At 35.8% G+C, this 57,671-nt stretch carries 50 protein-coding genes (1 of these 50 running past the window's edge); 13 read left to right on the top strand and 37 right to left on the bottom strand.

Annotated elements, in window-relative coordinates; all coding sequences use genetic code 11:
- Positions 1-2,185 carry the 5' portion of a VCBS repeat-containing protein gene (locus tag ACQUQZ_RS25035; protein WP_435357964.1) on the bottom strand. It extends 1,124 nt beyond the left edge of the window, so the window shows 2,185 of its 3,309 coding nt (coding positions 1-2,185); its start codon is at positions 2,183-2,185; the stop codon falls past the left edge of the window.
- Between the two features lie 224 nt (positions 2,186-2,409).
- On the opposite strand from ACQUQZ_RS25035, the gene ACQUQZ_RS25030 reads away from it, so the two are divergent.
- The 12 genes from ACQUQZ_RS25030 to ACQUQZ_RS24975 all read left to right on the top strand — a co-directional run bounded on the left by ACQUQZ_RS25030 (position 2,410) and on the right by ACQUQZ_RS24975 (position 19,664).
- Positions 2,410-5,517, top strand: coding sequence for a SusC/RagA family TonB-linked outer membrane protein (locus ACQUQZ_RS25030; RefSeq protein ID WP_435357963.1), 3,108 nt, complete (start codon positions 2,410-2,412; stop codon positions 5,515-5,517).
- A 21-nt stretch (positions 5,518-5,538) separates the two neighbouring features.
- Positions 5,539-7,086: a RagB/SusD family nutrient uptake outer membrane protein gene (locus tag ACQUQZ_RS25025; protein WP_435357962.1), complete on the top strand. Its 1,548-nt coding sequence runs from the start codon at positions 5,539-5,541 to the stop codon at positions 7,084-7,086.
- A gap of 423 nt (positions 7,087-7,509) precedes the next feature.
- On the top strand, positions 7,510-8,343 hold the full coding sequence (locus ACQUQZ_RS25020; protein ID WP_435357961.1) for a sialate O-acetylesterase: 834 nt from the start codon (positions 7,510-7,512) through the stop codon (positions 8,341-8,343).
- Positions 8,344-8,372: 29 nt separating this feature from the next.
- Positions 8,373-9,269, top strand: coding sequence for an alpha/beta hydrolase (locus ACQUQZ_RS25015; RefSeq protein ID WP_435357960.1), 897 nt, complete (start codon positions 8,373-8,375; stop codon positions 9,267-9,269).
- 39 nt (positions 9,270-9,308) lie between these two features.
- Positions 9,309-11,390, top strand: a complete 2,082-nt coding sequence (locus ACQUQZ_RS25010; protein ID WP_435357959.1) for an alpha-L-fucosidase — start codon at positions 9,309-9,311, stop codon at positions 11,388-11,390.
- A gap of 23 nt (positions 11,391-11,413) precedes the next feature.
- Positions 11,414-12,532, top strand: a complete 1,119-nt coding sequence (locus ACQUQZ_RS25005; protein WP_435357958.1) for an esterase — start codon at positions 11,414-11,416, stop codon at positions 12,530-12,532.
- 27 nt (positions 12,533-12,559) lie between these two features.
- Complete coding sequence (locus ACQUQZ_RS25000) at positions 12,560-13,723, top strand: alpha/beta hydrolase-fold protein (protein ID WP_435357957.1); 1,164 nt, start codon at positions 12,560-12,562, stop codon at positions 13,721-13,723.
- 13 nt (positions 13,724-13,736) lie between these two features.
- Positions 13,737-14,813, top strand: coding sequence for an esterase (locus tag ACQUQZ_RS24995; protein WP_435357956.1), 1,077 nt, complete (start codon positions 13,737-13,739; stop codon positions 14,811-14,813).
- Between the two features lie 20 nt (positions 14,814-14,833).
- Positions 14,834-15,949: an alpha/beta hydrolase-fold protein gene (locus tag ACQUQZ_RS24990; RefSeq protein WP_435357955.1), complete on the top strand. Its 1,116-nt coding sequence runs from the start codon at positions 14,834-14,836 to the stop codon at positions 15,947-15,949.
- 141 nt (positions 15,950-16,090) lie between these two features.
- Entirely contained in the window at positions 16,091-17,254 is a 1,164-nt protein-coding gene (locus tag ACQUQZ_RS24985; RefSeq protein WP_435357954.1) for an aldose epimerase family protein, read from the top strand.
- A 175-nt stretch (positions 17,255-17,429) separates the two neighbouring features.
- Complete coding sequence (locus ACQUQZ_RS24980; protein WP_435357953.1) at positions 17,430-18,164, top strand: acetylxylan esterase; 735 nt, start codon at positions 17,430-17,432, stop codon at positions 18,162-18,164.
- A 12-nt stretch (positions 18,165-18,176) separates the two neighbouring features.
- The gene (locus ACQUQZ_RS24975) at positions 18,177-19,664 is read left to right on the top strand and encodes a family 43 glycosylhydrolase (protein WP_435357952.1); all 1,488 of its coding nucleotides are present in this window, start codon (positions 18,177-18,179) and stop codon (positions 19,662-19,664) included.
- 150 nt (positions 19,665-19,814) lie between these two features.
- Here the strand turns inward: ACQUQZ_RS24975 and ACQUQZ_RS24970 are convergent, their stop codons facing one another.
- The 24 genes from ACQUQZ_RS24970 to ACQUQZ_RS24855 form a co-directional block, all read right to left on the bottom strand.
- Positions 19,815-20,153, bottom strand: a complete 339-nt coding sequence (locus ACQUQZ_RS24970; RefSeq protein WP_435357951.1) for a hypothetical protein — start codon at positions 20,151-20,153, stop codon at positions 19,815-19,817.
- 40 nt (positions 20,154-20,193) lie between these two features.
- Entirely contained in the window at positions 20,194-21,291 is a 1,098-nt protein-coding gene (locus ACQUQZ_RS24965) for an endo-1,4-beta-xylanase (RefSeq protein WP_435357950.1), read from the bottom strand.
- Positions 21,292-22,437: 1,146 nt separating this feature from the next.
- On the bottom strand, positions 22,438-22,989 hold the full coding sequence (locus ACQUQZ_RS24960; RefSeq protein WP_435357949.1) for a bifunctional nuclease family protein: 552 nt from the start codon (positions 22,987-22,989) through the stop codon (positions 22,438-22,440).
- Complete coding sequence (locus tag ACQUQZ_RS24955) at positions 22,982-23,227, bottom strand: hypothetical protein (protein WP_435357948.1); 246 nt, start codon at positions 23,225-23,227, stop codon at positions 22,982-22,984. Before ACQUQZ_RS24955 ends, ACQUQZ_RS24960 begins: the two co-directional genes overlap by 8 nt.
- Before the next feature lie 2 nt (positions 23,228-23,229).
- A complete protein-coding gene (locus tag ACQUQZ_RS24950) occupies positions 23,230-23,847 on the bottom strand; it encodes an urease accessory protein (RefSeq protein ID WP_435357947.1) in 618 nt (205 codons plus the stop codon).
- A 9-nt stretch (positions 23,848-23,856) separates the two neighbouring features.
- Positions 23,857-25,017, bottom strand: coding sequence for a hypothetical protein (locus ACQUQZ_RS24945; RefSeq protein ID WP_435357946.1), 1,161 nt, complete (start codon positions 25,015-25,017; stop codon positions 23,857-23,859).
- Between the two features lie 118 nt (positions 25,018-25,135).
- Positions 25,136-26,188 carry a hydrogenase expression/formation protein HypE gene (gene hypE, locus ACQUQZ_RS24940; protein ID WP_435357945.1) on the bottom strand — a complete coding sequence of 351 codons (1,053 nt, stop codon included), beginning with the start codon at positions 26,186-26,188 and terminating at the stop codon, positions 25,136-25,138.
- Between the two features lie 100 nt (positions 26,189-26,288).
- Complete coding sequence (gene hypD / locus ACQUQZ_RS24935) at positions 26,289-27,392, bottom strand: hydrogenase formation protein HypD (RefSeq protein WP_435357944.1); 1,104 nt, start codon at positions 27,390-27,392, stop codon at positions 26,289-26,291.
- Between the two features lie 17 nt (positions 27,393-27,409).
- A complete protein-coding gene (locus ACQUQZ_RS24930; protein ID WP_435357943.1) occupies positions 27,410-27,697 on the bottom strand; it encodes a HypC/HybG/HupF family hydrogenase formation chaperone in 288 nt (95 codons plus the stop codon).
- 4 nt (positions 27,698-27,701) lie between these two features.
- The gene (gene hypF / locus ACQUQZ_RS24925) at positions 27,702-29,975 is read right to left on the bottom strand and encodes a carbamoyltransferase HypF (protein ID WP_435357942.1); all 2,274 of its coding nucleotides are present in this window, start codon (positions 29,973-29,975) and stop codon (positions 27,702-27,704) included.
- A gap of 1 nt (position 29,976) precedes the next feature.
- Positions 29,977-30,675 (bottom strand): hydrogenase nickel incorporation protein HypB, encoded by a 699-nt coding sequence (gene hypB / locus ACQUQZ_RS24920; protein ID WP_435357941.1) that lies wholly within the window; start codon positions 30,673-30,675, stop codon positions 29,977-29,979.
- 111 nt (positions 30,676-30,786) lie between these two features.
- Positions 30,787-31,134, bottom strand: a complete 348-nt coding sequence (locus tag ACQUQZ_RS24915) for a hydrogenase maturation nickel metallochaperone HypA (RefSeq protein ID WP_435357940.1) — start codon at positions 31,132-31,134, stop codon at positions 30,787-30,789.
- A gap of 126 nt (positions 31,135-31,260) precedes the next feature.
- Complete coding sequence (locus ACQUQZ_RS24910) at positions 31,261-32,778, bottom strand: hypothetical protein (protein ID WP_435357939.1); 1,518 nt, start codon at positions 32,776-32,778, stop codon at positions 31,261-31,263.
- Positions 32,753-33,076 carry a hypothetical protein gene (locus tag ACQUQZ_RS24905; protein WP_435357938.1) on the bottom strand — a complete coding sequence of 108 codons (324 nt, stop codon included), beginning with the start codon at positions 33,074-33,076 and terminating at the stop codon, positions 32,753-32,755. Before ACQUQZ_RS24905 ends, ACQUQZ_RS24910 begins: the two co-directional genes overlap by 26 nt.
- Positions 33,077-33,385, bottom strand: coding sequence for a hypothetical protein (locus ACQUQZ_RS24900; protein WP_435357937.1), 309 nt, complete (start codon positions 33,383-33,385; stop codon positions 33,077-33,079).
- 57 nt (positions 33,386-33,442) lie between these two features.
- Positions 33,443-33,973 (bottom strand): hydrogenase maturation protease, encoded by a 531-nt coding sequence (locus ACQUQZ_RS24895; protein ID WP_435357936.1) that lies wholly within the window; start codon positions 33,971-33,973, stop codon positions 33,443-33,445.
- Between the two features lie 123 nt (positions 33,974-34,096).
- A complete protein-coding gene (locus ACQUQZ_RS24890) occupies positions 34,097-35,689 on the bottom strand; it encodes a nickel-dependent hydrogenase large subunit (protein WP_435357935.1) in 1,593 nt (530 codons plus the stop codon).
- Positions 35,690-35,785: 96 nt separating this feature from the next.
- The gene (locus tag ACQUQZ_RS24885; RefSeq protein ID WP_435357934.1) at positions 35,786-36,769 is read right to left on the bottom strand and encodes a hydrogenase; all 984 of its coding nucleotides are present in this window, start codon (positions 36,767-36,769) and stop codon (positions 35,786-35,788) included.
- Between the two features lie 195 nt (positions 36,770-36,964).
- Positions 36,965-37,579, bottom strand: a complete 615-nt coding sequence (locus tag ACQUQZ_RS24880; protein WP_435357933.1) for a TetR/AcrR family transcriptional regulator — start codon at positions 37,577-37,579, stop codon at positions 36,965-36,967.
- A 76-nt stretch (positions 37,580-37,655) separates the two neighbouring features.
- Positions 37,656-38,015, bottom strand: coding sequence for a hypothetical protein (locus ACQUQZ_RS24875; protein ID WP_435357932.1), 360 nt, complete (start codon positions 38,013-38,015; stop codon positions 37,656-37,658).
- Between the two features lie 163 nt (positions 38,016-38,178).
- The gene (locus ACQUQZ_RS24870) at positions 38,179-38,820 is read right to left on the bottom strand and encodes a TetR/AcrR family transcriptional regulator (protein WP_435357931.1); all 642 of its coding nucleotides are present in this window, start codon (positions 38,818-38,820) and stop codon (positions 38,179-38,181) included.
- Positions 38,821-38,987: 167 nt separating this feature from the next.
- Positions 38,988-39,674 carry an NUDIX hydrolase gene (locus ACQUQZ_RS24865; protein ID WP_435357930.1) on the bottom strand — a complete coding sequence of 229 codons (687 nt, stop codon included), beginning with the start codon at positions 39,672-39,674 and terminating at the stop codon, positions 38,988-38,990.
- A gap of 322 nt (positions 39,675-39,996) precedes the next feature.
- The gene (locus tag ACQUQZ_RS24860) at positions 39,997-41,397 is read right to left on the bottom strand and encodes a Gfo/Idh/MocA family protein (protein WP_435357928.1); all 1,401 of its coding nucleotides are present in this window, start codon (positions 41,395-41,397) and stop codon (positions 39,997-39,999) included.
- 53 nt (positions 41,398-41,450) lie between these two features.
- The gene (locus tag ACQUQZ_RS24855; RefSeq protein WP_435357926.1) at positions 41,451-42,755 is read right to left on the bottom strand and encodes a TolB family protein; all 1,305 of its coding nucleotides are present in this window, start codon (positions 42,753-42,755) and stop codon (positions 41,451-41,453) included.
- A gap of 256 nt (positions 42,756-43,011) precedes the next feature.
- On the opposite strand from ACQUQZ_RS24855, the gene ACQUQZ_RS24850 reads away from it, so the two are divergent.
- Positions 43,012-43,731 carry an NUDIX hydrolase gene (locus ACQUQZ_RS24850; protein WP_435357924.1) on the top strand — a complete coding sequence of 240 codons (720 nt, stop codon included), beginning with the start codon at positions 43,012-43,014 and terminating at the stop codon, positions 43,729-43,731.
- A gap of 256 nt (positions 43,732-43,987) precedes the next feature.
- Here ACQUQZ_RS24850 and ACQUQZ_RS24845 read toward each other — a convergent pair whose 3' ends face one another.
- The 12 genes from ACQUQZ_RS24845 to ACQUQZ_RS24790 form a co-directional block, all read right to left on the bottom strand.
- Positions 43,988-44,176 (bottom strand): hypothetical protein, encoded by a 189-nt coding sequence (locus ACQUQZ_RS24845; RefSeq protein WP_435357975.1) that lies wholly within the window; start codon positions 44,174-44,176, stop codon positions 43,988-43,990.
- A 57-nt stretch (positions 44,177-44,233) separates the two neighbouring features.
- Complete coding sequence (gene fsa / locus ACQUQZ_RS24840; protein WP_435357922.1) at positions 44,234-44,890, bottom strand: fructose-6-phosphate aldolase; 657 nt, start codon at positions 44,888-44,890, stop codon at positions 44,234-44,236.
- A 41-nt stretch (positions 44,891-44,931) separates the two neighbouring features.
- Positions 44,932-45,630 carry an L-ribulose-5-phosphate 4-epimerase gene (locus ACQUQZ_RS24835; RefSeq protein WP_435357921.1) on the bottom strand — a complete coding sequence of 233 codons (699 nt, stop codon included), beginning with the start codon at positions 45,628-45,630 and terminating at the stop codon, positions 44,932-44,934.
- A gap of 49 nt (positions 45,631-45,679) precedes the next feature.
- Entirely contained in the window at positions 45,680-46,144 is a 465-nt protein-coding gene (locus ACQUQZ_RS24830) for a methylglyoxal synthase (RefSeq protein WP_435357920.1), read from the bottom strand.
- Positions 46,145-46,217: 73 nt separating this feature from the next.
- Positions 46,218-47,708, bottom strand: a complete 1,491-nt coding sequence (araA, locus tag ACQUQZ_RS24825) for an L-arabinose isomerase (protein WP_435357918.1) — start codon at positions 47,706-47,708, stop codon at positions 46,218-46,220.
- Positions 47,701-49,353: a ribulokinase gene (locus ACQUQZ_RS24820; RefSeq protein WP_435357916.1), complete on the bottom strand. Its 1,653-nt coding sequence runs from the start codon at positions 49,351-49,353 to the stop codon at positions 47,701-47,703. The genes araA and ACQUQZ_RS24820 overlap by 8 nt, the downstream gene beginning before the upstream one ends.
- 67 nt (positions 49,354-49,420) lie before the next feature.
- The gene (locus tag ACQUQZ_RS24815; protein WP_435357914.1) at positions 49,421-50,119 is read right to left on the bottom strand and encodes an NUDIX hydrolase; all 699 of its coding nucleotides are present in this window, start codon (positions 50,117-50,119) and stop codon (positions 49,421-49,423) included.
- A 256-nt stretch (positions 50,120-50,375) separates the two neighbouring features.
- Positions 50,376-51,917, bottom strand: a complete 1,542-nt coding sequence (locus ACQUQZ_RS24810) for an alpha-N-arabinofuranosidase (RefSeq protein WP_435357913.1) — start codon at positions 51,915-51,917, stop codon at positions 50,376-50,378.
- A 42-nt stretch (positions 51,918-51,959) separates the two neighbouring features.
- On the bottom strand, positions 51,960-54,179 hold the full coding sequence (locus ACQUQZ_RS24805) for a beta-L-arabinofuranosidase domain-containing protein (protein ID WP_435357911.1): 2,220 nt from the start codon (positions 54,177-54,179) through the stop codon (positions 51,960-51,962).
- A 247-nt stretch (positions 54,180-54,426) separates the two neighbouring features.
- A complete protein-coding gene (locus ACQUQZ_RS24800) occupies positions 54,427-55,857 on the bottom strand; it encodes a family 43 glycosylhydrolase (RefSeq protein ID WP_435357909.1) in 1,431 nt (476 codons plus the stop codon).
- A 23-nt stretch (positions 55,858-55,880) separates the two neighbouring features.
- The gene (locus tag ACQUQZ_RS24795; RefSeq protein ID WP_435357907.1) at positions 55,881-56,636 is read right to left on the bottom strand and encodes an acetylxylan esterase; all 756 of its coding nucleotides are present in this window, start codon (positions 56,634-56,636) and stop codon (positions 55,881-55,883) included.
- A 333-nt stretch (positions 56,637-56,969) separates the two neighbouring features.
- Positions 56,970-57,671, bottom strand: a 702-nt coding sequence (locus ACQUQZ_RS24790; RefSeq protein WP_435357906.1) for an alpha/beta hydrolase, incomplete at its 5' end; no start/stop codon positions are given.

The raw sequence follows: 57,671 nt of genomic DNA, 5'->3' as shown, positions 1-57,671 counted from the left end.
TATCCAGTGGGCGTTCGCACCCACCACCTGCTAAAATTAAATCTTGATCACCATCATTATCGGAGTCAAAAAAATGGACCGCACCAACCTCCATATTCTTACTTGTTAGAATTTCGAATTTTTTGAAAAATCCACCTTTTGGAGTCTGACTGTAGATTTGCGTCTCGGTGCCCATATATGATCCACCAATAGCTATATCTTCCAAGCCATCGCCATTGATATCTGCCTTGGTTACTGCAGGCCCGAATCTCGAAAGCATTTTGTGTAAAGTAGCAGTTTCGTTGAAATCATTAAAACTAGATTCTTTGTTTTGGTAGTCTAACGAGTTATTTACAAGTTGAAAAAGTGGTTCTGTTGTAAAACTCTTCTTCGGGCTTAGTAATGCTTCTGAATATTTTAAAGTAAGGTTTTTAAGTGAATTATTGATATTATATTTTTTCTGAACCTTACCATCTGGCCACCAAACAACCAAAGAGTCTATTTTTTGAGCATTACCGATGCCAATCAAAATACTCTTTGGCATGGAAGAAAGGTATCCTCTTACAGGGAAGTTTTCAAAAAAAAGTTGTTCGCCACCAAGCCACGCCGAAACTTTTGCTCCTATGCCAGCAATATTATTTTTGTTGCCTTCAAATTTTATTTTTAGGCTTTTATTTTGTAGTTGTTTTTCAGTGTTATTTTTGAAAATCGACGCTTCACTATCAATATTATTAACAATCAAATCAAGATCTCCATCATTATCGAGGTCAGCAAATGCCGAGCCGTTGGCATAAGAAAGTTCGTCTAATCCCCAAGTCTCTGAAACATTTTCAAAATCAAGACTATTATTATTGCGATAAGCATAATTTTTTAGTTGAATTTCTGGCACTTGTTCGAGTAGTTTCATTCGATTTTCGGCCCTTGCTTTATCGGAGCCAAACATATTTTGATTTTGATAGTAACTAATAAAATCAAGGTCTGTCACATTTTTCCTATAACCATTCGAAATAAAAATATCTTTTAATCTGTCATTGTCGAGATCGCAAAGGAGCGTACTCCAACTCCAGTCTGTTTTGGCAACCCCAGCCAACAAACCATTTTCGCTAAACTGCGGAATGCTTCCTTTATTTCCCAAATTAACTTGCAGCATATTCCGCATATATTGTAGCTGATAATTATGTGGGGGTCTAATGCTCATTTCTTTTTTGTCATAATCGTGCTTACCAAGCATTTGCTTTTGTCGGGCGTTTGTTTCAGGCAACATATCGAGCTGAAAAAGGTCCACTTTTCCATCTTGATTAATGTCAGCTGCATCAACACCCATTCCCGACATGGCAGTATGTGGCATTGCTTCTTTCAAAACATTAGTGAAGGTACCATCTCCATTATTTTGATAAAGAATATCTGAACTCAAAAAATCATTAGAACAATAGATGTCAGGTAAATTGTCATTATTATAATCAGCCACAACAACACCTAAACCCAACCCTTCATAAAGGATTCCTGCTTCTTTCGAAACATCTTTAAAAATGGGGTGGCCATCAACAAATCCAAAATTTTGAAAAAGTTTACTTGTCGAAGGTTGTGTGCCATCATCCACACGTGGTCTTAAATAACTTGGATTTTGGGTATCGGGTGAGGTATTCAACAAAAAAACATCAAGATCTCCATCTGAGTCGTAATCAAAAAAAACAGACTGAGTAGTATAACCTGCATAATCAAGTCCATACGAAGAAGCCTGCTCTTTAAATGTTGGGTTTTTAGTTTTTTGGTTGATAAAAAGTAGATTTCTGGTTTCTTTCATTGATTGATGAAAAGCTACTGAAATATAAATGTCATCCCAACCATCATTGTTGATATCAACAATAGATACACCATTACACCATCTACTAGTTGTAAGCCCAGCTACTTTTGTAATTTTATCGAATTTTAAATTACCCTTATTCAAATATAAGTCACAACTTGCTTGATTTGCTGTAAAAATTATATCATCCAACCCGTCATTATTAAAGTCACCAATACCAACACCTCCTCCATTATAGAAATTAGTAAAGGTAAAGGCATTTAATTTTTCATCTGCTTTGAGCGAGTTTACAAAATCAACATTTGAGTTTTTGCTCGATACTTTTTCAAACAATTTGTCCGTCTTTTGTTTGCAACCAAACAATACAACTAAAAAAAAGTAAGTAGTTAAAATAAATTTCATAATAATAAAATAGAAATGGATTGTGATTTAAATGAATTATTTCAAGAAAAAGTTCAGTTCATGTCAAAATAGTATTATTTAATAAAAAAAAAGTAACATTTTCTTTTTTTGAAAATTATTATGTGTACATTTGACACGTAATTATTTGTGTTTAAATGACACAATATAGATTAAAAGCCCATAATATCACAAAATCTATAATTTAAATTTCAACTCTTCACAAAATGAAAAACAACAATTACAATTCAATCCATTATCAAGAGCGTTCTCAAAGGTTGAGAATGCTATTACTGGTTTTAGCATTGTCTCTGTTTTCATTAGGAACACTAATGGCTCAAGTTAAAGGTGTAATTAAGAATGAAAATGGAGATGCCTTTCATGGCGTGAATGTTACAATCAAAGGTGCAAATAAAGGCACTATTACAGATGCTTCCGGTCGTTATGAATTAACAGTATCGCCAGAAAACACATTGGTATTTAGCTTTTTAGGATACAAACCTGTTGAAAAAAAAGTTGGAAATCAAAAAGAAATCAATTTGTCTTTAGAAATTGATGAAAGTTTGATGGAAGAGATAGTGGTTGTGGGTTATGGTACGCAAAAGAAAACATCATTGACAGGTGCCGTATCATCAATTACTAACAAAGATTTGGTAACGCAACCAGTTATCAGTGCTACACAAGCCATGCAGGGTCGAGTTGCAGGTGTACAGGTTGTCAATAGTAGTAGCCCAGGAACAGAGCCAACTGTTCGTATCAGAGGTATTGGTTCAATTAGTATCAGCTCGAATCCATTATATGTAATAGATGGAGTACCTGGTGGTGGTTTGAATACGATTGCTCCAAACGATATTGAATCTATTGAAGTATTGAAAGATGCTAGTGCATCGGCCATTTATGGTTCAAGAGCAGCAAACGGTGTTGTATTGATCACAACTAAAAAAGGTAAAGCAGGTAAATTGAATGTAACAATTGATTCGTATATCGGTACACAACAGGTATGGAAAACGCTTGATTTACTAAACAGTGCCGAATACATTAAATACGGTACTGCCTTATTGACGGCTTCTGGACAAGCTGTTCCGGGACGCTTTTCAAACATGAATACTCCAATTTACCCAGGTGCAACAACTACTTTTGCACAAACCGAAACAGATTGGCAAGATGTGATGTTTAGAAATGGCCCAATCCGTAACAACCAAATTGGAATTTCGGGTGGTACTGATAAATCGAAATTCTATTTGTCTATTGGTGATTTCAAACAAAATGGTGTGCTTCCGTTCACTGAATATGGTCGTAGAAGTATCCGTTTGAACACAGACCATGGCATTGGTAAATACATTTCGATTGGCCAAACAATGATGGTGTCTAATGACACACGTATCGGCGAAGGAAGTGCCGGTGGTAGAAGTTTGGTAATGAATATCATGCGTATGACTCCATACTGGCCAGTAAATGATCCAACTAAAATTGGCGGTTTTAGTACAACAGCACAGGGCTTGGATGCAACTGACCCTGAAAACCCAATGCGTATAGTAAATCAGGAGCAAAAAGATAACATCAACCGCTCTTACAAAGTATTAGGAACATTATATGCTGAAATCAAATTCACCAATTGGTTGAAATACAAATTTACCATGGGTGGAGATTATGCTAGCAATATTAATAGTACTTTTTCCCCAATTTATGATGATGGTAACCGTAGCCGTCCAACTGCTTCACTTGGACAGAGCAGAGGTCAATACTTCTCTTCCGTATTTACTAATCAATTAAGTTTCGATAAATCATTTGGTAAGCACTCGATCAGTGCAACGGCAGTTGCAGAAAAACAAGATGCTCAATTCAAGTCGATTAGCCTTTCTGGACAACGTCCTGATAATAATATCAAAGAAGTGCAAGGGGCATCAAATATTTCAGGAACAACTTCTACTACAGAAAGCTCACTTATTTCCTTTATTGGACGTGTAAATTATGAGTTTGCAAGCAGATATTTAATAAGTGGTTCGATTCGTCGTGATGGTTCTTCAAAATTTGCACCTGGCAAGAAATGGGGTACATTCCCATCGGTTTCGGCTGGTTGGAGAATTAGTGAAGAATCATTCATGAAAGATTTGCAAGCCATTTCAGAATTGAAACTAAGAGCCAGCTATGGTGTAACAGGAAATAATTCCATTGGTGATTATGACTGGCAACCATTGATTTCTGCAAATAATACTAATTACTCATTTGGAAATGCTTCTCAATTGGGTTCATATTTCAATGGTCTTGGTAATACAGGATTGAGCTGGGAAGAGACAATCATGAAGAACATTGGATTAGACCTTTCATTGTTCAACAACAAAATTATGTTAACTACTGAAGTTTATGAACGCAAAACAGATGGTCTATTGCTTTCTGTGCCACTTCCTCAATCATTGGGTTATTCAAGTAGTCCTTTGGCAAACGTAGGAAGTATGCAAAACAGAGGATTTGAGTTATCGCTTGGCTACCGTTTGGATAAAAATGATTTGAAGTCTACCATTACTGGTACATTCGATTTAGTTAGAAATAAAGTATTGAGTTTGGCCACACCAAACGCAACAATCAATGCAGGTGCTGGAGCTGACTTTGGTGGATTTGACATTGTTCGTACCGAAGCTGGACAACCTTTCCGTTCATTCTACGGATGGAAAGTAGCGGGTATCTTCCAAAGCGAAGCTGAGATTTCGGCAGCCAACGCAATTGATGGTGACCCTAAATCACTCTACCAAACATCTAATACAAAACCTGGTGATATTAAGTATGTAGATATGAATGGAGATGGAAAAATTGACGCAAATGATAGAACTTACTTAGGTAGTTATCTTCCAAAATTCTCTTATGGATTAAATTATGCAGGTACTTATAAAAACTTTGATTTTGCAGTATTTTTCCAAGGTGTTTATGGCAATAAAATTTACAATGGTACGAAAGTTATCGGACAAGGTATGTTGAGGTTATTCAATGCTACAACCGATGTATTAAATGCTTGGACTCCAAATAACACAAACACTGATGTCCCTCGTGCAGTAAGTGGTGACCCAAGCCAAAACACCAGAACCTCTGACAGATTCCTAGATAATGGTTCTTATTTAAGATTGAAAAACTTAACGATTGGTTATACATTGCCTTCAAATAAATTATCGAAAATCACTAATAATGTATTAACCAAAGCAAGAATTTATGTAACAAGCCAAAACTTGCTTACCATCACTAAGTATTCGGGTTATGACCCTGAAATTAATGGAGGAATTGATACTGGGACCTACCCACAAGCTCGTACAATGACTATTGGCCTGAACCTTGGCTTGAATTAATAACCTTAACAACGATTAAAAATGAAAAAAATATTATTACTTACGGGAATAATCGGACTCTCAACTATTCTGAGCTGCGACGATTCAGATTTAGATAAAGTAAATCCAAACGGTGTAACGTTTGACACCTATTTCACAAACGATGGTGAACTTACTGCTGGCATTAATTCTGCATATGCTTTATTACAAGGATTTGGTCTTGGTGCCAGAGAATGGTTTTTTGTTCATGATTTAAGAGGTGATGAAATGGCTACCGGTGGTGGACAGCTCGAAGCACCCCGTAATCAATTGCTTATTGGTGCGAATGATGCAGGTAATTCTGTTTCAAATGATTGTTATACAGGTTGGTTTAGAGTTGTTCACCGCTCAAACGTGGTAATTGAAAGTGCGGCAAAGACAACAGCTTCTTTTACAGCAGCTACAAAAAACCGCATTGTGGGTGAAGCAAAATTCTTGCGTGCATTGGCTTACTATGAATTAGGTACTGTATGGGGAGGTGTACCTTTATACACTGAATATGTAAAATCTGTTGATGGTGCAAAACCAAGAGCAACTCAACTAGAAGTTTATAAGCAAGTACTTGACGATTTGAAAGCTGCTGAAGGTGTTTTGCCAGATTCTTATCCAGCAAGTGAAGCAGGTAGAGCAACCAAAGCTGCTGCTCAGATGTTGATGGCTCGCACTTATTTACAACAAGGAGATTATGCAAGTGCAAAAACTGAATTGGAAAAAATTGTAAGTTCGGGTCGATACAAAATTGTTGATAACTACCTTGACTTAACTAACGAAGAAGGCGAGTTTAATGCAGAGTCAATCTTTGAAATGGTATTTTCTCCTTCAAACGGTGCATTCAACTGGAGTGGACCAGATGGTGATGGTAACAGTGCTCAAGAAGAGTGTATCAGAACCCAAGAGTACTCGCCGATTGGTTGGAGAAACTTGATTCCATCTAATAAAATTTTGGATAACTATGAAAGAACTTCCAAAGGTGATACAAAAAATGACCCTCGATTTGATATGTCTTTCTGGAAAACAGGTGATACATTCAATAACGGAAAAGACGTACTTAAAGATGATGCCGTTCAAGGAAATTTATCTAAACTCGATGGCAAAGACTTGAAAATAAGTTGGAGAAAATACTCGATTCTCTACAAATCGAATGCAGGTTTTGCATCAAGCGGAATCAATATGCGTGTTATGCGTTATGCTGATGTACTTTTATTGCTTGCCGAGTGTGAAAATGAATTGGGCAATTCGGCAAGAGCTATTACTTTGATGAATCAAGTAAGAGCCAGAAAATCGGTGGATATGCCTCCTTATCCTACTAAAAACTACCCTTGTGATTCAAAAGCAAAAGTATTTGAAGCTCTTCAACATGAGCGTTATGTAGAGTTAGCAGCCGAACAAGTGCGTAATTTTGACCTTCTCAGATGGAGAAAGAATAAAAAACAAACTACCGAGTCAATTTCATATTTTACTGCAAATAAGCACGAATTATTGCCACTTCCTCAAGCAGAAATTGACAATAATCCGAAGATTGACCAGAAAGACCAAAATCCTGGTTATTAATGGGTAATTTAAGGGTGGATGTTTTAAAAGTTAAATTACAAGTTATTTTGTAATGAAAATACTTTTGAGACATCCACCTCTTAATCAAAAATCACATTACCTAACCATTAAAAAACACCTTTTGAGTATTATTTTTATTTAATCATCATTAAAACATATTCAAAAGTTCAAAATTTCTCCAAAAGAAAAATAAAAAGATAATTTTATTAAAAAGAATCACAAGCTAAATAAATAAAACATTTTCAACACCTTATTCATGTTAAACAGGTAAAAAAGGCAATAGGGAAGGAAGATTGAAGAAAAAAACCAAATTAATCAACAGTTAAACCATATTAAATCCAGACAAAAAAAATTAATTCGGTCAACGTAAAAAAAGTCAAAAAAATCTTGTAGCATTGAGCAAATTTCAAATATTTACTTATAATGAAAAGAATACTAACAATCATTTACCTTTTAATAGTTGTATGCGAAGCACTTGCACAAGACCCTAATTTTCATATCTATCTCTGCATTGGCCAGTCAAATATGGAAGGTGCAGCACGTATCGAGGCACAAGATACTGTCAATATCAGCAGTCGTTTCAAAATTTTAGAAGCTTTAGATTGCCCCAAACTAAATAGACAAAAAGGTCATTGGTATATCGCCAAGCCTCCACTTTGTAGATGTGATACTCGCCTTTCTCCAGCCGATTATTTTGGTCGCACTATGCTAGAAAATATGCCACAAAATCAATCATTGGGATTGGTTCATGTTGCTGTGGCAGGTAGTAAAATCGAGATATTTGACAAAGTAAAATACAAGTCCTACCTCGACTCTTCGGCAAAAGAAAAACCGTGGATGATAAAAATGGCAGATTCTTACGGTGGGAATCCTTATGAAAGATTGATTGAAATGGCAAAACTCGCCCAGAAAGCAGGTGTAATCAAGGGGATTTTACTTCATCAAGGCGAATCGAATACAGGTGATAAAACTTGGCCCGCACAAGTAAAAAAAATTTATGATGATATTTTGTCAGACCTAAATATTGCCCCTAACTCTATTCCCCTCATTGCTGGAGAAGTAGTTGGAGCAGATCAAGGAGGTAAATGTGCGAGCCATAACGAAATTATAGCTACACTACCTCAAACAATTCCAAAAGCGTTGGTGGTTTCGTCGAAAGGTTTGCCCGCTGTTCCTGATAAGTTACATTTCAACAGTGAGGGTGTTCGTGAGTTTGGCAAAAGATACGCTGAGGCATTATTAAAAATCACTAAATAATAATTTTGATGAATAAATCTACAAAAAATATGCGTAGCAAAATTAGAGTTTGTATCATTGGATTTATTATTTTTTTCTGTGGATTTTCTGCTTTTTCTCAGCAGATTATCAATTTGTATTCCACCAATGTACCAAATTCCAAACCTTCTAATATAGCAGAAACAGGTGCCGACAAGGGCCTATATAAAGGAATCACTAGCCCAACACTCGAATATATAAAACCTGAAAGACCTAATGGAACAGCGATAATTGTAATTGCTGGAGGTGGTTATGGCGTAATTGTTTACAATGGTGAAGGTATTTCAGTAGCCAAAGCTCTGGCCGAAAAAGGAATAACTGCCTTTGTGCTAAAATACCGGCTTCCAAGCGATGAAATCATGCTTGATAAGAAGATAGGTCCTTTACAAGATGTACAACAATCTATTAAATATGTACGAGAAAATGCAGAAAAATACGGAATAGACAAAAATAAAATCGGAGTGATGGGTTTTAGTGCGGGAGGGCATTTAGCAAGTACGGCTGCCACTCATTTTGAAAAAACATTGATTGATAATCAACAAAATACAAACTTAAGACCAGATTTTCAAATATTGATTTACCCCGTAATTTCAATGCAAGATGCTCTTACTCACGGTGGCTCTCGTGACAATCTTTTAGGTAAAAATCCATCAAAAGAAGATAAAGACTTATATTCAAATGACTTACAAGTAAAAGCTAATACTCCCATGGCATGGATCACACATGCCGCAGATGATAAGTTGGTTGATGTGGACAATAGTATTTCTTATTTTGAAAACCTACGTAAAAACAAAGTAGAAGTAGAAATGCACATTTTCCCAAAAGGAGATCATGGTTTCATTTTCCGCCATAAAGGTTGGATGAATCCTCTGTTTGATTGGATGGAAAGAAACAGTTTAATTAAATAATATGGGTAAGCATCAATTTTAGAAAACAATTAATATATAATGAACAAAAAGCTTTTGACCCTTTTTTTAATATCTTTCTCATTTTCATTTGCCCAAAATGATAGTCCTAAACCTTTTGGCCCCATTCCAACAAAGAATCAATTGCAATGGCAAAAAATGGAGTATTATGCTTTTATTCATTTTTCTATTAATACATATACAGACGTGGCTTGGGGTTATGGTAATGAAGACCCTAAGTTATTTAATCCAACCCAATTAGATTGTCGGCAATGGGCTAGAATATGTAAAGAAGCTGGAATGAAGGGGATAATTTTTACTGCAAAACATCATAGTGGTTTTTGTCTTTGGCCATCCAAGTATACCGATTATTCAGTAAAGAATGTACCATGGAAAAACGGCAAAGGCGATGTGGTCAAAGAAATGGCTGAAGCTTGTAAAGAATTTGGACTTAAGTTTGGCGTTTATTTGTCGCCTTGGGATAGAAACCATACTGATTATGGCAAACCTGAATACATTACTTATTTTAGAAATCAATTAACTGAATTGCTCACCAACTATGGTGATATTTTTGAAGTATGGTTCGATGGTGCTAATGGTGGAAATGGCTTTTATGGTGGAGCTAATGAAACCCGAAAAATTGATGCAAAAACCTATTACGACTGGCAAAACACCTATAAATTGGTTCGGAAACTTCAACCAAACATTGTCATTTGGAATGATGGTGGAGACCGAGCAGATTTACGATGGGTAGGTACAGAAGCAGGTTATGTAGGTGAAACCAACTGGAGTTTGTTAAATGCAAAAGGAGATGTGCCAGAAGATATGCTCAGGCATGGCGTTGAAGACGGAAATGCTTGGGTTCCTGGAGAAGTAAATACATCGATTCGTCCCGAATGGTTTTATCACGAAAGAGAAGATAGAAAAGTAAAAACTTTACCTCAACTTTTAGATATTTATTATCATTCTGTAGGCAGAAATGCTACAATGCTTCTCAATTTTCCAATTATGCCTAACGGACTTATTCATAAAAAAGATGAAAAAGCCGTAATGGAATTGGCCAGTACTTTAAAAGAAACTTTTGCAAATAATTTAGCAAAAAAAGCAAAGACATCAGCCAACCATTCCAGAGGAACAAAAGGACTTTTTGCGGCAAATAAAGCTTTAGATAACAGCAATGATACCTATTGGGCTACCAATGACGATATAAAAGCAGCATCACTCACTTTAGGTTTTGGAAAAACAACTTCATTCAACCGATTTTTGGTACAAGAACCTATTCAATTGGGCCAGCGAGTAAAATCATTTAGTTTAGAAGCTTTTGTCAGTGGAAAATGGATAGAAATTGCCAAAGAAACTACTATTGGTTACAAACGAATTTTACGGTTCCCGACTGTGGAAACAACAAAATTACGATTCAATATTTTGGATGCAAAAAGCTGTCCACTTATCTCAAATATTGAAGTTTATAAAGCTCCGATTGTCTTAACTCCTCCAACAATTATCCGAGATAAAGAGGGTGTAGTAAGTTTTATTTCGGGAGATAAAGAATCAGAAATTTACTATACAATCAATGGTAGCCAACCTACAGCAAAATCTGAAAAGTACACTTCGCCAGTAAAAACCACTGATGGAAAAGTAGAAATCAAGGCAGTTTCTTATAATCCTTTCACAAAACAATCAAGTATTGCGAATGAAGAATTATTTGATATTTCACGTAAATCATGGAAAATTACAAGTACCGAAGACCCAAATGCCAATAAGTTATTGGATGGCAACGCTGGAACTTCTTGGCGTCAGAAAAGTAACCAATCAATGCCTGCCGACCTTGTGATAGATTTAGGAAAAACAGAAAAGCTTGAAGGTTTTCGTTACTTACCCGCTCAAAATTGGTGGGAAGAAGGAAGTATTATTACAAACTTTCAATTTTGGGTTTCAGGCGATGGCTCAAACTGGAAATTGGTTAGTGAAGGAGAGTTTTCAAATATTAAAAACAATCCTTTCTGGCAAGTTAAAAACTTTGAAACAATAGCTGCCAGATATATCAAGTTTAAAGCACTGAAGAATGCCCAAGAAGGTTCTTCTTCTGCCTACTCAGAATTAGATATAATCACCTCAAAATAAGCAATTTAACCTATTTATTAATTATGAATATTCGAAAAATAATTCTTCTATTAATATTGGCGAGTAGGTCTCTACTATGTGTGGCACAACCAAATTCACTACCTAATGTGGTTTCGCCTGAAGTTCATATCGACAATAGCGTAACGTTTCGTTTTTATGCACCTAAGGCAACAACTGTTACGCTAAATGCTCAGTTTGAAAAAAGCCCATTGCTTATGACTAAAGACCAACAAGGAATTTGGGCTGTAAAAACTGCACCAATTAAGCCAGATATGTACCCATATTCATTTAACGTAGATGGTGTATCGGTAGCTGATCCAAATAATACTGCCATTTTTCCAAACGAAGGATTTCAGAATAGCGTGGTAGAAGTTACAGGTAGTACACCGTTGGTTCACTCCTTACAGAATGTTCCGCACGGAACGGTTTCTTATCGTTACTATCAATCTACCGAATTAGGAACTCGACCAGTGGTTATTTACACACCACCAGGTTATGAAAATAATCCAAAAGTTTCATATCCAGTGCTTTATTTACTTCATGGAACTACTGACATTGAAGAAACTTGGACAAAAGTTGGGCGTGCCAATATCATTTTGGATAACCTCATCGCTCAAGGTAAAGCCAAACCTATGATTATTGTAATGCCGTATGGCCGTGCTTTTCCAGTTATCAGTAAGTCATCGGGTAGTCTAAGAAATTGGGATAATTTACAAGAATTTAAGAAAGATTTTTTCGGAAATCTAATGCCATTTATTGAGAAGAATTACCGAACAATCAATAACAAAGACAATCGAGCTATTGCGGGCTTTTCAGGTGGCGGCGGCACAACACTTTACTTTGGATTTAATAATTCGGATAAGTTTGCTTATGTATGTGGTTTTGCACCTGGAATGCTAAAAAATGAGTTCGACAGAAACAATGAAGCCGCGTTCAAAGACCCCATACAAACCAATAAAAATCTTAAATTATTTTGGATTGGCGTTGGTAAAGATGATATGCTTTACGGTGTCAATCAAGAATTTATGCAAGTGCTTGACCAAAAGAAAATTAAATATGAAAGCCTTTTTACTGAAGGTGGACATACTTGGATGAATGTAAAATATTATCTCAGTGTAGTTGCTCCCAAACTTTTTAAATAACTATCCAATTTCTATCAACCTCAAACAATGAAAACACAATCGACAATATTATCAGTCTGTTTTCTTGCCATTTTGGCAATATCAAGTTTTGTGCACGGACAACCCCCACGAGGGCCTTTTGTGATTTCACCCAAAGTCAATCCTGATAAAACTGTTACTTTCTCATACTTGGCACCTAATGCTACTACTGTTTTACTTGATGGTAATCAATTTGGGTCGGCAAACGTGCCTATGACAAAAAATGCCGAAGGAGTGTGGTCAATAACGGTTGGCCCAGTAAAACCTGATATTTATCCTTATGGATTTAAAGTAGATGGCGTAACAGTAATGGACCCAGCCAATGTGGCTTTCTTTCCAAATGAACGTTTCAAGGCGAGTTTAGTAGAAATCCCAACCGATTCTCCAGCGATTTATGCCTTGCAAAATGTTCCTCATGGTTCTGTCACCTACGAATACTACCCATCGGTAGAAAGCTCTACTGGTACCCTCGTAGTTTATACTCCACCAGGATACACCAAAGAAACTGCCAAAAAATACCCTGTTTATTACTTAATCAGTGGTACAACCGACACAGAAGAAACATTCTGGAAGGTAGGAAAGGTAAATTTAATGCTCGATAATATGATTGCTCAGGGTAAAGCAAAACCAATGATTATTGTAATGCCGTATGGTAATCCTTTAGCTAAAATTGCTGAGCAAACTGGCAAAGACAAACCCTCTGATGTAATGAGTAGAGATGGAGAAGATGCTCTTCGCCGAATGAAATTATTTGAGACTGACCTCGTCACAAAAGTTATTCCTTATATAGAGAAAAACTATCGTACTATCAATAATCGTGATAATCGTGCTATTGGTGGTTTCTCACGTGGCGGTGGACAAACACTCCGTACTGCATTCAATAATGTAGATAAATTTGCTTATGTCTGTAGTTATGCTTCGTACATTTCTCCTGCTGAAATGGATAAAAGTTTCACAAATATTACTTCAAATCCTGCCAAAACTAACAAAGACTTCAAATTACTCTTTTCGGGAATTGGTACTGAAGATTTCTTGTATAAAGGAACAACTGAATGGGAAAATTACCTAAAAGATAAAAAGATTAATTTCAAGAGCTATGTAACCGATGGCGGGCATACTTGGATGAATGTAAAAAAATACCTCAACGAAACATTACCTGTTTTGTTTAAATAAAACATGAATGAAGATGAAAGCACGAAATAAATTGACGCTTATCATAATGTTTATAAGTGGTAGTTTAGTGGCTCAGCGTCCGCCAGCCATTAGTTCGCCCAATATAAACCCTGATAAAAGTATCACCTTTAAGTACTATTCTAAAAATGCAAAAAGGGTATCTCTTAGCGGAGAATTTCTAAAATCGCCTATTTCTATGAAAAGTGATACTTCAGGAATATGGAGTGTAACAGTTCCCCCAATGACTCCCGATATTTATCCATATAGTTTTTATGTTGATAGTGTACAAATTGCCGATCCTAATAATTCGTACATCTTTGCCAATGAGCGTTTTAAACGTAGTATTGTGGATATTCCAAACGATAAACCATTGATTCATTCTTTACAGAATGTGCCTCATGGTAAAGTCACCTATCAATATTATAACTCAAAATCGCTCAATATCACTCGTCAATTATTGGTTTATACACCACCAAATTTTGATGCCAGTGGAAAAACTAAGTATCCAGTTTTGTATCTGATACACGGCGGCTCTGATACAGAAGAAACTTGGACAAAAGTAGGACATGCCAATTTCATTGCAGATAACCTCATCGGACAAGGGAAAGCTAAACCGATGATTATTGTGATGCCTTATGGTAATGTGCGACCAGCACCGATGCTTGACTTTACAAAAGATATAGTCAACGATATTATTCCGTTTATCGAAAGCAATTACCCTATTTTGAATGATAGTAAAAATAGAGCCGTTGCTGGTTTTTCGGTAGGGGGTGGACAAACCCTAAATATTGGTTTTACTAATACTGATAAATTTGGCTATATCTGTTCGTATGCACCATTTACAGCCACAGAAGAATTCAAGAAAAACTTCGATAACTGGAATCCAAATGCCGATTTGATTAACAAACAAGTCAAATTATTTACAATCAGCGTTGGGACAGATGATTTCCTTTACGAAAGTGTAAAGAAAAACATTGCCATGTTTGAAGAAAAGAAAATCAAGATTAAACCCCTGATCGTTTCTGGTGGACATACGTGGATGAACTGTAAGATATTCTTAACCAACTCATTACAAGAAATTTTTAAATAACAATTTCAACCCTCTATAAAATGAAAAATACATTCTATCGAAATTCATTACTTGCTGTTTTTTTGATTTGGTTTGGCATTGCTCAAGCCCAACAGCCGGCTATTATCGAAGATTTTAAACCTTCGGCACTGAATCAACCACAACAAGAATACCCAATGGTAAACTCACAAGGTTATGCCCGTTTTAAAATTATAGCTCCTGCTGCTGATAGTGTTCGTGTAAGTTTAGGACTTGGCGGTCGTGGTGGCACAAAACTCACCAAAGCTGAAGATGGCTCATGGATGGGAACTACTGAAGGGCCAATGGACGAAGGATTTCACTATTATAATGTCAGAATTGATGGGGGGAAATTCAATGACCCTGGCACACTAAACTATTATGGTTCAATTCGTTGGGAAAGTGGTATTGAAATCCCAGCGAAAGACCAAGATTTTTATGCTCTTAAAAATGTCCCACACGGAAATGTACAACAAATATTATTTCCATCACCAAGCACCAACACTTCACGCAGGGCATTTGTTTATACGCCACCAGGCTATGAAAAAGGAAAGGGTAAATATCCGGTATTGTATCTTCAACACGGTTGGGGCGAAGACGAAACAGCATGGATGAATCAAGGAAGAGCCAATTTGATAATGGATAACTTGATTGCTGAAGGAAAAATCAAGCCATTTATCATAGTAAATACGTATGGAATGACAAATGAAGTAAAATTTGGGAAATTGAGAGAATTTAAAATTGAGCCATTCCAAACAGTATTGACAGAAGAATTGGTTCCTTATGTAGATGCTAATTTCAGAACAATTGCTAAGAAAGAGCAACGTGCGATGGCTGGACTTTCAATGGGTGGAATGGAAACGAAAACGATTACATTAAATAAACCAGATGTGTTTGGATACTACGGATTATTGAGTGGTGGGGTATATGCGGCTGCTGATTTTAAAGACAAGCCACAACCAAAATTGATTTTTATAAGCTGTGGAAGCAAAGAACGTCCAGAAGGAGTTAAAAAAGCAGGTGAAGAATTAAAGGCTGCTGGTTTCAATGCTGTAAGTTTTGTTTCAGAAGGCACTGCACACGAATTCCAAACTTGGAGACGTAGTTTGTATCAAATGGCTCCATTGCTTTTTAAATAAATCTCTTTTACTCTGGTCAAAACTAAGGGTTGGTCAGAGTAAAAATTATTAATAATTCACCTTAACAATTACTCTAAAACTATTTTTAATATTTCTCCATATTTATTTAATATCAGTTTTAGGCAAAATATTCTAAAAACTATGACATTAAAAACACGCTGTATAACCCTTCTTTGTCTTGGACTATTCCAGATTGGGCTTGCACAAACACCCGTTAAAATAAAAAAAAATAGCTCCGAAAAAGTGGTAAAGATAGATAAAAAAGAATTCGGAATTTTACCAGATGGTACTAAAGCTGAGCTTTTCACACTTCGTAATTCAAGAGGAATGGAAGCTCAGATTACCAACTATGGCGGGATTATTACAAGCCTAACAGCACCTGATAAAAATGGAAAATATGAAAACATTACGCTTGGTTGCGAAACCCTTAATGATTACCTAAAAGGTGTTCCGTTTTTTGGAGCTTTGATAGGGAGATTTGGCAACCGCATTGCTAAAGGCAAATTTACGCTTGAGGGCAAAGAATATACTTTAGCGAAGAATAATGGTCCAAACGCCTTACACGGTGGTAAAAAAGGGTTCGATAAAGTTCTTTGGAAAGCTACTCCACTCAATGGCGAAGAACCTCAATTGAAATTGAATTATACATCTGTTGATGGGGAAGAAGGTTATCCTGGAAACTTAAATATTGAAGTTATTTACACCCTTAAAAAGGATAATTCATTACAGATTAATTATAAGGCAACGACTGATAAGACTACTGTTGTGAACCTTACAAATCATACATATTTCAACCTTACTGCCAACGTAAACAAGGAGATTCTCGATCATGAAGTAACTATTTTGGCCGACAAATTAGTACCTGTCGATAGAACATTGATTCCAACAGGTGAACTTACCGCTGTGACGGGTACTCCTTTTGATTTTTTGACTGCTCATAAAATTGGAGAAAGAATCAATGATGCCAATGATCTTCAAATTAAATATGGAAAAGGCTACGACCATTGTTGGGTATTCACTGACTCAAGTAATAAACTGAAAAAAGTAGCTTTAGTTTACGAAGCCACAACTGGTCGAAAAATGGAGGTTTTCACAACCGAACCTGCAATTCAGTTCTATTCAGGAAATTTTTTAGATGGCTCCGCAATCACCAAAGGGGGTATTCCTGCGAAATTTCGTTCTGGTTTTTGCTTAGAAACGCAACACTATCCAGATTCTCCAAATAAACCAAATTTTCCAAGCACGGTTTTAAAACCAGGAGAAACTTATCAAACTACCACAATTTATAAATTTTCAGTGAAATAGAATTCTACATGATTATCTGAATGCAGCAACTAAATATTATATCTGTATGTCGAATATCATTTTCTTAAAACTATAAATTTTAGCATTGCCCACATACATCCTTTCGAAACACAAAAAGTAAAAATTCAAATACAAAACCAATTTTTCATCATTATTCAACATTAATTACTTTTCTATGAGCTTCTGTTTCAAACCCCTACCTTTGGTGGTGGGCATCGTTATCCTTGTGGGTATTGGAATACAAAGTTGTTCGGTTCAATCAACAAACAAGTCCAACAATACCACTCAAATTGATACGACCCGTACCATTGCTCCATATTTTACAGCCGCAACAAATAAAGTTAAAATTCCAGATGCTGATGGATTTCTCCAACGTTGGCTACTTTTAGAGCCAATTAACAAACCTAATCGAAGCAATACTGTCTTCACAGATAGTTATTTGAGAAGTACTTTCGCTACCGAATATTTTCCAAATCAATTTACTGTTATTCCTAAAAATGGCGAAAAAGTGAAGGTTGGAGAACAAGAGTTGACTTGGCACGCACTTGAAAGTACAGCTTTTAATACCAAACTCTTTCGTTTAGCTTATGGGTTAAGAAAACCAGTTTACGGTGTACTTTTTTGGGCAGTAACTGTGGTCAACACTACAGAAGAAATGAAAAATGTAAGAATGGCCGTTGGCTCAAATTCAGCATCTATGTGGTGGCTAAATGGCAAAGAGGCTGTGCTGCTTTCGGGCGATAGACGGATGGTTATGGATGATTGTGTATCGAACCGTCTTACACTCAATAAAGGGAAAAACATTATTCGTGGTGCAGTAATCAACGGACCAGGAATGAGTGATTTTTGTGTTCGTTTCCTTGATGAAAAAGGAGAGCCAATCAAAAATATCACGATAAGTTATGAATGAATTTAAAAATTCATGTTAAAAAACATTCTCAATTTTTTTATCAACTGGAAAATGAAATCAAGAATCAATATTTTGGGCGTTATAGTCCTTTTATCAATATTTTTAACAGAAAAAATCACAGCACAAATTGGTAAACCATTTATTCATGACCCTTCAACTATCATGATGTGTGATGGTAAATACTACACATTTGGAACACGTGGTGGCGGTCTAATTTCTGAAGATGGTTGGACATGGAATAGCGGTGGAGAAAGACCTGGGGGAGGAGCTGCTCCAGATATGCTAAAAATCGGAGATAGATACTTAATTGCTTACGGAGCTACGGGTGGTGGACTTGGTGGTGGTCACAACGGACGAATACTGACGATGTGGAATAAAACGCTTGACCCAAAATCGCCTGATTTTAAATATACAGAAGCCATCATAGTTGCCTCATCAGATGGTACTGAAGATTGTGATGCCATTGATCCAGGCCTTTTACTTGACCCAACTGATGGAAGACTATGGTTATCTTATGGTACTTATTTTGGCTTTATTCGACTGGTTGAACTCGACCCAAAAACTGGCAAAAGAGTAGAAGGAAATAAAGCTATAAATATTGCTATTGATTGTGAAGCTACCGCTTTGATGTATCGTGATGGTTGGTATTATTTACTTGGTACGCATGGCACTTGTTGCGACGGTGCAAACTCTACCTATAATATAGTAGTGGGGCGTTCGAGAAAAGTAATAGGGCCTTACGTTGACAATATGGGCAGAGATATGCTCAAAGGTGGTGGAAAGATGGTGATTGGTGCAAGTGGAAGAGTAAATGGCCCAGGGCATTTCGGTCTTTTAGATTTGGAAGAAGGTGTACAGAAAATGTCCTGTCATTATGAAGCTGATTTAGACCAAAGTGGACGCAGTGTCTTAGGCATACGTCCTTTATTATGGAAAAATGGGTGGCCTGTAGCTGGGGATAATTTCAAAGAAGGAACGTACGAAATAGCTTCTGAAAGGAGAGGTTATGCACTGGAACTAATAGTAGATTTTGTGCGTATGCCTGGAGGGTTTAGAGGCCCACGAGACCCTAATGAACCAATAAAACCGGTGGCTTCGCAAGAATTAAAAGATGTAATCAGTACTTGGCCTACAGGAGATGTAAATGTCAGAATTGGAGATTATATGTCCCGTCCGCACCAAAAATGGACAGTTTCTGCCGTACCAGATGGGGGTGGGTACCCTGGCGGCCCTTATTATAAAATAGTAATTGCAGGTACGGAGAGAGCATTAGCAGCAACTGTTGAAGCGGAAGTAAAAACCGTTCCAGTATTTACAGGTGCACCTGAACAATTATGGAGAATTGAACAATTGACTGATGGCACTTTCAGAATTATGCCAAAGTTAGTACCTGGTACAAACGAAAAATTAGCATTGATTTCTTCTGGTGATAGCACACCAACTCTTGGCAAATTTGATATGAATAGTGATAATTCTAAGTGGAATTTTAAAACACACTGAAAAACTAAAAACATCATATTCTATGGTAAAGGCTCTCAGTGTAAACTAAATAATTTACACTTTCAATCATGATTGAATTATAAACAAAGCCCTCAAATGTGCAATTTGCTATATTTGAGGGCTTTATACTATAAAACAATAAAACTACGTTTATTTAACTCGAGTCAATTTCATCTCTCCTCTTTCATTTTTTGTAATGATTTCGTTTTCATTGATAAGTTCGCCAGTACTATTGATTGTCATATCATTAAACGAAATGCTGTATGAGAATTTTTTACCATCAACTTTACCATTTTCGATTTTTGTCTCCCCAAATTGCGTTTTCCAAGTGCCTGTGAGTTTATCTCCTTCAACCTTGAATGTGTAATTTATCTCAAATGTGCCATTGGGTGTTTCACGTGTACCTTTCCAGTTTCCATCAATGGGATTTGTCTGGGCAAATGCTCCAACACTGCAAATGAAGCATAAGAATACCAATAGTTTTTTCATAGTTTTTAGATTTTTTGGTTAAATAAAATTAAAGAGTAATTTATTTTTTTAAACCGACAACTTTATAAAATGCTGGTTTAGGTTGGTTATTTCTATCAAATAATAATGGATAATTGGTGCGTCCTCTAACAGGCCAGTTATTTAACCAGCTATCGCCATCATTTACACCCCAGAATGTTATTCTCGAAATTTTATCTTTGTGTTTTAAGAACAATTTAAACAGTGACTCGTAGTCATCAGCCAACTGATTTTGTACATTTTCGGGCAATCCATTAGTATATGGATTCAATTCTGGATTATTCGCCATTCTTTGACTAACGTCGGCTCCTTGAAAATTCCTTTGTAAAACTTCAATATCTAACTCCGTAAACATCACTTTCATACCCAAAGCAGAATATTCGAGAATACTTTCTTCAATGTCTTTCAAAGGTATTTTTCCAAGGTGCCAATGTCCCTGAATACCTACACCATCAATTCTAACGCCAGATTCCTGAATTTTTTTGATTATTCTGATACATCCTGCTCTTTTGGCGGGTTGCTCATTGTTGTAGTCGTTGTAGTAAAGTTCAGTTTTTGGAGATGCTTCTTGAGCCAATTTAAAAGCTTCAGTAATGTATCCTTCACCCAAATGCTTCAAAAAGACTGAGTTTCTGAGTGTGCCATCCTCATTAAGGGCTTCGTTTACTACATCCCAAGAAAATACCTTGCCTTTGTAGCGTCCTGCTACTGTTTTGATATGTTCAGTAAAGAATGTGCGAATAGAGTCGCTACTCTTGATGCTTCTGATAAAGTTTGGTAATTGGCTATGCCATATCAAAGTATGTCCATTAATTTTAATATTATTTTTCTTGCCATACTCAATCATTTTATCAGCCATTTTGAAATCATAAGTATCCCACTTAGGATGAATTAATGCTGATTTCATGATATTTTCAGGAGTAGCTGCATTGAACTGCTGTTTGATTAGACTGTTTACAGTTGGGTCTTTTTCTTCTATTTGAAAATTATTAAGGGCTGTTCCTATCAAAAAATCCTTCTTAAAAGCATCTTTGAGCGAAGTATTAGCTTTATTTTTTGTTATGAAATTTGAGCAAATAAAAAGCACAAAAATGAGGGCGATAAATAAGTTTTTTTTCATCATTACTAATCTTTAATATATAATAAAATGTGGTGATAAATGACAATGTAATCTAACGTCCATGAAACATAGACGTTAGATTGGTGTAAATCAAAACATATTAAAATGAACCAAAATATATATTTTTTACTATATAATTCTTAGACAAATTAATACGTCCTACCTAATCTTAATCTCAATTTTAACTACCAAAGCTGTGCTTTTATGTTCATTGAATTATCTTTTAATAATTCAATATCTGAGTTTTACGTTTGTTCTATTAACGTTTAGCTGGTCTTCTGTTTTGCAAAGATTTACTCCAAGCTTTAAAAAAAAATGTTCTATAGTTTTGAATAGAACGGCTATCAAACTTTACAAATTGAATATTTTTTGAAAAAAATTTTTGTTAAAAATAGGCTCATTTGAAAATGAAATATTATTTATTATTTAGCATAAATCTTTAAATAGTACTATTTTATGTAAATATAATTTTACAAATATTTTTTTTGAAAACACTTTTGATAGTCAAAGCTACATTTAATATTTAGAATTCCAAATAAAAAGTGTCATTTTGACACTAATATTTTTAACCAATGTATCAGAAATGTTTTTAGTAGATATTTTCTTTTATTTATTGAATAGATTTGGAATTGTTTTAAAATAATTGGAGCGTAAGATCAATAACGATTAGATCAATCGAATTAAAGTATAATCTTGGGAAAATACAATAATAGTAAAATAGTGAATATTCGTATATCTCAACACCTTGGGTAGTATCAAAATAAGTACAGATATTTAATGAAAATTATTTTTCTGTCTCTTGGTCTTGTTAGTGATGGGTTCTGTATTTCTTCGCTTTAAAACTTTTCATTTGAAGTCATTTTGTATATGGTTAATCATATAAAACAAAAAATAATTATACTTAGATTTATATACAAGAATAATATACTTTTTACTAATTGCAGATACAAAAATCAGAGGATTATTTATAATTATGTTCAAAGCAACATAAGTATAATCAAACGGACGTTTGTTTATACTCACTTTAGCTTTAATCTAAATCAAAAAACAACCATTAGATTCCATAAATGAAACACTAACTACAATTAATTATTGTAAATTTTAAAAAGGGTAGGGGGGGGGAGATTGAGAATCTCAATACGCTTTTCAAGAAGTTCTCCTTTTTATTGCATCACGTACACGTGCAGCACTTTCATAGTCTTCTTTTTTAAGAATTTTATCTAATAATTCCTCCAATTCTTCTAATGTATATTCAGCATACGAGCCTTTTTTCTCAATGCCTTTTTCATCTATTTCATAACCTGCACTTTCTAAAACAGGTTCGCTTACATAAATTGGGCAAGAAAAACGAATGGCCAAGGCAATCGCATCTGATGCACGAGCATCAATCTCAAGAATATTTTTATCTATTGTATGAAGGATAATTATTGAATGAAAAATGTCATTTTCGAGGCTATGAATTACAACCTCTTTAATTGAGGCATTAAGTTTTATAATGACATTTTTGAATAAATCATGCGTAAGGGGGCGGGCAGGTTGAAGCCGTTCTAAATGAATCGCAATTGCCTGTGCTTCTTGATTTCCAACAATAATCGGAATGCGTTTTTTTGACTTTATTTCTTCTAAAATTAGAACATAATAACCTTTTTTGGATTCGCTTTCCGCCAAAGCAATTACTGAAGCCTCGTATCTATTCATTGTGTAATGGTATTTCAAGATTTTTTTTGATAAACTCGCATAGTTTTCCAATATCTTCAAAAGGTGAGATTACCCAACCTTCCGCAGACAAACGATATAAGTCAGTTGTTTCAACTTCAACTGAAAAACCTCTTTCTAATTCAAAAAATTTACCATCACGTTTCAAGATTTTAATATCCATTTGCTTGAGGGCATATTCTACAAAATCAGATTCGTCATAATTTGCTTGCTTTTCCATGTCTAAATAATATTTTTATAGAAAATCATCGCCCCCAATCCAACACAAAGAAATGCGGAAACAGTACTTAATATAGTAGAAAGCCATTTATTATTGATGATTTTTGTTGAAAATGGTAAACTAAAAGCCCCTGCTGCAATCATCATCCCAACTATTGACCCAATACCAAAGATTAGTATGTAAAATATCGCCATGACATTATCTTTAATTTGTGTCAAAACAGAAATCAATAAACCTCCGCTTCCAGCCAAACCATGAACTAAACCTACCCCATAAGCCAAACCAAATGTTGGTTCTGAAATATGTGAATGACCATGAGACCGATCTTGAAAAATTTTATAAAATCTTATAACGCCCAAAACCATCAACATTAAACCAACGCTTGCTTCAAAGTAATGAAAATTATTTTCTTGCAAGATAAATTTGCCAATCATATAAATGATAGCCACCAATAAAATCGTTGAAGTATGTCCTAAACCCCAAAAAACACCATCTTTTATGGCAGAAATCGTATTGGTTCTACGAGTTACAATGTTGCTTACGGCCACCAAGTGGTCAGCTTCAAATGAATGTGAAAAGCCAATAGCTGCAGCACCGAGCAAAATGAACAAATTTTCCATTATTGTTTATTAATCAGGTTTAGAATAGCCACTTAGTGTATAAATTACTACTCGATGATTACCCGTATCAGTTAAAACCAATTTATTTTCACACACACAAAGTGAAAATGGCCAATACAATTGGCTATCTGTGCCGAACTTTGTTTGTGTGTTTTCGCTTCCAGTATTAAAATCAAAATGCCCTAAAAGATTGTCGGCATAAGCACCATTTTTAGTTGGAATATTTTCAAACCATAGCACTCTGCTATTACCTGTATCTGCCACAAAAATTCCATTCTTATAAAAACATGAGTCATAAGTCCAACTCATGGAATCTTGTTTCGGAAATAAACTAAATTGATTCATACCATTGGCATCGAAGTCTGCTTGACCAATAATAATATCAGCAGGCTGAGTAAAAGCCGTTTGCCAATCATTCCAAACCAAATTTCTATAAAACTGCGTATCGGCGACTGACATTTGACCGTTTTTACTTATTCTTACTGAATAAGGCCAAATTGGTTCGTAATTTTCATAATCTCTTTCGTTGAAACTTGGTTTGCCAATTACCTTGTCAGCGTCCGTAAAGTTTTCGCTTGGAATATTTTCGTAGAAAAGCACCCTTCTGTTGCCTGTATCACAAATCCACAAATGCCTGCCATCTGAAAATACACCGTAAGGCCAATTAAGCGTATTGGCAGCAGGTTTTGAACCAATTCCTTTGATATTAGGCAAATTTTGCGAAAAACCTACTTGACCAATGACTACATCAGCCGCTTGACCATTATATGTTGGAAAGGTATGCCAAATCAAAACCCGATGATTCCAAGCATCGGCAATGATAAGTTTTTTACCATCCGACCAAATTCCCGAAGGATATTGGAGTGTGCTTGCACTTACACCTGTGCCAGCATTTCTGCCAGTATTTTCTTGTTCTAATTGCCCCAAAGTAATATCTGGTTCGGCAAATTCGGTGGTTGGACGGGTATTCCAAATAAAAACTCTATTTTGACCTGTATCCGAAATCAATAATTTATCTCCAACCATCCAAACACCTCTCGGGGCTAGTAATGGGTTATTTTTGCCACCTCTAAAAATTATAGAATCTTGCACCAAAGAAGGCTTATCAAGTACCGATGCCATGAGTCCACTTCCTTGTGAAACAGGTGATTTTGAAAGACTTATATTCATTTATAGGAATTAGGTTTTAGGTTTTAGGGGTTAGGTGAACTGGATTTAGTTTAGGAATGAGAAGTTTGTATTTCGCAACTCTAATGCTAATTTCTAAAACCAAATTCCTCATTAGTTTTTAGCAAATACGTGGAAGCTGTTCGCCGACTAACATATTTATTACTCTTTTACCCCCTATTCGACTTTGTAAAACTACTTGGCGAGGGTGTTCGGCCACCACACTTCCAATGATAGCCGCATTTTTACCATTGTCAAAAGTCTGCAATTTTTTCAAGAAATCATCTGCCATTTCTCCTGAAACAAGGGCCATAAAAACGCCTTCATTAGCAACATAAAGAGGGTCTAAACCTAAAAGTTCACAAGCACTATACACTTCTTCAACCACTGGAATATCTTTTTGATGAATATTGATACCTAGTTTAACATCACGTGCAATTTCGTTCAAAACTGTTGCTACACCGCCACGAGTTGGATCCCTAAAAAGATGAATATCATTGCCAAATTCATCGATCAATGCCTTCACTGTATGATTGAGATTGGTTGTATCACTTTCGATGGTTGTTTCAAAATCAAGCCCTTCACGCACCGACATAATAGCAATCCCATGCGTAGCAACATTGCCGCTCACAATAATTTTATCGCCAATTTTAATGTTATGAATAGAAATATTTGCCTTCGGATGTACTTGTCCAATGCCCGAAGTATTTATAAATATCTTATCACCTTTGCCTCTTTCCACCACTTTTGTATCTCCAGTGACAATATGAACGCCAGCGTTTTCGGCCGCCATTTTGATAGAAAGCAAGATTTCCCAAAACTCTTTCATTGTCAAACCTTCTTCCAAAATAAAACTTAACGATAGGTATTTTGGAATAGCCCCACACATCGCAATATCATTGACAGTACCATTTACAGCCAATTCGCCGATGTTTCCACCTGGAAAAAAAACTGGTGAAATAACATAACTATCGGTCGAAAAAGCCAGTTTTCCTGCCAATTCAAAGATTGCTCCGTCGTGATGCTCGTCTAATATTGGATTTTTTAGCAAATCAAAAACGCCCGATTCAAGTAATTTATTGGTTAAAATCCCACCACTTCCATGTCCCAGCGTAATGACTTCAAAGTCAAGTTGCGGCATCGGGCAAGAAAGACTTAATATTGATGTATTCATCTAAATCTATTTTAGTACTTATAAAGTAAAATGAACTTCGGAGAAGTGAAACCTCTCATTTTTACATTTTAAATTTTGCATTCTAAATGCTACATTTTCATCAAGCCATTACTTCTTCAGTTGCCTCCGAATAATGATAATAAGCAGCACAAGCCCCTTCCGAAGAAACCATTGGAGCTCCTAATGGATTGAGAGGTGTACAAGCTTTACCAAATTGGCTACATTCAAAAGGTTTTTTAATACCTTTCAGTACTTGCCCAGCAATACAATCTACGCATTCTGGAACTTTTGGAATATTGACTGAAAACTTTTTATTGGCGTCAAATTCAGCTAACTCATATCGTACTTCCCATCCACTCATCGGAATCGTCCCAATGCCACGCCATTCTCGATCTTCGGTTTTAAAAACGTCCGCAATTATCTTTTGAGCTGCAGGGTTTCCTTCATATTTCACTACTCTACTATATTGATTTTCAAGCTTAGCTTCACCATTTTCAAGTTGACGAACGGTCATTAATATACCTTGCAGCAAATCAACAGGTTCAAAACCAGTAACCACCATCGGGATTTTGTATTTTGCCACAATTGGCTCATATTCAGTCATGCCCATAATCGTGCAAACGTGTCCTGCTGCCAAAAATGCTTCAATTTTTGCTTCTTTATCATTAATTACAGCCTCCATGGCAGGAGGAACCAAAACATGAGAGGCTAAAATTGAATAGTTTTTAAGTCCCAAACGCTGGGCATGTATAACCGAAAGTGCATTAGCAGGTGCCGTAGTTTCAAAGCCAACTGCAAAGAAAACCACTTCACGATTAGGATTTTCTTGGGCAATTTTGACGGCTTCTAAAGGTGAATACATAATGCGTATATCTGCACCACTGGCTTTGGCTTCGAGCAAACTCCTTTTTGAGCCAGGTACCCGAATCATGTCGCCATAAGAACAAAGAATCACGCCTTTTTCTTCGGCTAAATGCAGGGCTTTATCAATCAGATTTAGCGGTGTTACACAAACAGGGCATCCTGGACCATGAACCATTCTGATTTCTTTAGGTAGAATATTCAGAATACCGTTTTTGACTAAACTATGCGTTTGACCACCACAAACCTCCATAATCGTCCACGAACGAGTAGTTATTTTATGTAATTCGTTGATATATTGCTCAACTATTTCTGGGTCACGGAATTCGGATAGGTATTTCATCTCTTAATTTTGGGCTTTTAAATTTCACAATTGCCACCCTCTCTTTCAATCTGCGAATGCTCAACGAGGTCATCGAGTTCGCCAATTTCTGCAAGGTAACTAAATGTCTTTTGTGCTTCTTCTTCATCAACAATGCTAATAGCAACCCCCACATGCACCAGTACATAATCACCTTCCTTAGCATCAGGTACCATTTCTAGGCTGGCTTCTTTGGTGATTCCACCAAAAAGTATTTTGGCCATTCTTACTAAACCTCCGTATTGGTATTCAATAGATTTTATTTTACCTGGAATTGCAAGACACATATTTTTAATTATTAAGTTTTCTGTTCATTAACTCGTAAACTACCACTTGCCCAAATGAAATACATTCGTCATTTGGCGAAAGTTGTTGATGAAAAAATAGCTCAAAATCTGTTAAGTTTTGTTGAGCTAAATCAACCAAAAGAGCATTTTGCCAAACACCACCCGAAAATGCTATTTTATTAATATTCAAATCATTAGCAATGTTTTTTATCAAACAAATCATCGAATAATGTACCTTATATGCTATTTCTTCGATGTTTATTTCTTTGATTAAATCAGCAATTACTCCTCTTATTATCTCTTTTGAATTATGATATTTTTCGGTAAAATAACTTTCCTTTATTTCTGATTTTTGTTTAAAATATGCTCTTGCTTTCGCTTCCAAATACATGGCAGATTCACCTTCATAACTCACTTTATCAATGATTCTTAGCAAGGAAGCCACAGCATCAAAAAGTCTTCCAACCGATGATGTTTGTAAAAGATTAGCTTGTTTTAATTGCTTTTGATAAAGATTCCACTCTAAATCTGTAAATTTTGCTTTTATAAAATCGTATGCTTCTGGAATATTTGCACAAATTGACAATGCTGATAATCGAGGTTCACGAGCCATTTTATCACCCAACAAATTTGGGAAATAATCGACATGATTTACTCGTTCAAAATGTTCATTGGCATTATTTTGGAACTTAAAAAACTCGCCGCCCCAAATATGCCCATCTTCTCCCAAACCTGTGCCATCCCAAATGATTCCCAAGATTGGCTCTGTACTTTTCAATAAATCATTTTCTGCTAGAACTGCAGCAAAATGTGCTTTATGGTGTTGAATTTCTACTAAATTTAGGCTTTTTTCTTCGGCAAATATTCGACCCATTTCTGATGAAGGATAAGCGGAATGTTTATCAATTAATACCGTATTTGCTTTAAAATCAAGAACTTCCGTAATATGTTTTAAGGTGTGTTGGAAACTTTCTTGCGTATCAAAATCGCTTAAATCGCCCAAATATTGACTGATATAAATGTTATTTTCATGCGTAAGCGTAAATGTACTTTTAAGCATTGCTCCCATTGCCAAAATATTATTTTGAGAAACAAAAGTTGGCAAAATGAAAGTGGGTGCAAGCCCTCTCGAACGACGTAAAACTATTTTTTGATTAAAGTTTTGGGTAAATCTCACCACACTATCATCTTGGGGAACAACAATTTCTCTATTATTTATCAAGATTAAATCTGCAATTTCAGACAACACATCCATTGCTTTTTGGTCGTCATAAATGATTGGTGAATGACTCAAATTTCCGCTGGTAGCTATCAAAGGTTTACTAAATTTCTGACAAATAAGCTCGAATAATGGCGTATAAGGTAACATTACTCCTATCAATCCTGCTGTTGTTAAATTTGGTAAATTGGCTTCAAGCAAAACAATCGAGGCCACTTCGTTAATCAATATTTCTTGTTCTGAATCCCTCAAATCAACTACTTTTTTCAAAGATTCCAAACCTGGAAACATAACCGCAAAAGGCTTACTTGGACGATGCTTTCTTTTTCTTAATTCACTGATAGTTAGCTCATTACTTGCATCACAAATCAATAAATAGCCTCCAATTCCTTTTAATGCAACTATTTTCCCATCTTTTAAAAACTCAACTAGCAAGTCAATAATTACTGATTGTTCATCTGAAACAAGTTGTTTTTTGTTATCAAAAAGTCTCAGTTTTACGCCACATTTTTCACAAGAATTTGTTTGTGAAAAATAGCGTCTATCACTGACTGATTCGTATTCTTGCCTGCAACAGGAACACATTTCAAATGCCTCCATACTCGTAAATTCACGGTCATAAGGCAATTTTTTAATAATTGAAAAACGTGGGCCACAATAAGTGCAAGTTGTAAATGCGTATTGAAAACGTCTATTTTTTGAATCATTGATTTCGTTGCTACATTCAGCACAAATCCCAAAATCTGGACTTAATAAAACATTGTTTTTTTCACCAACTTTACTTTTTATAATACGAAATCCTTCCAAAACCTGTGCATTTTCATTAGTTTTTCTAAATAAAAAACAGGTAATCTTCGCCAATTTTGGTACTTCATTCTTTAGTCTTTTGCAAAAAGTATCCAATTGAAATTCGTTTTCAACAGATATTTCAATCAAAACGCCTTCATTGGTATTATTCACGTAACCCACCAAACCCATTTCAGTAGCCAAACGATAAACAAAAGGTCGGAAACCAACGCCTTGTACTTGACCCTTTATTTCAATTTCAAATACCTCCATTTCATGCAAGTACACCTTTTTTTTCTTCTACTTTACTTATTAGCCATTCACACCATTCGTCCATTCCATCACCTTTTAGGCTCGAAATTGTCAAAACCTGAATGTCTGGATTTACGTCACGTGCATCTTTTGTTACAGCTTCAACTGAAAAAGGCACATAAGGCAATAAATCTGCTTTTGAGACGATCATCAATTCGCTCGTTAGAAACATTCTTGGATATTTTTTTGGTTTATCATCACCTTCTGTTGATGCTAAAACCGTTACTCTATAATCTTCGCCCAAATCAAAAGCGGCGGGACAAACCAAATTGCCGACATTTTCGATAAATAATAAATCTACGCCTGTCAAATCAATATGGTCGAGTGCTTGATAAATCATTTGAGCTTCAATATGACACATACCACCCGTCACGATTTGGAGGGCATTAATGCCTACCTCTCGCATTCTGATTGCATCACGTTCTGTTTCAGGGTCACCCACCAAAACGGCCATATTTAATTTGCCTTTGAGTCGTTTACCTGTTTCTTGCATCAAAGTTGTTTTTCCACTTCCTGGCGAAGAGCATACATTAATTACCAATATATTTGGCAATCTGTCTCTGATGGCTTTTGCTACAAAGTCATTGACTTTCAGCAAGTTAAGCGTCGTATTATCACATTGTATTGAGCCAACTGCTGCCTGATTTGATTTTGGTTTCATAAGTCCCCTACCCCTATTGGAGAAATTTATATTGTTTATAATTTAAAATGTAAAACACTAAATTTTGAATACTCACTACATTTTACATTCAAAATTTAGTATTTTACATCTTTAAGAATTTTCTTCAAACTCCACTCTACTAATCAAAAGTTCTTCGCCTTGCACAACATTTCGACTTGGTTTTCCGCACGTGCATACAAATCTGTATTGTTGAACTTCGGTCGTTTTATCACAATCATCACAGTAAATCAAAATCGGTAATACTTCTACATGTAAGCTTGTTTTTTTATATTGAGGTTGGTCTTCTAACACCGCCTGAAACGCATTTTGCATTAAAATCGGCTGAACATTTGAAAGCAAACCTGCTTTCAAAAATATTCCACGAATATTGTCAATATCATTCGGGAATTCTTCTTCAAGCGTTCTAAATATATTTCTGACTAACGATATTTCGTGCATGATATAAGTCTTATCTTTCTCAAAGATATTTGTTTATTTGAGTAAAAAACAGAAGAATTCATGTTTTAGAAAATGTTTTCTAAAACATGAATTATATCGAAAAAACAGCTTAAAATAGGCATTTTTTTATACCATCATCTTGCTTAATTCTTGAATTTTGTTTAAATGTCTTTGTGCATCAGCAAGCAGATTTACATCAGTAGTAAGTTGGTGAACTTCTTTGGCTTTTGCTGTCATTTCATCAAAAAGTGTTTGTTCCTGTAATTCATTTTCATGATTGACATACCAACACGCTTCCAAAAAATTCAACATCGTTAATGCTCTTTCATAAGGAAATTCTTCTGCCGAACGGATTTCGAGTGCTTGACGATAAAAGCCTAAAGCTTTTGCATAATTATCCCCCTTAACCGACGGAGGATATTTGGTAAGGGCATTGGCATAGCTATTGCAAATCATGGCATACTCAAATGGATGCGTTTCTCTTGTAAAATGATTTAATGCCTGATTAAACGAACTTACAGAAACAGCGGCCCAAAGGCCTTTTTTCTTGATTTCGTCCGGAATTTCGGAGTAAATTACCCCTAAATGATGCTGTATTTCGGCAAAAACATCGGGTGCATTGTCATACGAAAATACTTTAAGTGCTTCTTGATAAGCTTCCATTGCAGGTTTGTAAAATTGAATGCTACCATTTTGAGCCCAAGTATAAAACAATACCCCTTTACGATATTGAGCATTTGCTAAAAGTTCTGGAATATCTTCTTTCCGTAAAATTTCAACTGCACGATTAATATAGCCCAACGATTCGGTAAAGCTTTCAGAAATATTAGCAATTTGAGCGGCATCAATTAAAATTAAGGCAATCTGTACTTGATTTTGCTGTTTTTCATAGTATTGAAGTACTTCCCAAAGCGTAGTTTTTATCTTTTCGAGTAAATTTGTATCATAAGGAATTCCCAATTGTTTAAGCCAAACACCATATTGAATATTCTTTAATTCATATTTGGCATCATCCGAAATGGCCTTATTGATACTATTTTCAAGAAGAGTTGCAGCATTTTCAAGTTCATCAACATCCAATAAAAGAGAGGCAAAGTGTTTAGCAGAAAAAGCACAATATTCGTCGTTTGGTGCTAAATCAATGGCCTTTTCGTAGAAATTTTTAATTTGATAAACATTGACAAAATTGATGGTTTCACCATAATACGACTTGATAGCAAGATTATGCCAATGTCGGTAAATATTAAATTTTTGAAAAGATTCGATCGGAGAAATATCAATATCTACATTTAGGGCAATACCATGTTTGATGCAATTAAATGTATCTATATCGGTCAATAAAATAGCATTATTTTCAGCAAACTCATACGCTTTTTCGTAATTATTAAGCCTAAAATATATGATTGCTAAAAGGTTATTTTTATTTAAATCAATAGGATTGGCTAACAAATACGGGGGTTCTTCATTGCTCCAATGAATCGGATTCTTAATTTCATTTTGATTGATTATCAGATAATTAGACCCAATTGCTTCATTAATTGAATCTAAATTTTTGATAGAAACAATTTCATTTAGTCGAAATTCTGCATCTATGATTTCTTGAATATCTAGTATTTTGTCAGTTGTAGCAAATATTGTAAGCATTTTCATCAAGTTTTAGGTTTCCTCGGGTAGTTTTTCTGATACCTTTTTGAAAAAATTGACCGTAAAGTTCGGCTTTATTTAATGACTCATAATGGTTGATATAATTACAAATCAACCTCAATGGATTATGAATAGAAATAAAAATAATCGACAAATACCATCTGCCGCTTCGATGTTCTACCAAGTATTTTACATCTGTATTATATAGCCATCGGTTTTGGGAAAATATTGCCAAATCCTTCTTGTTTCCACGTTGATTCTCTGAAAAATCAAAATTTATGCTACCAGCGATATACATCTATAATTCAATACTAATGATTCCAGTATTTTTGATTTCATAACTCAAAAGTCGATCGGTGCTGTCAAGGTCATTATCAAGCATGAGATCTTGAATCGAAATGGTTTTATCACCTTTTAGATTTCGCAGTTTTAGCACAACCCAATTGACTTTGTGCATTTTTTCAAAAAAAGTCTTTGACCGAGCTGCCAAAAGTAAGGTTTTTCGCTCAGGGTAATAAACTAAATTAGCCTTTTCTTCTTCTCCAAAAAGTGTTTCAACCGTAGCTTTATCAAACCAAATATGACCGTTTTTTAGTTGAATTTCCATAGCAATTATTTCGATTTCATTACTTGTAAATAATAATCGTAGCACAATTTCTTCACATCAACTACTACCCAAGACGTCATTTTTTATCAATTCAATGACTTTATTTCCTGCATTTTTAACTGCCTCGCTCAATTGAATATCCAGTTTAAGATTATCAACCGAAATCAGATAAACTTCAATATTTTCTGGGTATTCTTCTCGTAATATTTTCTTGGCATAAGATAATGCTTGATCCCATTTCAAACTATGTAAAAAAACCATTGGGTCTTCATTGATTTGGGCATTTATCTCGCTGGCTGGCAATTTATAGAGCGTTCCTGCTACCTCTCCTGTATTGATTACAGCATCAACAATAATGATTCTATTATGACCTTTTAGCTGAAAAAGTACTTCAAAGGCCGATGTTCCCATATCAAAAAGGGTTATTGTTTCATGCTCTTCACCAATTACTTTTCGGAGTTCATCAATCACATAAATTGCTATCCCATCATCACTTCTACATGGATTTCCAAAACCCATAATAGCTGTTTTTGTACCTAAAATCATACTATTGTCCAGTACTTCTATGTTTTCTTCAGCGATATTCATCAGTAAAATGTTTAGTACAAAAAGCCCGTAAACATACTTTGATTTACGGGCTTTTAAATATTTTAGAAATTAATTGATATTCGGTACTTTCTTAAATCCCGTATATCATAACTATTTTCTAATTTACAACTTAAATCTTGCTAATTCTTTACCATTTTTTGCATCATGAGCATGAACAGTACATACCAAGCAAGAGTCAAAAGAACGAGCGACCATTCCAACTTCAACAGGGTCGTGTGGGTCTTCAATTTCAGTTCCTTCTAAAGCAGCTTCAATTGGGCCCGGGTTTCCTTTATCGTCATTTGGTCCAACATTCCATGTGGTTGGAGCCATTACTTGATAGTTTTTGATAACACCATTTTCAATTTCAATCCAGTGGGCTAAGGCTCCTCGGGCGGCCTCTGTACAGCCAAAACCTTTGCCGTCTTTTTCAGTTGGTTTGATATAAAACTCACCATTAAGGTCGATTTGTCGTAACCACTCATCAATATAATCATATAAACGAGCTGTTTCGTGTAAACGAGCTAAAGTACGAGTAAATACACTTGGCCCTATTTTTTCCATAATATCCAAGAATAATGGATCTTGAATTTGGTGTTTTTCGTTCTTTGGGTTGGCATTCATAATTACTCTCGAAAGAGGCCCTGCTTCGGCAGCATAACCAGTATAACGAGGGGCTTTAGCCCAACTATATTTTCCTCCAAAGTCTGAATTTGCAAGATTTTGTGATGGCAATGGCGTTGGTAATGGCTCGTCCCAAGGGTGAGCAGCAGGGACATCTTTATACCAAGCGTGTCCTACGTGTTCCATAATATCAAGGTGATTAAAATCATGGAAGTTTTTTCCATCATAAAATCCACCCGGGCTAATTACTGCATGTTGGCGAGTATCAATTTTTGGTTTATTCCAAAGGTCTTTATGAATATATGTGCCATAAGCTATGTATTTACCTACACCTTGTCCAAATTTTTGCAAACCAAATTCCAAACCTGCTCTGATAAATAAACCCATATCTGAGTTTTTCTGACTTTCATTCTCTTCCACCCAAGCAAGCATATCATCCCATGTTTTTATCTGACGATAACGCTCAATTGAGCAACCTAAAAAGATGCTTTCGAGCCAATCTTTGCGGAATTGATTCATAATGGCATGGGCTCTTGTAATATCTTTTAAAGTCGGGGCTGACATTACCCCACCAGGTACCATGTAACTTGAATGCGGCCATTGTCCACCAAAGAGAGCATACACTTGGACAGGCAAAGCACTTGCAGTAACACCTTTTTGAAAAGAAGTACCCACATAAGCAGCCCAACGTTTTACTACTTCCGAGTAAAGAGGCTTATTTGCAAATTTTTTATTGGCCATGTCGGTTGCAAAAATAGCATAAAACCAACGTGGGATACTTTGAATCGTTTCACAAGCTTGACCTAAAGCTCTGAGCAACAAGGCATTGGGCGGAAGTGTCGTTTCCCAAACAGTATCTAAGGCGGACGAAGCACAATAAAGGTGAGAACCGCCACAAATTCCACAAATACGAGGTGTAACAATAAGACCAGATTGAGGGTCTTTGCCAGCCATGATTTGCTCAAAACCACGAAACATGGCTGCTTGGGTATGAGCTCTTGTTACGACCCCATCTTCCATGTAAACTTTTACATCAAGGTCGCCTTCTACACGACCCACAGGTGATATATTTAATTCTTTCGAGATTGCCATTGATTAATTTAATTAGAAATTTGGAATTAGGTGTTGGGAATTAGTTTAAGAAATGAAATAAAAAGACCATTAATTTTACTAATTCATCATTCAAATTTAAATTGAACTTTCACTGTGTGATTTTACCACGCCAAATACTGTTTCGGTAGCGTGCATTGTTTTTTCAAAACCTGCTCTTAAATAATACCCTAATTTTGAATTTCCTGCAGGAACATCTTGCGGCAAGAATCCAAGATATTTAAGGGTTTTGAAAACGCTACCTTTTTGTAAATCATGGTGAGGGAAGCCTGGCTCGGTACAACCCAAGCATGGGTGATTGGCACGGGTTTTACTCGAAGTGCGATTCCATAAAATACGATTGCAACTTGCCCGAGTCATTGGTCCACGACAGCCCACTTCATAGAATAAACAACCATTTCCTCTTTTACCAAATCCACCATCAACTTTATTGGCAAAATTGACAACATTTGTACAACCTGTTTGCACAAAATCAGTGAAAAATGTACTCGGACGATGATATTCATCAATTTTGATATCTCCAATTCTTCCAGTCGAAATGGCCACTAGTATTTGAGTTATCCAATCTGGGTGAGCAGGACAACCGGGAATATTAATTACAGGTAAGCCTCCTTTAGATTTATACCCTGTTCCCAAAAAGCCCCCTTTTTCTTTTTTCAAGAATTGCATACCCGTCGATTCACTTGGATTTGGAGCAACGGCTGGAATACCTCCCCAAGTGGCACAGTCTCCTATGGCTACTACATAACCTGCTACGGCAGCAAGTTCTTTTACCCAATCTTTCATTGGGCGGTCACAAAAATAGTTCATTGTACCAGTTCCATGTGGACCTTCAATGATACTGCCTTCATAGACCAAAATATCGCATTGAACTTTTCCTTGAATAATATCTTCGAGTAAATGTGTTACTTGGTGACCAATCTCCAAGCCAATAGAAGGATGCCAAAGGATATTAACGCCAAAATCGGTGACTAAATCAACGACAGTTGGCTCTTCGGCATTGAGGAAAGACATGGTGTTGCCACTGCATGCCCCACCTTGTAACCATAGAACGTTTGCCATAGGACGGTAGGTAGTAAAAGAGTTGAAATTGTATTATTTGATGTTCAAATGTAAAATATTAAATTTAATTAGAAAAATTTTTCTAATTAAATTTAGAAAATATTTTCTAATTAAGAATAAATCTAAACAACCGTAGAATTTGACATCAAATATTTATTTTTAAAAGCAGATAAAACATGATCAAAATCATGTTTCTTAAATAAAAGCTGGGAGCAATAAGCTTGAGAAATCGGTAGTGCCTTTCTCGGTAAGATATGGTTTGATATGATTCCATACAGCAAGCTTAAAAAGCTTCTCATTGATAGGCTTATTACGCACTTGTTGCTGTGGAATCCAGAAGACAATGGTCATCCAAATAGCTTCTGCAAGAATATCGTAGGTAGCCTCAGATTGTGGAAGTAAATCGCCCCTCTTCGCATGAAAATCAAGACGCTTTCGTATTTGAAAAATCATTTTATTCATAAATTCCTGCCACTTTTGCCGAACTTCTGGGAGTGGATGCTCAGTAGCAAATAAATCGGTGATATAAAATTGATAATTTTTAAAGAAAGCAAAATAAGAAGAAACCTGAGAATCAAAATCTAAAAAAGAGGGTGATTTGAGATAAACACCAAGAATTTGCTGAAAATCTTCAAAGAGTTTATCATAAACTGAGTTAATAATTGCTTCTTTATTTTTGTAGTGATATGCCAAATTTCCTACACTAATCCCTATCTCATCGGCAATTTGCTGAAGACGTACACTTGCTATTCCATAATCATTAAATAGCTTTATCGAAGCATTAACTATTCGTTCTTTCGTATTATACATCTTTCTAAACAATTGCTAAATGTAATAAAGAATGGTTTTTCTATATGAATGAAATCTACTTTAGCAAAAGTACAATCTAATTTGGACAAATATTAAAATCTTCTATTTTTAAAACTAGCGTACCCCTTTGGTCTTTTGCAGCCATTCTCCGCATCAAACTTGCTGAAAGATTGGCTTTCTTTTGACAAGTGTAAGAAACAATTTGACGTTTGATAAATTTCAAAGGATTTGTATGGAGAGCAAACAACAACTCGATATTCCATTCTCCTTTTTTATAAATGAGATTATCAATCACAGCACTATCAGATAACCAGTGATCATCATGATAAAATTGAAAATCATTGATATTTCCTTTTGAATCAATAAAATACACATCATTTAATAACTCCAAAAGGCTATTATAGATTTTTTCAGTTATCTTAAATGAGGAGTTCATAATCTATTAACAGGTACACTTAATAAGAAAGGCGATTAATAAATAACTGATAATCAGGCAATTATTGATAAACAAAGTATTTGTTTTATTTTTTTGCATACCCAATATTGTAATTTTGCAGAAAATACATTTTCAAAATTAGAAAATTATTTCTAAAATCAAATCAAAACCAATTAAAATTTTCATGAAGGTGCATTTGCTTATATTCTTGGTTTCCCAAGTGAGTAAAGTAAGGAATGAGCAAAGCCCACACCGAAAAGACGTATTCTTCTATATTTATTTCGTCAAAAGTGCGTATTCGATTTTGATATAACCATAACTCCATCGTCATCCAATATTGCTCTGCAAGTTTTTGGTGTAATCTTTCTTTCGATTCTGGCACCAATGTTCCTCTTGCCACATTGAAAGCAAGCATATTTTCGATTTGTAAAATATACCATCGTGTATATTCTCTGTATTGCTTTTTGATTAATGGAAAACTACGAAGAATCTCAAAAGTATCGGAGTAAAAAAAGCTAAATTTTTGCTGAATTTCAAAAGTATCTCTGATGTGTTTATCAATATTAATAAACAAAGGAACAATCTTTAAATCTGATAACAAATCCTTTTGACTTTGTTCTAATTCCTCATAAATGGCCTCAAGAATTGCATCTTTATTTTTGAAATGATAAGCCAAATTTCCGACACTAATACCAGCTTCATCAGCGATATGTTGTAATCGAATATTGACAAAACCAAAGCGATTAAAAGCTTCTATCGCTTTTTCAAGAATCCGATTTTTTGTATCTGATGATTTATTAGACATATTTATATTTTTGGTACTAGTTTTATAAAAAACAGATAAAGGGGGCTTATTTAAAAGTAATTTCTGTACGATTTAAGCATTTTATCTCATTAGCTTTGTATCTCAAGGCTATTATTATCTCTATTTTTAAAAATATTTCATCAGAAAAAACGACATTAAAACAATGGCTATATCTCAAAAATAAAACCTTTATCCAATAATTTATTATAGATATTTTCATCAAAACGATAGAGGGTGGCGGCTCTATGAGAAACATCTTGTTGACGTTCTTTGGTATCAACCAATAAATTCATCTTTAAAAATTTCTTACGGAAATTTGATTTATCTAATTTCTGATTGAGTATTGCTTCATAAAGTTCTAAGAGTTGAAGAAGTGTAAATTTTGGAGGTAATAAATTAAATCCAATCGGCTCATGTTGCACTTTGTGTTTCAGAAAATTTAGGCAACTTTCAAAAATAATTTTGTGATCAAAAGCCATTTTAGGTACATCCCAAACTTTAAACCATTGTACATCCGCCTCTGTTGGTCCAGCATGAAGTTCAAATTTTTCGATATTCACAAGGGCATAATAAGCAATCGTAATTACTCGTCGATCGGGAAAACGTTCCAAATCGCCGAAAGTCTTAAATTGCTCAAGATAAATATTACCAACTGATGTTTGAGAAGAAAGTATTCGACTCGCTGCTTCATCAATACTTTCGTTATATCTAATCCAACTACCTGGCAATGCCCATTGCCCAAGAGTTGGGCCAATACCGTGCTTCACTAATAAAACATAAAGCTGTGTCTCTTTAAATCCAAAAATTACACAGTCAATAGAGAGTGCATCAATAATATTATTTGAATACTTCAATTTCTATTCGTTTAAGAGTACATTTTTTTTGCAATTTATAGAAAAACTATCTCTAATACATTAATTTAATTTATAAGTAGATGAAAAAGTTGTACCCTTTTGAAATTGAAAAACAAGCTTTGAGTAGGTTTCAAATTCAAATAAGGCAAGAGCTTTGTTCTTCAGTTAAATGGTAAATTTGAGTTTCATAAATCCATTTGATAGATTGTAAGTGATGGAATTTAAAACGCTAAAAATATATAATAGACAAAAAAGGCCGCCTTTAATGAGCAGCCTTTATTTTTCTTCTTTGTTTTTTTGTGACTATACTTCAGCAGATGAACTATTTTAATTTCAAATTTACAGGATCCCAATGAACAATCTTTTTACTAAAATAACTTTCGTTACAAGCTAAAGCTGGGGCTGCTGCTCTAAAACCAAATTCGGCATCTTCAATAACTTTCTTTCCTGTTCTTATCGAATCAAAAAAGTTCGTAAAGTGATCTAAATGGTCGTCATAACCAGTAGGTGCTTTAAAAACAATATCTTCTTTGGTTTTTCTTTTTCTTTGTTCGGCAGTCCATTTTGCATCATATTCTTTCTGCATTTCGTCCTGCATACTTTTCGAGAAAGTAAATAATGAATCATATCCTCCAAAACCTGGAGCTTCAGGCATTAGGCTGTGTTTAACCGTTATATTATTGCCGATAACATCAATAATGCCTTCTGAACCTACCAAACGAATCACTTCTTGACCACCTGTACCACTGATGAAGTTTACCTGCAATGTCAGTTGGTATGCTGCGTGTTCGGGGCTATCAGGGTACTGCATTACTCCCGACATAACATCTGGCAAGTTTCTGCCATCTTTCCAATAACTAAACTGACCCGTACTATAAATACTTTCTGGGCCTTTTGAATTGGTAATGAAATGTGATCCGCTGAGCAAATGAATAAATAAATCGCCCGCTACGCCAGTACCAACTTCTTTGAAGGCTCTCCACCAAAAGAATTTTTTAGCATCAAAAGCCATTTTTTCCGTAGCTTCGATAAACTTGCCCCAATTTGTAGTTAGGGCATCTGCGTCTTTCGGAATCGTATATTCCCACGAACCAATAGAGCTTTGTCGGTCATACACAGCATTGACCATGTTGAGTTTCCCGATTTCACCCGCTGCCAACAATTCTTTTGCTTTGGCATAACCAATACTACTTACTCTTTGGCTACCAACTTGTAAAACTTTGCCCGACTTTTTAGCAGCCGCCATAACAGGATAACCTTCGCTGATTTTGTAAACCATCGGTTTTTCACAGTAAACATGCTTACCTTTTGCCAGTGCATCAAGCGTAATGCGAGCGTGCCATACATCTGTCGTGCAAATCAAAACAGCATCAATATCTTTTCTATCTAAAATATCTTTGTAATTATTGGTCGTAAATAATTCGTTACCATATTTTTCTTTGGCATTTTGGATTCTACCAGTGTACAAATCGCAAATTCCTGCCAATTCTACACCTGGCACTTTGAGAGCTGTATTCAAATCAAAATGCCCTTGTACTCCGTAGCCAATTACACCAATTCTGATTTTATCGTTTGAAGTGATTTTTTTTTCATATTGCAAAATTCGTTCTTCGGCTTTTGCACTTGTTGCAAGCGAAGCAAATGGAGATGAAGCTGCCACTAAACTGGTTGCTCCGATCTGTTGCAAGAATTTTCTTCTTGAATTTGGACTTTCGTTTTTCATTTTTTTATAGAGATTTTATAGAGAAACCATTTGATGAATTTTAACGCTAAATATTATTTTATTGAATAACTCACAAAAGCAACTTTTTTACTATCGGCACTCCATGAAGGTACATTGATTGTGCCTTGCCCACCAAAGAATACAGGCGTTAAGTCTCTTATTTCTTTAGTTTTTACATCCATTAAACGAAGTTTTACTTGTTTTCCGAATAAATGTGCTTGTTTTTCGTCGGATTGATAAGAAATATAAGCGATCCATTTACCATCTGGCGATGGGTGTGCAAACCAATTTGAGTTTTCATCGAATGTCAATTGCTCGGGATTTGAACCATCAGCATTCATACGCCAAATTTGCATACGTCCTGTACGATATGAATTGAAGTAAATATACTTTCCATCTGGCGAATAATCTGGGCCATCATCTAAGCCTTCTGTGGTAGTAAGTCTTTTTTCTGCTCCACCTTCTATACTAATACTATAAATATCATAGTTTCTATTTCTTTCGCCACAATAAGCCAATGTTTTTCCATCCATACTCCAACCATGCCAAAACGACATTACTTCTGAGGTTATACGGCGAGGCTCTCCACCACCAATAGGCAACACATAAATAGCTGATTTATAACGTTTGGGTGATGGGTCATTTCTATCTACATTACTAATTGCCAGCCATTTTTTATCAGGCGAAATACCGTGATCATTGTTATTATTTATAGCAAATCCTGTATTCAACAGATTCATTTTCTTAGTAGCAACATCAATCGTATAAAGTTTTCCATAACTATTCAAAATCAAATAATTATCAGGATGCCAGTTTGGAGCTTCAAAATGTTTGTTAATTGCCAAAACAGTTTCTACTCGGCCAGTCTTAATATCAACAGTTTGAATATAGCTGGTAGTATCAGTCTTTGGCTTTTCGGGTTTATATTGATGGTTCGATTGCCCAATTAATTTCCATTGTCCTTTGATTTTTTCTAACATCCTAACTTCATGAGAAAGCGTTTCTTTCCCATCTTTGCCAATAGAAACCTCGTCATGGATTACCCAAGCTGATGTATTTCCTATACTCATTTTATAATTTGAATGAATCGAGAAGCCCCCGCCTGTCATCATAGTTGCAGGTGCATTTGCGATTCGGTCTGATGGAAAATCCAAGCTTCTTCCTTCAGATGTTGAAATCAATACACGTCCATTTGGTTTCACGGCCCAACAGTCAGCGTGTCCTTTGGCATCTCCCATTCGCCAAGTTGCTCCTTCTTTTTCTAATAACTGGATTATCGCGAGAGAATCTTGCTTTGATTGCCCGTAAATGTTTCCAAATATAAGCATTTGAAATAGTATAAGTAAGAATTTTTGCATGAGTGTATTGGTTGATATTTATTAAAATTAATTTTTTGTTTACCTTAATTAATCATTAGTTGCAGACCATCAAAAGTTTGGATAAGAGTTTTAAACTTTCGAATGCTTTCAATTCTAAAGCAAAAGTATAAAAATATTTTTATTATCTAAAAAAAAGATAATAAAGTTTTATTTTATTTTTTCACCAAATAATCATATTTATTGCTTCATTAAAATTCGATCATTAAGCGTATCTTTGTGATTTGAGAAAATTTCTATGTTTATGAGAGAATTTGGTAGAGAAAATTATATTTCAAACCTTTCGATTGATTGTGTAATATTTGGTTACGAAGAAAAAGAATTGAAAGTTTTGATTTCAAAATCAAGATTTGGCAATGATATTTGGAATTTACCAGGCGGATACATCAAAAAAAATGAAGGGATTGAAAAAGCTGCAAGTAGAATCCTGAAAGAACGAACTGCTCTTGAGAATATATACTTAGAACAATTTAGGGTTTTTGGTGACGAAAATAGAATAGTTAATAGCAAATTTAGAGATTTGCTAATGACTCAACTTAGCCAAAAATACAATGTTGCAGATGCCGAATGGATAACCAGTAGGTTTATATGTATTGGTTTTTATGCCTTGGTTGAAATTAGTAAAGTAACGCCACAAATCGGAGAACTTGATGAATACCTCGAATGGAGGAGTATCAAGGATATACCTGAAATGATTCACGACCACAACGAAATTTTGGAGTATGCCCTTGAAGCTCTCAGGCAAAATATTGACCAAAAACTCATTGGTTTTAATATGTTGCATGAAACTTTTACGATGCGTGAAGTACAAGAACTTTATGAAGCAGTTTATGACAAACAATTTGCCATGAATAACTTTCAAAAGAAAATTTTGGAATTAAATGTACTTGAACGTCTCGAAAAGAAGTTCACAGGAGCACAAAATAAAGCTCCGTATTTATACAGGTTTAAAAGATAAATCAAGTCATTGTTTATTTACATTATAGGTATTATCTTAGTAGGTATTATCGCATAATTGAAGTTCTGTTTTTATCTATGTTCGCAAATGATACTCCTAAATCATGCGTTGTTTTCTGAATTTCTATCGCTATTATTTTAGTTGCCAATAAAATTATAAATGGAGAACGGATAGTAAGGTAATCTTTTTTAAAGTGCTGAAACAGAAAAAAACCGCAATAGAATAATCTATTGCGGATTTCAAAAAAAACTAAATCTCACCTTTCTAATTTAAAATTTTTCTCTGTATTCGGACTTTGTTTGTTATTGGCTACTTTCCAGCCTGTTCTATACATCCAGTCAGCCATTTTCTTTAATTTTGGGAAATTAAAATTTTCTACCCTATCCTGAGGAGTGTGGTAATCAGGATGCAAAAGCGTGGTGTACATGAGTGAGGGAATACCCAAACGTGCATAAGGCAATTAGAATTAATAGCCTTTAGTATATATCAATGATGTCTTTATTTATCCATTTACTTTCTTATAATCAGCTAAGAATTTCTCTAAGCCGCTATCTGTAAGTGGATGTTTTAGTAATGCTAAAATTGCACTTAATGGACCTGTCATTACATCTGAGCCAATTTCAGCACATTTAATAATATGAATTGGGTGTCGAACAGAGGCTGCTAAAATTTGAGTTTGAAATCCATAATTATCAAAAATCACACGAATTTGTTGAATTAAATCTAAACCATTGACAGAGATATCATCTAAACGGCCAATAAATGGTGAAACATAAGTAGCTCCAGCTTTAGCTGCCAAAAGTGCTTGTCCCGCTGAAAACACCAATGTACAATTTGTTTTAATACCTTTTTGTGTAAAATACTTAATTGCTTTGATACCGTCTTTAATCATAGGCACTTTTACTACAATATTTGGATGCAAATCGGCCAATGCTTCACCCTCTTTTATCATCCCTTCAAAATCAGTAGAAATTACTTCTGCCGAAATCGGGCCATCTACAATTTCACAAATCGCTTTATAGTGGTTTAGAATATTCTCTTGGCCAGAAATGCCTTCTTTTGCCATTAACGATGGATTGGTTGTTACACCATCTAAAACACCCAAATCATTTGCTTCTTTAATTTCCGCCAAATTGGCTGTGTCGATAAAAAATTTCATTTTTTTTAATGTTTTTTTGTGATAATTTTTATGTTTTTTGATTAACAACCTTGTCCGTAGTAGGCATTTTTACCGTGTTTACGCTCATAATGTTTCATCCGTAATGTATCTTTTATTCTTGGCGTATTTGGGTTTATCTGAAGTGTAAGCATCGCCATTTTAGCCACTTCTTCCAAAACTGCCGCATTATATACTGATTTTTCGGCATTTTTTCCCCACGTAAAAGGCCCGTGATTTTGCAATAAAACCATTTCTACCTCTTTATACGAAAGGCTTTTTTCTTTGAAACAATCAAAGATTTGATTTCCAGTTTCAAATTCATAATCGCCTTCAATCATTTCATCGGTTAGCACTTTTGCACAAGGAATATCTTGGTGGGTGTGGTCGGCATGAGTCGTACCAAAAATAGGAATATCCATGCCCGCTTGAGCCCACGCTACTGCATAAGTACTATGTGTGTGCGTGATACCTCCAATATCGTCCCAATTTTTGTATAATTGAGCATGTGTTTTGGTATCAGAAGATGGCCGCATTTTACCTTCCACCACTTTTGCGTCATAATCCATAATTACAATGTCTTCTGGTTTTAGAAATTCGTAAGGTACACCGCTTGGTTTGATAGCAAAAACTGCCTTTTCTCGGTCAACTGCACTTACGTTCCCGAAAGTAAATAAAACCAAACCCAGTTTTGGAAGCATCATATTTGCCTCAAAACACTCTTCTTTTAAAGATTGATACATATCAATTTTTTATATTTTCATTGTAAGGATGATATATCTAACTGCATATTTATCCTATTCTTCTTTTTAAATAATTCTTATAATCAGGTACAACCGCTTCATATTCAGTGTGCATCAGTGCTGATGTCACTATATAATCCGCAGTTGCACGATCGCAAGCCATTGGAATATTCCACACCACCCCTAAACGTAACAAAGCTTTAATATCGGGGTCATGAGGCTGTGCTTCCATTGGATCCCAAAAGAAAAAAAGCATATCAATCTTCCCTTCGGCAATTAAAGCACCGATTTGTTGATCGCCACCCAAAGGACCACTCAATAATCTTACCACAGAAATATCCAGGGCTTCTTCGAGTAATTTACCTGTTGTTCCAGTAGCAAATAATTGATGTTTTGATAAAACAGCTTTATTATAAATCGCCCAGTCTATTAAATCATCTTTTTTATTATCATGTGCCACTAAGGCTATTCTTTTTCGTGCTAAAACTTTTTTAGAAATGAATGATTCTGCCATATTTTGTATAAAAGAATTGGTGACAGTAAATTAGTAAACAAACACTTACAAACTTACGGATTTTCCATTCTATTTATTTATAAGCAACATCATTAAATCTAAGCTCATTTTTCAAACCACGAATAGTAGTATCTTTATCAATTACCACCAACTCTACATCGAATAGCTCGGCCAAATCTTCAATGTACTCAGTAGTAAGGTTTTGACTATAAACTGTATGATGAGCTCCTCCTGCCAAAATCCAAGCTTGTAAACCAACTTCCATACTTGGTTGGGGTTTCCATAAAGCTCGTGCGGTGGGAAGTTTTGGAAACTCTTCTGTCACTTCAACAGCTTCTACTTCATTGACTATCAAGCGGAAGCGATTACCTAAATCAACCAATGATACGTTTAAGGCTGGCCCAGATGAAGCATTAAAAACCAAACGAACTGGGTCTTCTTTACCGCCAATTCCAAGCGGATGAACCTCGCATTTTACTTGATTGGCTGCAATGGATGGACAAATTTCGAGCATGTGTGACCCTAAAACCATCGGATTTGCTGGGTCGAAATGATAAGTGTAATCTTCCATAAATGAATTTCCTCCTTTCATTCCATTTGCCATCACTTTCATAATATGCACCATAGCTGATGTTTTCCAGTCACCTTCTCCTCCATAACCATAGCCAGCCGCCATCATACGTTGTGAACCTATCCCAGGAAGTTGACGCATACCATGAAGGTCTTCAAATGTATTTGTATAAGCAGAAAAGCCACCTTCTTCTAAGAATGCTTTCAAACCTAATTCAATACGTGCTGCTTCGACTAATGAACTACGTTTATCTCCATTTTTAGTCAACGAAGGCATCAAAGCATACGTGTCTTCATATTCTTGAATTAATTTACTAATTGCAGCATCAGAAATCTGATTGATTACTTGTACCAAATCACCAACAGCGTAAGTATTTACCGAAAATCCAAATTTCATTTCGGCTGCAACTTTATCGCCATCAGTCACTGCTACTTGACGCATGTTGTCACCAAAGCGGGCTACTTTCATGGTTTGCATTCTGTATTTTGCCACCGCCACACGTGTCCATACATTGATTTTTTCATGAACAGATGCTGCTTGCCAATGCCCGACCACAACCTTTCGATTCAATCGCATCTTTGACATAATATGACCAAATTCACGATCTCCATGAGCAGACTGATTAAGGTTCATGAAGTCCATGTCAATATCGGCATAAGGAATATCACGATTGAACTGCGTATGTAGGTGTAAAAGCGGTACTTGAAGAGCATTAAGACCACGAATCCACATTTTGGCGGGCGAAAAAGTGTGCATCCAAGTAATAATACCCACACAGTTTGGCGTAACATTGGCTTCTCTGCAAATCGTCAGGATTTCTTCTGGTGTTTTTACAACAGGTTTAAAAACAATCTTTACAGGAATTTTTGATGAATTATTAAGCGAGTCGGCAATAATTTTTGAATGTTCATCAACCTGACGGAGTGTTTCTTCACCGTATAAATGTTGGCTGCCAGTTATGAACCAAACCTCATAAGATTTTAAATCAAGCATTGTTTTCTATAAATTTTCCTAATTTCTGATATTTTCCATATAATTTTTGGTAAACCTCAACGTACTCCGCACGTGGCTCATAACGTGCATCGAAGCCAGACCCCATCGCTTTTTGTGCATCTCGGAGATTGGTATAAACACCAGCTGCAACAGAGGCATTCATGGCCGCTCCTAAAGCACACGCTTGGTCAGAACTTGCTACTTTTATTGGCATATTCAGCACATCTGAAAGCGTTTGCATGACAAAAGGTGATTTTTTTGCCACACCACCAATGGCAATTACTTGTTTGATTGGCACACCTTCATTGATAAATCTATCAACGATTGCTTTCGAACCAAACGCTGTAGCCTCAACAATCATTTTAAATATTTTGACGGCATCTGTGCCTAAATTCAGTCCTAAAAATGCTGCTTTTAGTTCGTGATTGGCATCGGGTGTGCGACGTCCATTTATCCAATCCGTTGCTACTGGGTCATTTTCAGAAATGGGCAAGAGAGCTGCTTTCTCTGATAAATATGGAATAAGTTTTTGTGATAATTCTTCAGCGGTTTTTTCGCCTAAAAGTTCACGTACAGGCTCAGTAATAACTCGCTGAAACCAAGCATAATAATCACCATAAGCTGATTGCCCAGCTTCCATTCCAAGCATATTTGGAATAATAGAGCCATCAACTTGTCCACAAATCCCTTTAATGAGTAAATGACCAATTTCGAGCGGTCCGTCGTTACGGTTTGGTGCAATGAGCATATCGCATGTAGATGTTCCCATTACTCTCACAAAATCATAGGGTTCGATTTCGGCTCCTACCGCACCCATGTGGCAGTCAAACGCACCTACGCCAATAACAACATTTGTAGATAGTCCCAGTTTTTCTGCCCATTCGCTTGAAATATTCCCCATTGATTCGTCAGAAGTGTAAGTATTTCTGAAAAGTCTTTCTCGTAAACCAGCCAAAAGTGGGTCAAGCTCTATAAAAAAATCTTCTGATGGCAAACCTTCAAATTCTTCATGCCACATGGCTTTGTGGCCCGCAGCACATCGTGAACGTTTCATTGTCAATGGATTTGTATTTCCAGTTAAAACAGCAGAAATCCAGTCACAGTGTTCGACCCACGAGAATGCTTTTGAACGAATACTCTCATCGACTCGAAGTGTACGGAGTATCTTTGCCCAAAACCATTCCGATGAATAAATTCCACCAACATATTTTGTATAATCTACCTCCCAATGATGAGCCAAATGATTGATTTCTTCTGCTTCGGCATTGGCAGTGTGGTCTTTCCAAAGAATAAACATTCCATTTGGATTTTCTGCAAAATCAGGTAATAATGCCAGTGGCGTGCCTTTTTCATCAACTGCTACGGGGGTTGACCCCGTGGTATCAATTGAAATTCCGACAATACTTTGCTTAATTACTTCCGAAAGGCCTTCTAATGCACCTTTGATTGCACTCTCAAGGCCTTCGAGGTAGTCAAGTGGGTGTTGTCTAAACTGAGAAATTGAAGGATTACAGTATAAACCTTGTTTCCATCGTTCATAATAATGCACGGCTGTACCAATGTTTTCGCCAGTTTGGTTGTTTACCACCAATGCTCTCACTGAATCAGTTCCGTAGTCAATTCCGATTGTAAATGTCGTTTTCATATTATTTGTGTCAAATTAACACATTATATTTTAAACCTTAAAAATTTAGACTATATTTATTTTTATTTTATCTCATAGAATCAGAAATAAAATAATGAAAAGCATTAAATTTATTTTGGTATTTCTCTTTATCAAGACGATAAAGGATAGCTTTTTTAGTGGTCGATTGCTGATTTTTTTCACCAGTATCAATTAATAGATTTGCCGATAAAATTTTTCGACTAAAATTTCTTCTATCAAGCGGTGTCTGATAAATAGCTTCGTAAAGTTTTTGTAGCTGTGGAATAGTAAATTTTTCAGGTAAAAGTTCAAAACCAATTGGGTGTAAAGCTGCCTTGTATCGAAGTCTTTCGAGGGCAACATTTACCATTTCATTATGGTCAAAAATAAGATCAGGCTTATTTTCGATGTTTATCCAAAAAGCATTTTGTGCTTTTACTGCATCTTGGTCATGAGCATGAATATTAATCAAAGCAAAGAAACAAACTGAGAGCGTGCGTTCAACTGGGTCACGATTGACTTTCCCAAAGGTCTGAATTTCTTCAAAATAAATATCTTTCAAGCCCGTCAAATCATACAAAATTCGATTTGTTGCAACTTCCAGGTCTTCGTTTTCTTCTAAAAACCCGCCCATTAATGACCACTTACCCTTCTCTGGCTCAAAGTTTCTTTTCACCAACAGAAGTTTTAGGGCGTCTCCATCAAAACCAAAAACTATACAATCAAGTGCAACAAGAATTCGGGTTGAATGATGGTACTTTTCCATTAAGTTTCAATAAATAATTTAGTTTTTATCGGTCCGTTTTTATTCGTAAAAAAACAAAGACTTTGCGATTTCAAACATCGATTTTGTAAGAATTACTAAATTAATTTATTATGTACATACTAATTGCACACAATTAAATTATGTAAAAGTAGCATATATTTTGTTTTTGGACAATATTCTTTGCCCAATATTTAAAAATCATACTTTCCAGATTGAAAAGTATGATTTTTAAAAAAGTTTACAATAAGAATCTTGATTATTTTATTGCTTTTAGAACAATGACTGAATAAGCAGGTATTGAAAGTTTTAAAATTCCTTTTTCAAGTTTTGCCCCAGTGAAGTCTTTGATGGCTACTTTATTTGGTTGTTCAAAGGTATTATGGTCGCTGATATTTGCTGATGACAAAATTTGACCAGACACTTTGCTGAAATCCTCCCCTCTTAAATTAATTGTAACTTCATGAGGTTTGCTAAAATCAATATTTGTTAATGAAATATTCAATGCTCCAGTCGCATCTTTTGAAGCTGATGCAGAAACTGCTCTGAGCTTTTTTTCTTGAAAAGTATAGGTTGGTGACTCAATGCTCATCGGAACAAGTGTAGCATCTTGATGCACATTATACATTTTCATTACATGAAAAGTAGGCGTAAGCAACATTTTTTCTTCATTCGTTAGAATCACAGCCTGTAAAACATTCACGATTTGAGCCAAATTTGCCCCACGAACTCGCTCGGCATGGTTATTGAAAATATTAAGTGTAAGACCGGCAATCATGGCATCACGCATGGTATTTTGTTGATATAAAGCACCTTTTCCTTCGGCATCGGTTTCGTACCAACCACCCCACTCGTCAACGATTAAGTCGATTTTCTTTTCGGGGTCATATTTATCCATGATTGTGCTGTGTTTTGTCACAAACTCTTCCATTTTCCAAGCTTCTTCCATAGTTTTGAAGTACTGAGCTTCTGTAAAACCAACAGCAGGGCCTTTGGTATCTCGCCAGCTTAACACCGAATAATGATGTAGAGCCAATGCCGACATCATATTGTGTGGGATATTTTTCATCAAAGTTTCGGTCCAAGCAAAATCATCGCTACTTGCACCCGATGCTACTTTATAAAGTTTCGATTCAGGCGTAATATCTTTCATGAAAGTAGCATACTGACGATAAATATTGGCGTAATATTCGGCCGTCATATTGCCACCACACCCCCAAGCTTCGTTGCCAACTCCCCAAATTTTTACATTCCAAGGTTGTTTACGACCATTTTGAATACGGAGGTCAGACATCGGGCTTCCCGTTGGTTGATTAACGTAGCTTACCCAGTCAGCTAAATCTTTTACCGAGCCACTTCCTACATTACCTGCCAAATACGGTTCGGCACCGATACGTTCGCACAAATCAAGGAAATCGTGTGTACCAAAACTATTATCTTCTGTTACCCCACCCCACCAAACGTTCACCATTTTAGGACGACTGGCTTTCGGCCCGATGCCATCTTTCCATTGGTAAGCATCGGCAAAACATCCACCTGGCCAACGAAGATTTGGCACCTTTAGGTCTTTGAGAGCTGCAATTACGTCATTCCTGACACCAGCAGTGTTAGGAATTTTAGTGTTTCCTTCGCCTACATACATTCCACCATAAATACAGCGACCGAGGTGTTCGGCAAAGTGTCCGTAAATGTGTTTACTGATTTTTGTTTTGGCCAAATCAGTATTAAGGGTAATTTTTGTTTGAGCTGTGGCCGATAGCATAGCACAACCAGCAATAAAAAATAAAATTGTTTTTTTCACCTTATTAAGTATTGGGGTTTTAGATGTATTTATATTGGAAATTTATTCTTTTAAAATTCTGAATTGATAAAAACGTGGCGAAACAATATTATTTTTAGCCATAATTTTTATGTGAATTGCCTCATCATCACTAGCATTTATTCTTAATGTTTTGTTATCGACTTTTGTTGGTTCGATAAGTTTATCATTGATAAATATTTGAATATTGTCGCTGTTGATATTATCTAAAGTGCTTATTTCGAGATACTTACCAACTTTTTGATGGTTTTGTAATTGATAAGAAATGTAGGAGCGAGTATTTCTCCAAAAATGCTCATCGTCGTATCCTACATCACTTTTTTCACCTTTGTATGAATGGTCAACTTCGGGTTGCTGTTCGCCACAATTTACTTTATCAACCGTTCTGGCTTCAATTGCCAAAGTTTCTGCCTCTTTTTGTTTTAGATTGCTTTGATAAGTATCATAGGCTTTCTTGTCAAATGTTTGAAAATACATTTGATAACGTGAATCGTGTATTTCGTAAAAAGGCTGTAAAGTAAGCGAATCTAAATTAAATCTAAGGTTTTTATGAGGCTTTATTTTTGAAAGAAAGTTACCCGAATCATCCACAACTGCGTATGCCTTATTGATAGGAAAAAGTTTGCCTTTTGTCTCGTGGCCCATGCGGCTATCATCGGCAAAAAGACCTTTTAGATCTTCTGTTGAGGTTTTGGCGGCCAAGACAATCGGCCCATGCACAAATGCAGCCCAATTAGAACCATCAGGTAAGTATTCGAGATGCGTTTTCATTTCAAATTCAATCGAAACCTTATCTCCATTTTTCCAATTTCTACTAAGGCTCATGTATGCTGATGGTTGGTCATTTATAGTTTGGACTTTGCCATTCACCCTTACTTTTACACTTTCAGCCCATTTCGGGCAGCGAATATTGAGTGAAAATGTTTGAGGTTTTGCCAGTTTCAACACCAATTCCGAATTGTTTTTGTAAGGAAAATCTGTGTTTTGGCTTAATTGAATGCCTTTTTCTTGCCAATTCAAAACTGAAGGAATAAACAAATTGACGAAAATATCTTTATCAGAATGGCTGTAAATCAATTCGCCGTATTTGGTATGGTTCTCTATCCCCGAACCTACGCAGCACCACATACTCGTACTAGGTTGAGAATAAACTCGATAATGATTGGGACGAATAGGGGTAAAATAAACAAAACCACCTTTTTCGGGATGCTGGCTTGATAAAATGTGATTGTAGAGTGTTCGCTCATAAAAATCGAGATAACTGATGTCATTTTTATCCAGAAACAAAGCCATACTCAACCGAAGGATATTGAAACTATTGCAGGTTTCGGGGCCTTGATTACTTTCCAGCATTTTCTTGAAGTCGTTGGTAGGATTGAAATGCTCACGCACACTATTGCCACCAAATGCCACACTTCGGGTTTGAGAAACATTTTTCCAGAAATACTGGGCTGCATCTGACCACTCGGCGTTGTTGGTCAATTTAGCAATTTTCTCAAAGCCAATAACTTTTGGAATTTGGGTGTTGGCGTGTAGGCCAGTGAGTTTATCTTGTTTGGCAAGTAATGGGTTTAAAAGGTTTCGATGAGAGAGTTTGTGAGCAAGGTCCAAATATTTTTTATCTTTTGTGATGATAAATAAATCAGCAAAAACTTCATTCATTCCTCCATGTTCAGTGCGTAATACTTGCTGAATTTGCTCATCGCTCAGTGGTTTTATGAGTTCGGCGAACCAATCTCCCAAACCAATAAAAACCTGTTTTGCTTGTTGATTATCAGCAAATTGATAAGCGTCTCTCAAACCAGCAAAAAGTTTATGAATGTTATAAAGTGGAACCCACGTGTTGTTCAAACCAAAACTACTTCCATCAATATCCCCATTGTGAATTCGCTCCCAAAATACCTTACCATTGGGTATTCCGCCCACATAACCATTGCCGTTTTTTGCTTGACAACGGGCCAGTTCACCGACCATATACTGCAAGCGAGTTTTCATTTCGGCATTGCTGGTGCTTGCATACATCATGGCCAAAGCAGATAAATAATGTCCGCCTATATGCCCATCTAAACCCGAACTTTCCCAGTTTCCATAACGCTCGGCTTTTAGTGGCAATCCTGCATCCATCAAATAGGGAGCCAGTAATTTATCAGGATTTAAAGCCAAAATATACTTTAAATCTACTTCTTGAGCATTTTTGAAAATGCCTTTTGACAACTTTACATCTTGCAAGGCAAAGGGTTGCATTTGTGCAAAGGAGCAATAAAAACAAAAAGATAACAGAATACTAAATGAGTATTTCAAAACTTAAATTATATTAAATAAAACAATGGTAAAAATATTTATGATTTACTTCAAATATGCCGTTGGGTGTTTCACGGATGCTTTTCCAGCTACCATCAATTGGATTTTGGGTAAATGCCACGACGCTGAAAATTGATAATGATAAAGAAAAAAGCTTTTCAATTTTGCCTATTCGCTCTACAAACCACAATTAATGCACTCTGAAATTCCATTTAGAATTATCGCTATCAAAGTCAAATTCGGCAAGTGTTGGTGTGCTATCTCCTGCTGAAACTAATGCTAATTTTTTGCTTGAATTTGGTACTACCTTGGGCATTATTCTATAAGTGCCGTCAGTCAATTGGTCAATTCTCCATAATTGTTCTGGGCTACCTGTAAAGGCAGGGACAGTTATCACCTGAGCATCGGCGGTTGCGGCTAATGCTCGTTCGGTACCTGCTAATACAATTTTATAATACGGACCTCCTAAATAACCCGTAGAATCAGGGGCATCGGTAATAGTCCATTTTTGATGCGGTCGATACATATAATCTCCTATTCGGACATTAATATTACCTGTTGGCCAACTTTTGATTACATCGGCTAATTCCTGAGCAGGTACTGGTTTAATAGGCTCGTTATTTGTTTGTCCAAAGCCACGTTGAGCACCAGCCATTCTACTAAAATCTACTGCGAGTTCTAAGCCATATCCTCTTCTAACCGATTCTATTTCATAAGTTCCTTCTTTAAATTTTTCACCAGCTACTGGCCAGCCATCTTTCCAGACTATAGGAAGGATACCCAATACACTGCGGCCACTCTGGTCTAAATCTGCCTCATAATGAATTGACATTTTTTCAATACCTTTTTCAAGAATTATTCGTCCAAAGTGGCCAGGACCTATCTGTCTCCCACGTGTAGCCACCACCATTTTACCACCGCCTTCCATCATGCTTCTACCTACGTTATCAATGTAAGGCCCTGTTACTTTTTTCGAACGACCCACTACCACATTATAAGTTGAGTTTGCACCATCGCAACAACTACCGTGTGTAGCAAGCAAATAATACCAGCCATCTCGATATATCAAATCGGCGGCCTCACACACTATTGCCACATCTACGGGCTTATTTCCAGCTTTAAGTTTACCTGACTTTGGGTCTAATTCTATAATGCGAGTGAATCCATAATAAGTGCCGTAGGCTAACCAGAGGCGACCAGTTGTGGGGTCTAACATTATACCTGGGTCTATGGCATCGTTTTCTTCATAGCCATCAGAAGTAGCCACGATGATGGGTTCAGAATATTTAAAGTCGGGCGATTTTGGGTCGAGCGTCTTATTCCACATAGTGTAAATGATACCCTTGTGCGAAGGACTGCCACCAGTTGCTCCATAAACCACTAAATAGCGGTCGCCAATTTTTATGGCATCGGGAGCAGCACCTCCACCTGGTCTTACACCCCCACCAAACCATGACCAACCATCTTCTGATATTAATCCTCCGCCACCTGTTCCGAAGGTGTAGAATTTTCCGTCACATTCTATAATGGTTGATGGGTCATGGATAAAAGGCTTGCCAACTTGGGCTAATATTGTATTTGTGAGTAATACTGCTAAAAAAGCAATTAGTTTAAATTTCATCTTTGTAAAATTAGGATTGGATTTTAATCTTTGCTGATACTGATATTTTTAACAGGCTTGCCCTTTTCATCAATAAAACGAAGGCAAAAATTGGCCATACCAGGGCCGTTAATTACTGCTCCACGAACAATATTTTTCCCCTTTTTTAAGGTTATTAATGGTGAAGCCACGTTGTCAACAATCATGTCTCTATCACCAGAAAGCATAAGTGCTTCTTGACCATTGAGCCAAAACATCCCTCCCGAATTACATCCGGCAGTCATTCTTACATGCTGTATTTCCTCTGCACAGTCAATAACCGTAACCAACCAAAAAAGTAATCCATACTTTGGTTTGTTGATGTCATAAGAAAAATTAAACAGATTAAAATTAAAGGTTTTACTATCGAGAGCATACCAGTCGAGGTCTTGATTTCCGACCTTCACCATTTCACCAGGCTTTGGTATCAATAAATAATCTTCCGAAAAATTATTGTTTTTGAACTCATTGCGTAAATAATTGTCCGTGAAAATATTATTTCTTGCAATGTCTTTCTTGATTGGTTCCAACACCAGCCATCTATGTATAAAACCATTCTCATACGGAGGTATTTTGGTATTATTAGCAAATTTAAAGTGCCTTGTTAAAGTATGCGAGGTGTCGCCTTTTAAGGGTATTGGTGGGAGCGGTGCTCTTTGCTGACCAGGAGGTTGGGCAATAGCTTTGTCAATAAGAATTTGTACACTAAGAAACAAAATAAATGACAAAGTAGTAACCAATGATTTACGTATTTTTTTCATCGTTTGAGTTCTTTAAAAATAACTTTTCTAAAATTTTAGATACTTTTTATATTTTTGACATAAATACAAATTGGTTTGTTCATCATTTTTAATCATATCCTCTAATTCTTGAACAGAAATATCAAGTTTTCTGTGGTCAACCAATGCTTTTGCCAATGGTGGAACTGGGCGTGCTTTTAAATTATTTGAACTCTTCTACAAATCCTGCTGAGCCATCTCTAAGTGACCCAGCAAGATTTCCTTAATAAATATGATATGGCAATGGTAATAAATGGATATTTTTCAATAAACTTTCGACAATGTCCGTCTTCGCTATTGATAATACTTTGTCTTTTATTTGAATAATAACTGCGAAAATTCGTAAATATCATGACGCCAAACTGGCCAAGTATGTCCGCCTGCATATTCGCTATATTTATATTTGATACCCATTTCATCAAATTTCTGCATCATAATTTGGCAATTAGCGTGGGCTATATCTTCTTTGCCACCTTGCGAAATCCAAAACTCTTTGATATTGGCATTTATTTTATCTTTATTGGTCTTCATGAATTCGTATTGTGGGTCTGAAAGTTTGGTATTATTGGCCCACCAGCCCGAACTGAATACGCCGAGATAATTGAATACATCGGAGTTGCGAACACCAGCGTGTAAAGTTTGTAAACCACCCATCGAAAGACCTGCCAAAGCACGATTTTTAGCCTCGTTCGAAACTTTAAAATTGGCTTCTACGAATGGAATTACTGCATTTTTGAGTTCGTTTTCAAACTGATTGAGTTGTTGGATACCAAATCCTGCCGGGCCACCACCACCTTGAAAATTACCATCCATCATGACAATTACCATTGGTTTTGCTTTATTTTCGGCAATGAGGTTATCCAAAATCAAATCGGTTCTGCCTTGGGTAGCCCAACCACGTTGGTCTTCACCACCACCGTGAAGTAGGTAAACGGCTGGATATTTTTCAGTAGCATTATCGTAGCCTGGTGGCGTATAAACATACATTTCTCGCCAAGAGTTAGTGGCTTTTGAAAA

The organism is Emticicia sp. SJ17W-69, from assembly GCF_051209875.1.
Classification (GTDB): Bacteria; Bacteroidota; Bacteroidia; order Cytophagales; family Spirosomataceae; genus Emticicia.
Note: the sequence above shows the minus strand (reverse complement) of the source record. Positions and strands in the feature narration are given on the sequence as shown.

What these genes read in the sequence shown, in the direction of transcription:
- ACQUQZ_RS25030 (WP_435357963.1), top strand. Translation starts at nt 2,410, where the DNA reads ATGAAAAACAACAATTACAATTCAATCCATTATCAAGAGCGTTCTCAA.
- ACQUQZ_RS25025 (WP_435357962.1), top strand. Translation starts at nt 5,539, where the DNA reads ATGAAAAAAATATTATTACTTACGGGAATAATCGGACTCTCAACTATT.
- ACQUQZ_RS25020 (WP_435357961.1), top strand. Translation starts at nt 7,510, where the DNA reads ATGAAAAGAATACTAACAATCATTTACCTTTTAATAGTTGTATGCGAA.
- ACQUQZ_RS25015 (WP_435357960.1), top strand. Translation starts at nt 8,373, where the DNA reads ATGCGTAGCAAAATTAGAGTTTGTATCATTGGATTTATTATTTTTTTC.
- ACQUQZ_RS25010 (WP_435357959.1), top strand. Translation starts at nt 9,309, where the DNA reads ATGAACAAAAAGCTTTTGACCCTTTTTTTAATATCTTTCTCATTTTCA.
- ACQUQZ_RS25005 (WP_435357958.1), top strand. Translation starts at nt 11,414, where the DNA reads ATGAATATTCGAAAAATAATTCTTCTATTAATATTGGCGAGTAGGTCT.
- ACQUQZ_RS25000 (WP_435357957.1), top strand. Translation starts at nt 12,560, where the DNA reads ATGAAAACACAATCGACAATATTATCAGTCTGTTTTCTTGCCATTTTG.
- ACQUQZ_RS24995 (WP_435357956.1), top strand. Translation starts at nt 13,737, where the DNA reads ATGAAAGCACGAAATAAATTGACGCTTATCATAATGTTTATAAGTGGT.
- ACQUQZ_RS24990 (WP_435357955.1), top strand. Translation starts at nt 14,834, where the DNA reads ATGAAAAATACATTCTATCGAAATTCATTACTTGCTGTTTTTTTGATT.
- ACQUQZ_RS24985 (WP_435357954.1), top strand. Translation starts at nt 16,091, where the DNA reads ATGACATTAAAAACACGCTGTATAACCCTTCTTTGTCTTGGACTATTC.
- ACQUQZ_RS24980 (WP_435357953.1), top strand. Translation starts at nt 17,430, where the DNA reads ATGAGCTTCTGTTTCAAACCCCTACCTTTGGTGGTGGGCATCGTTATC.
- ACQUQZ_RS24975 (WP_435357952.1), top strand. Translation starts at nt 18,177, where the DNA reads ATGTTAAAAAACATTCTCAATTTTTTTATCAACTGGAAAATGAAATCA.
- ACQUQZ_RS24970 (WP_435357951.1), bottom strand. Translation starts at nt 20,153, where the DNA reads ATGAAAAAACTATTGGTATTCTTATGCTTCATTTGCAGTGTTGGAGCA.
- ACQUQZ_RS24965 (WP_435357950.1), bottom strand. Translation starts at nt 21,291, where the DNA reads ATGAAAAAAAACTTATTTATCGCCCTCATTTTTGTGCTTTTTATTTGC.
- ACQUQZ_RS24960 (WP_435357949.1), bottom strand. Translation starts at nt 22,989, where the DNA reads ATGAATAGATACGAGGCTTCAGTAATTGCTTTGGCGGAAAGCGAATCC.
- ACQUQZ_RS24955 (WP_435357948.1), bottom strand. Translation starts at nt 23,227, where the DNA reads ATGGAAAAGCAAGCAAATTATGACGAATCTGATTTTGTAGAATATGCC.
- ACQUQZ_RS24950 (WP_435357947.1), bottom strand. Translation starts at nt 23,847, where the DNA reads ATGGAAAATTTGTTCATTTTGCTCGGTGCTGCAGCTATTGGCTTTTCA.
- ACQUQZ_RS24945 (WP_435357946.1), bottom strand. Translation starts at nt 25,017, where the DNA reads ATGAATATAAGTCTTTCAAAATCACCTGTTTCACAAGGAAGTGGACTC.
- hypE (WP_435357945.1), bottom strand. Translation starts at nt 26,188, where the DNA reads ATGAATACATCAATATTAAGTCTTTCTTGCCCGATGCCGCAACTTGAC.
- hypD (WP_435357944.1), bottom strand. Translation starts at nt 27,392, where the DNA reads ATGAAATACCTATCCGAATTCCGTGACCCAGAAATAGTTGAGCAATAT.
- ACQUQZ_RS24930 (WP_435357943.1), bottom strand. Translation starts at nt 27,697, where the DNA reads ATGTGTCTTGCAATTCCAGGTAAAATAAAATCTATTGAATACCAATAC.
- hypF (WP_435357942.1), bottom strand. Translation starts at nt 29,975, where the DNA reads ATGGAGGTATTTGAAATTGAAATAAAGGGTCAAGTACAAGGCGTTGGT.
- hypB (WP_435357941.1), bottom strand. Translation starts at nt 30,675, where the DNA reads ATGAAACCAAAATCAAATCAGGCAGCAGTTGGCTCAATACAATGTGAT.
- ACQUQZ_RS24915 (WP_435357940.1), bottom strand. Translation starts at nt 31,134, where the DNA reads ATGCACGAAATATCGTTAGTCAGAAATATATTTAGAACGCTTGAAGAA.
- ACQUQZ_RS24910 (WP_435357939.1), bottom strand. Translation starts at nt 32,778, where the DNA reads ATGCTTACAATATTTGCTACAACTGACAAAATACTAGATATTCAAGAA.
- ACQUQZ_RS24905 (WP_435357938.1), bottom strand. Translation starts at nt 33,076, where the DNA reads ATGTATATCGCTGGTAGCATAAATTTTGATTTTTCAGAGAATCAACGT.
- ACQUQZ_RS24900 (WP_435357937.1), bottom strand. Translation starts at nt 33,385, where the DNA reads ATGGAAATTCAACTAAAAAACGGTCATATTTGGTTTGATAAAGCTACG.
- ACQUQZ_RS24895 (WP_435357936.1), bottom strand. Translation starts at nt 33,973, where the DNA reads ATGAATATCGCTGAAGAAAACATAGAAGTACTGGACAATAGTATGATT.
- ACQUQZ_RS24890 (WP_435357935.1), bottom strand. Translation starts at nt 35,689, where the DNA reads ATGGCAATCTCGAAAGAATTAAATATATCACCTGTGGGTCGTGTAGAA.
- ACQUQZ_RS24885 (WP_435357934.1), bottom strand. Translation starts at nt 36,769, where the DNA reads ATGGCAAACGTTCTATGGTTACAAGGTGGGGCATGCAGTGGCAACACC.
- ACQUQZ_RS24880 (WP_435357933.1), bottom strand. Translation starts at nt 37,579, where the DNA reads ATGTATAATACGAAAGAACGAATAGTTAATGCTTCGATAAAGCTATTT.
- ACQUQZ_RS24875 (WP_435357932.1), bottom strand. Translation starts at nt 38,015, where the DNA reads ATGAACTCCTCATTTAAGATAACTGAAAAAATCTATAATAGCCTTTTG.
- ACQUQZ_RS24870 (WP_435357931.1), bottom strand. Translation starts at nt 38,820, where the DNA reads ATGTCTAATAAATCATCAGATACAAAAAATCGGATTCTTGAAAAAGCG.
- ACQUQZ_RS24860 (WP_435357928.1), bottom strand. Translation starts at nt 41,397, where the DNA reads ATGAAAAACGAAAGTCCAAATTCAAGAAGAAAATTCTTGCAACAGATC.
- ACQUQZ_RS24855 (WP_435357926.1), bottom strand. Translation starts at nt 42,755, where the DNA reads ATGCAAAAATTCTTACTTATACTATTTCAAATGCTTATATTTGGAAAC.
- ACQUQZ_RS24850 (WP_435357924.1), top strand. Translation starts at nt 43,012, where the DNA reads ATGTTTATGAGAGAATTTGGTAGAGAAAATTATATTTCAAACCTTTCG.
- fsa (WP_435357922.1), bottom strand. Translation starts at nt 44,890, where the DNA reads ATGAAATTTTTTATCGACACAGCCAATTTGGCGGAAATTAAAGAAGCA.
- ACQUQZ_RS24835 (WP_435357921.1), bottom strand. Translation starts at nt 45,630, where the DNA reads ATGTATCAATCTTTAAAAGAAGAGTGTTTTGAGGCAAATATGATGCTT.
- ACQUQZ_RS24830 (WP_435357920.1), bottom strand. Translation starts at nt 46,144, where the DNA reads ATGGCAGAATCATTCATTTCTAAAAAAGTTTTAGCACGAAAAAGAATA.
- araA (WP_435357918.1), bottom strand. Translation starts at nt 47,708, where the DNA reads ATGCTTGATTTAAAATCTTATGAGGTTTGGTTCATAACTGGCAGCCAA.
- ACQUQZ_RS24820 (WP_435357916.1), bottom strand. Translation starts at nt 49,353, where the DNA reads ATGAAAACGACATTTACAATCGGAATTGACTACGGAACTGATTCAGTG.
- ACQUQZ_RS24815 (WP_435357914.1), bottom strand. Translation starts at nt 50,119, where the DNA reads ATGGAAAAGTACCATCATTCAACCCGAATTCTTGTTGCACTTGATTGT.
- ACQUQZ_RS24805 (WP_435357911.1), bottom strand. Translation starts at nt 54,179, where the DNA reads ATGCAACCCTTTGCCTTGCAAGATGTAAAGTTGTCAAAAGGCATTTTC.
- ACQUQZ_RS24800 (WP_435357909.1), bottom strand. Translation starts at nt 55,857, where the DNA reads ATGAAATTTAAACTAATTGCTTTTTTAGCAGTATTACTCACAAATACA.
- ACQUQZ_RS24795 (WP_435357907.1), bottom strand. Translation starts at nt 56,636, where the DNA reads ATGAAAAAAATACGTAAATCATTGGTTACTACTTTGTCATTTATTTTG.